This is a genomic window from Nocardia fodinahabitans (assembly GCF_052983615.1).
In genome coordinates this window covers 3,311,109-3,368,779 of sequence record NZ_JBRJJC010000001.1, presented here as the reverse complement: position 1 = coordinate 3,368,779, position 57,671 = coordinate 3,311,109, and the positions used below count along the sequence as shown (strand labels likewise).

The window sequence follows — 57,671 nt, the reverse complement described above, 5'->3', positions numbered from 1 at the left end:
TCAACGCCGTGTACGCCGCTGTGCGCAGTGCGCTGAGGTAGGCCGCTTCCATGGCGACGACCGGGTGGGCTGTTTCCGGGTCGAACAGAAGAATCAGGCCCTGGGCGCGCGGAATTCCTCGATTCCGATTGCCGAGGCTACCGTTGATGACCTTCAATCCCAGGGCGGGGCGTGCACCCCACAGGGCGGCAGGCAGTGCCAGACTTCGCGCGAAGTGACCGTTCGACGTCGTCCAAGGCAGGTAGGCTTCCTGAGGAAGAGTAGTGGCTTCTTTGGCGTGCAGCAGCAACGCGTCCTTCACTACTTGTGTCGAGTCCACCGAGGCGACCGCCTCGATGACCGCTGACCGAGGCAAGTAGCGCAGGTGCGAGGCGGGGAGATCGTCCATCGTTGCTTCTTTCTCGTCGCTCACGGTTCCAACTCGAATCGCGCCCCTTGGTCTCGGGCGTCCTTCTCCGCTCGTATCACGTCGTTGAGCGCGCCGCGGCTGTCCAACCACGCGTCGTCATACAGAGTGCTGAGATAGCGGTCGCCGCCGTCGGCCATTATCGCGACGGGAAACTCGCACCCGGCTCCGGATCGCAGTGCCCGGACGAAGCCCGCCAGTACCGCGCCGCTGGATCCGCCCAGCGCCAGCCCCGTATCGGCGGCCAGCAACCGACAGTATGCGAACGCTTCGAAGTCGTTGACCCGGACCGAGTGGTCGTGGTGGCCCGGTCGTAGGAAGGCGGACTTGCGAGAGGAGCCGATGCCGGTCAGCAGATGGCTGCGACCGATATCGGAGGTGACGATCGATCCGAACACATCGACGGCGAAGACATCCACATCGGGGAGGGCTCGGCGCAATCCCTCGCTGATCCCTGCCAATGTCCCGCCAGTGCTCACGGCTATGAAGACCGCGTCGATCCGCCGCCGTGATTGTTCGAGTAGCTCGGCGGCCGAGATCTCCCTGTGCACAGTGGGATTGGCCGGGTTGTTGTACTGGTCGGTCCAACGCAGATCGGCGTCACGGTCTCGAAGCTGTTGTACCAAGGCGAGTCTGCTCTGCAGGTAGCCCCCCCGGTTGTCCTGTGCGTCGACCGAGATCAGCTGAGCCCCGGTTCCGGTCATCGTGGACCGCATCTCAGGAGAGAGTTTCGGATCGACCACGGCGATGAACTGCGCGCCCATTCCGGACAAGATCGCGGAAAGTGCGACTCCGAGGTTGCCGGAGGTCGATTCGATGACGCGAGTGCCCTCTCCTATTGGTGCAGTCGCGTCGAGCGAACTCAACAAGCCGACGGCGGTCCGGTACTTCACCGACCCTGTCGGGTTGTACATCTCCAGTTTGAGCCGCAATCGGCACCAGGTGTGTTGCCAATGGATCTTCAGTGAACGCAATGGACTATCGGTCCTCGCGTCGCTCAACGAGATACGCGCCAACTGCTGACTCACCCAACCCCCGTTTGATATAGCGCTGTCTGTCGCCTGGTCGAAGATGTTGACGCCGCGAGCGCTTGCCCAGGATAGCTCATCTCCGGCAGATCGGCGGGTGCTGTGTGCCGCCGATCCGGGCGTCGGCCGCCCGGAAGCGGGTCGTTGAGATCCGATCAGGTCAACTCGGCGACAAAGGCGACGGTCTGCGTGTGCCGTCGCAGAAGTCTCTGAGCGACAGACCGTTGGAGATGCGGGAGTTGGACCGAGAGACCGGAGACGGATAGATTCTCGCCGCGACATCCGTCCGTCGTGAGGAATCGCTGTGATCGCCTGTCCTGCAAGCTCGGCGTTCTCGGGAACCGAAAGCCTCCGGGTCGCACTACCGCCTGGTGATCTGCGGGCACGTGATGCTTGCCGGTGGTCGTACGCCGTCGACCCGGAACTAGCGCCACAGGTGTCGAGACCGCTCGCGACCGGGACGACCTCGCTCGGCCGAGTGGGGCAGGGCGCCCGTGGTCGGCCTCGTTCATATCCGACTCGGACGGCTAGCCTCCCCCATTCACGCTAATTCCGGCACTTCGTGCCGTAATTAGCGAAAAGGTGCTCTGAACTGCAACAATTCGACTTGTCTAGGATCGAAGTACGCAGTTGCAGGAGCACCCTCTCGGTGAAGAAGTCTACGTCGTGGTACCCGTCGCTGAAAATTGGCGGGGACGGTTCGGGAGTCGTGTCGCAAGCGGGGGCGGTGGCGTTGCTGCGTGTCGCGGCCAGGGCCGGGTTGGATCGGGCGCTGTCGGCGGCGCTGGCACCGTGGCGTAAGTCCCTGGCAGTGCATGATCCGGGCAAGATCGTGCTGGATCTGGCGGTGTCGATCGCGATCGGCGGTGACTGCGCGGCGGATCTGGCGCTGTTGCGTTGCGAGCCCGAGGTTTTCGGGTCGGTGGCCTCGGATCCGACGGTGTCACGGACGATCGCCGCGCTGGCCGCTGATGCGTCGAAGGTATTGTCGGCCATCGCTTCTACCCGCGCGACGGCACGGGCGCGGGCCTGGGCTCGTGCGGGCAAGTATGCGCCCGATCACGAAATCGACGAACAGCATCCGCTGACCATTGATCTGGATGCGAGCCTGCTCGATGTGCATTCGGACAAGGAGAACGCCGCGCCGACGTTCAAGAAGGGGTTCGGCTTCCACCCGCTGTTCGCGTTCATCGACCACGGCGCCGAGGGCACCGGCGAGCCGGCGGCGATGATGCTGCGGCCCGGGAATGCCGGAGCCAACACCGCCGCCGATCACAAGCAGGTCCTCGCTGCCGCGCTCGCCCAGCTACCCTGGCAGCCGGGCTACCGCGTCGGTCGAAAAGTATTGGTGCGCACCGATGCTGGTGGAGGCACCCACGAGTTCGTGGCCTACTGCCACGCCCGGCGGGTGCAGTACTCGCTGGGCTTCACACTGACCGATGCCCTTGTCGAGGCGATCAACAAGGTCCCGAAACACGTGTGGACGCCGGCCTACGACGCCGCCGGGCAGGTCCGTCCTGGCGCCTGGGTCGCCGAGATCACCGACCTGGCCCTGCTGACCGGATGGCCGAAGGGCATGCGGCTGATCATGCGGAAAGAACGGCCGCATCCCGGCGCGCAGTTGCGGTTCACCGACGTCGACGGATTGCGGTTGACCGCGTTCGTCACCAACACCCGCCACGGCCAACTCCCGGACCTGGAGTTGCGGCACCGTCGCCGCGCCCGCTGCGAGGACCGCATCCGGCACGCGAAAGACACCGGCGCCCGCAACCTGCCCTACCGCGGCTTCGACGCCAACAGGATCTGGTTGGCCCTCGTCGCGCTGGCACTGGACCTGATCGCCTGGCTGCAAACCATCGCATTACACGACCACGACGCCCGCCGCTGGGAACCGAAAACCCTCCGCCTGCAACTGTTCTCACTCCCCGCCCGCATCACCCGCCACGCCCACCGCACCTGGCTACGCCTACCGCGACATGCCCCGCACACCGCCCTGCTCACCACTGCCATCCGCCGCCTGCAACCCGGCTGACCACCACCAACCGCCCCTACCAGACGAAAGGACCAATCCGGGCTCGTGGAACCCGGCAGCCAACCCGCTGACCGGGCCAACCTCGATTGCCCATACGCTGCTGATCAGCAGCGAAAACCCAATCCGAACCCGATCACGCCGGGCCGAAGGCCCGGCGAAAGATCGAGGCTAGGCTCGGGGTTGGTCGGCTTGTCCATCATTACCGCACATATAAGTCGGAGGGTTTGAGTATGACAGATTTTCAACCGATTGGCCTGGGGCATCCGCGGATAAAGCAGGTAATGGCCATACAGAGGAATTCGGCGCCTAACCCTAACAAATTGTTCATCGCCGAAGGACTATGGGCGCATAATCTCCTGCTGGAAAATGCTGTCGATATCGATACCTTTTTCTGGTGTCCAGAAGCGGCGTACGGCGATGAAGCCAGAAAGCGTGCGGAACAGGTGGCGTCCATCGCGCGATCCAGCTACCAGATCTCGGAAAAGACACTGGAGCGCATCTCTGAACGGGATAAGCCGGATGGTCTGCTGTCGCTGGCTCCTCTGCCTCAATGGTCGCCGGGTGATATACGGCTCGGGCAGTCAGCGCTTGTGCTCGTCGCGGACGGAATGGAGATACCAGGCAACCTGGGTACTCTGATCCGCACCGCAGAAGGGTGTGGAGTCGACTGCATAGTATTGACCAACCGACGCACCAGGCTCACCCACCCGAAGCTTTTTCGGGCGAGTCAAGGCATGGTTCTTCGGATACCGGTCATCGAGTTCGATTCTCCGGAGGAGGCGGTCGGCTGGCTCCGGTCGAAACGGTTCGAGGTCTATCTGGCGGACACCGACAACGCAAAGAACTACCGAGCGTACCGATACCGTGGAAAGCGTAACGCAATCGTCCTCGGAGCCGAGAAGTATGGGATTCCGAAAGCCTGGTATCAGCCGGATTTCAAGCGTGTATTCGTGCCTATGATGGGATCGGCGGATTCGCTGAACGTGTCGATCTCAGCGGCGGTGCTATTGTACGAAGCTCGGGCGCAAATGGAGCGCTGGCACCTAGAGTGACCCGCACTCATTCTCCGACAGACACCACTCCAGGGCTGCCATCGCGCTGTACAGCTTGCCGGCCGCCTGGTCGAATACAATGCTTCTGGTGCCGTCGATGACGGCGGCATCCACCTCCTCTCCGCGATGCGCGGGTAGATCGTGCATGAATATGGCATCGGGGTAGCGAGCCATCAGCCTTTCGTCGACTCGGAACGGACTGAATGTAGACTTCCAATGGGGATCTGGTTTTCTGGTTCCTGTTGTCTGCCAACGGGTGGTGTACACAACATGGACTTCGTCCGGCAGATCGGTGAGGTCGTGTTTCTCGACAACGGTACCCATTCGATCTTGCCGGTTCGACTCGGCAAGTATCTGCGTCGGGACACCGTAACCTTTCGGAGTTCGGAGATGTAGTTCGGCTCCCGGATATCGACTGATCGCCAAACCCAAGGCGCTGGCGGTATTATTCCCTTCGCCCATATAGAGGATTTTCAATCCCTCGATTCGACCGAAGTATCGCCGCAATGTCAACAAGTCGGCCAAAGCTTGGGTCGGGTGTTCGTCGTCACTCATCGCGTTGATCACCGCCATACCCTCTTGCGCCTCGGCGACAGCACGTAGCGCGAGCGAGTCCAATGATGTCCTGACTACCAGGACGTCCAACATACGAGACAAAACTCGGATCGTATCTTCCAGCGTCTCGCCCGTATTGAGTTGGAGGTCATCGGGCCCATAGCCGATGACCTGCGCACCAAGACGCTGAGCACCGGTCGTGAACGCTGTCCTTGTACGGGTGGATGTCAAGGTGAAATAGACCCCTACTACGTGGTTTTTCAACCGAGTGGTGTCGAAGTCGCCCGCGGCCACCTTCAGGCCTCGGTCGACGATCTCGTCCAAGTTTTTTCGAGTCAGGTCCCGAAGAGATATCAAATGGCGGGTGTGGCCGGTGCTCATAGCACGTCCATTTCTTATCGATCCACTTCGAGGGATGAGTCACGCCTGAGGTATTTCGACCGCGAACGGCGATACCGCGCCACGTGCCGTGTCCTCGTCGATAGGATGATTGTTGTCGTCGACGAAAAGCACAGTGGATTCGAATCGTGTTGCCTCGAGTTCATCGACCAGCGCGTAGGACATGATGATGATGAGATCACCGGGATGCATCAGGTGTGCCCCACCGCCATTGACGCAGATCGCTCCCGAACCAGCCTCGCCGGGGATGACATATGTCACCAATCGCGCCCCGTTGGTGATATCTACGACGTGGATCTGCTCTCCGGCGATCAGATTGCCGGCTTTCATCAACTCCGAATCCACCGTGAGGGAGCCCACGTAGTGTAGTTCTGCCTGTGTGACAGTGGCTCGGTGAATTTTTGATTTGAGCATCGTGCGCATCAAAATCAACCACCCCCTTCGTCTCTCATTGCGTGACGTCCGTGACTATATCGCTCGGCTTGTGAAAGGTACAGCGCACCAGCCGAAGCCATCGTGCGGCTACGCGGCGTGGAGCCGGGAACGGCGCTGGTCGCGGAGATCTTCGAGCGTGCGAGGATCGAGATCCTGCACATATGCGGCTAGTGTCCTGATTCGCTGTTTAGCGCCGTAAGTTTGCGGCAGCCGTTCTGGCGGGCCCACTCACGGATCGCCTGGGTCTGCTCGCGACTTGTCGCAGACCGAGCCACGCTCTTGCCCTTGGGGATTCGCCCCACCTTGCGGGCATGTGGCGTCCACTGCTCGAAGAACCGCGGAGCGCGCTGGCGTTCAGGACGGACAAGTCGATCTCGTAGGTCGTGCTGTCGAGTCCGAAAACGACGGTCCCCTCGACTTTGGACTGGCCGTCGTAGTCGTCGACCAGCTCGACGGTGACCTTCCTTGCCACGTACTTTGTCCCTTCACGTTCGTAAGACTGCCGGAACAGGCAAGCGTAGACGGTGATCGAGAAGGCTCATTCACACGACATGCAGTAACCACCGCCACAACTCCTAATCCGGGTAGCACCGCCACCGGTAGCTGCCCCACCCGCGAGGATCGGTAGCGATGGATCCGCGCCAGACCCATCGGTGGCGGGCCATCGTCGCCGATCTCAGATCCAGACGGCTTCCGTGCTGGCGGTGCCGGGCAGCCGATCAATTATGAAGCGCCTCGGTTCGCGCCGGATGGTTTCGAGGCTGATCACTTCTATCCGGTCAGTACCCATCCGCACCTGCTCTGGATCCGGCAAATGCGCGGGCAAGTCATCTGCGCTGCAACCGGTCCCGCAGTAACGCCGCTCCAGCGGCTGGGGTGTGAGTGCGGTCGGACTTCTGAACTATTTGCTTGCGAAAGGATTTCAGTGACGCCGGCAGCGCAGGTGCCGTACCACTCCAGTGGCCCATATCTCTCTAACTTGGGGATTGCCTGGATGTGCTCGACCATCTCGATTCGCAGTCGGTCGACTGCATGATCACCAGCCCGCTGAATGCGCTGCAGGTGCCTCGACTTACGGCGGATGACTGCCTCAAGGTGGAGCGGTCAACCGTGGTCCGTTGGGAAGGCGGCAGGAGCGAGCCCAAGCCGGGATGCGGCCCAAACTTGCTGATGCACTACAAGTGACAGCCGATCAACTCGCTGACTACTCACCGAAGGCTCCACCGCGGTCACCCCCACCCATAGTGATGACCTACCCCAATGTCGACACGTACTTGGGCAACTCGAATAGCGTGCACGAGAACAGTGCGTTTCATCTGCGGAGGGTGCTTATGGGAGGCATTTTATAGACACCGCCACGTACACAGCCAGAACTCACGGCTGCGGTAACATGTATCCCGATCTCAGCTACGGCGAAAAAGTCGACAACCGTTTAGAGCTATGCGACTTCCACTAATTCGGCCAGATCCGCGCAGTCGAGCAAGTGTGCCGAGAGCTTGCACGCTTCTGCCGCCCAAAGCTCCGTTGCGACCGATTGCACCAGGATATCCAGCGAGACCCGGCGCCCGTCTTCTTCGTCGAACGCGCGCACCCGCACCCCGAGCGCGACACTGGGTTCGTGTGTGCCAGCGACGACCATTGCTCGGAACGGGCCTCGATGCTCGCGCTCGTCGTCAGGATCGTCCGGATCGGGGTCGGTATGTTCCAGACACCATGAGGGGCACTCGCCGTCGGCGGAGGTCAGTCGGACATCCGCGGCGTCGATGAGCATCTGCACTACCTGCCGGGCTTGATTGGCGGTCAATTCCATCCCGACTCCATGCGGGTCGACCATTTCGATCACACACTTGCGCGTTTCCCCGTGGTCGCGGGCAGTGACCTGGACCGAGATGCGACGAACTACGCCGATGACCACGACTTCGGCAATGTCCAGCACCAATTCTGGCCCGCAATGGACGAAGCCAGCGCTGGGATTGTTCAATTCCCGCGCCCGGTGCGACTGGCACCAGGGCGGGCACGAAAGATTCACGGCCACAACTACTGCTCCCCGTACTTCATAGCCGACACCCGTCCCGCGCCCGACAGACTCAACTCTAGTGTCCGAACACGGTGACCGACTAGGCGGCTGAGTCATCGACGCGGCGAGAGCCTCTGTACTGAGACAGAGTCGCTCAAAAATCGGCATCAGGGACACCTCGCACGCACAGTGATCAGAGTCCCGCATGAAGAGGCCGATCCGCAACAGAACGCGGCACCTCACAGTGCTCGTGTGGACGTCTCTTGCGCGCCAGGCTGGTCGGCCCAATGCTCGACTTCGGTGCGGAGTCCGGCGTCGACGATGCGGCCGGTGGCGAGGGTGCCGTCCGGCTTCAATACACACGGTTCCGCAATTCCGAATTCGGCGAGGACGTCACACGCCACCGCGTACGCGCTGATGATCACCGCCGCGATATCGGTGACGAGTTCGTCGGCGTCGAACGCGATCTCGATCGGGCCGGGATTGCGCCGCACGGGCAAGGTGGTCTCGTCGTAGGCGTGGACGAATCCGGTCCCGTCTGCCTGTCTGACCGACGCGAGGACCACGGCAGGGCTCGGTGTCTTCTCGTCATGAGCGTTGAATTGCGTGGCGAGGGTCAGTTGTGCGCGCAGAGTGCAGTCGCCGGTGCTGCCGGTGTTGACCGCATGATGGCTCAGTAGTGAGACGAGGGTGAGGATTTGCAGTTCGAGGTAGTCCTGCATGATCTTGTCGGCGTTTCGGGCCACCGCGTCCGCGGTGAATGCGGGTTCGCGGCGCGGGGTTGCCAGGGCTGCGAACCCTGCTCCGTTGAAGTGCAGTTGCGCGTGCGGCTGCGAGACCGTGGCGGTCATACCGACGTCGGGGTTGATGATCGCCCGGCGAACTCCGGGCACCACCCGGTGGTGGGTCCGGAAGGTCTCGACGGGGGACGAGGTGTAGGCCATCCAGGTGTTGACGAAGCCCTCCACGGCGGCGACAGCCTTGGATCCGATCCCGAGGTCCCCGTCGATGGCCGGGTGCAGCGACAGCGCGATTCGTGGGAAGTCCGAGGGCAGCCGCTCGAGTCCGGCGGCGTGCACTCGATCCAGCGCTTCCGCGCGTTGGGCCTGCGAGACGAACCGGTCGCGGTAGCGTGCGGCGATCTCGGCTTCATGGAGGTAGCGGGTGGTCGTGCCGATGCGGACGGCGTAGCGGAAGGTATGGCCGTCGTCTCCGACCCTCATCGCGTGCGGCGCGTCGGCGCTGCGATTGACGATGATCACGTAGTAGCCGGCGCCGTCTTCTTTCTCGACCTCACGCACTTCGACTCCCGGCAGATACGGGAAGATCCGGTCACGGCACACCTGTTCGTATCGCAGCGTGATCGCCTCGCTGATCTCGACCGGTGTGGACTCACACGCCCGGGAACCGCCCTTCACTCCGATCACCAATATGCCGCCGGTGCCGTTTGCCAGGCCGGTGACGTCTTTGGCGAACTCCCTTTTCCCCGCGTCGTTCCCCGAGTAGTGGGCTTGTTTCCAGTCGAGATCGGACGCCTCGGGCACCTGCGTCTGAATAGCGCGGTCGATCACGGCGGCGGTGATGTCGTCGACACGCGCGCCCAGGACCTTGCTGAGTCGGGGAAAGCTCTGCATCCCACAGATTCTCCACTCACCCAAGCACACGATCACGATGTCCACGTCCGGTCGGCGTGGTTGTCCTGCCTTCGCACCCACCGGATATGGGTTCGACACCGACGGCGTATGGACGACAGTCCCCAATTCGCGGTCGCTCTCACGAATCCGGCTGCCGTCCCGCCGCCTTCACCGACTACCCGGGCATGTTCCTGCCTCGACCGAATACTCCCAGGACGGCCACGAGAACCGTGACGGCCGTAGGCCAGTCGACCAGCAATCCCGTGACGACCGCCAGCCACACCGCGGTGATGACCGTGACGACCGCGTGCGGAATTTCAGGGTCCGCGGGCTCGACCGGATCGGGCCCTTGGTGGATTCCTGCGCAGCTGGTGTCAGGTGTGTCCGAAGTCCCGGTGTGAGTGGGTGCACCGGAGTATTCGGTGTACTTCGAGCAGGCCGAGATCCCAGCAGAACAGTTGTTGATCGACGCCGCCGCGCCACTGCATCAGCTGGCGGTGGCAACGATCGGGTCCGTCGCCGACGGGCTGCTCAAGGGACCGCTGAGGGTGCTCACCGAACACATCCGTATCCGCGCGGGTCGCGGTCGCAACAGGTTCAGCAGGTCGCCGATGACCGACCAGATTGATCGTCCTCACCGTGCCCATCGTCTAGCTCGATTCTCGCCAGCTCGTCAGTATCATCCTCGTCGCTCCACCACCACTCGGGCCTGGCCGGCGGTGACGCGCTCGGCGATCTCTCGCCCCATTCCGGTTCGGAGTCCGGCACCTCGTCGTCGGCCCAGGGTCCATCCGCTTGCTGCACATTTCCCGCTGCATGCCGCCCGTGCAGTTCGGTCGTCTTCCACCAGTAGCCCAGCCGGAAGCACAGCGCCCCGGTGAAGATGACCGATCCCGCCCAGGGGACGGCGACGAGGAGGGACGACATCGCTCAGGAGTCACCCTCGATCAGCAGCAAGTACGCCGCCTCAAGATGAACCACGCACTCGTCCGGATGGTGCTCGCGGTGGATGTACCGCAGCCGCCGGGCGCGCTCCACTGTCAACTCCAGTAGGTGCACTTGGCACATCACCTCTGCCAACATTCCATCGGCCTGCACGAACGTGCTGTCCCCGCGGGGATTCGGCGTCGTCATGCCGGTTCGCCCTCACGCGGCCCGGTCTTCGGATCAGCGGGATCGGAGCCGCTCGCATCACCATGATCGACGGATGCGCCGGGCTGCACCGTCTTCGGCGGAAACACTCCCGCCTGCTCCGGCAGCCGCACCCGACCCGCCCGCACGTCAGCCACCAGCTGGTCGAAAGCCTCTATACACCATGCCAGCTCGGCCGCATCCCGCTCGTGATGTCCCGGCTGGTGCTGCCTGAGCGCACACAGCACGTACTTCCAGACCAACCACGCCACCCAGTCGCCGTACGACGAGGGACTCGTCGGCACCTTGGGTGCAAAAGCAATCCCGCTGGTATGCCCGCCCGCTTCGCGGTCGATCAGCCAGATCAGCAGGTTGAGCTGCTCATTGACCGAGGCGGAGGCGCTGCGGCCATGTTCATGCACATACCGCCACTCGCCAACCAATCCGCGTGCGCAGCGCAGCAGCACCGTGCTCGGCTCTTCCGCACCCGCGCATAGCCGCAGAAACGGCCCCGCATCCGGCAGTGGCTGATCGGGTCGTGCTTCGACGGGCGGTACCGTGAAGGCCAGTGGCAGGTTCGGGGTGATGCCGAAGACGACGTACTTCGATGGCGAAGGCTCAGACGGCACCGGTAGGAATCCCTTCGTATTTCATTCAGTCATGGGCAGTTGAGGTAAGTGCCGCGGTTGGTTCCGCTCACACATCCGGCGGCAAACGGCTCAATCCCAGAGCTCGGCGCGAGGGAGGGGCGGCAGACCGGGGCGCACGTCGTCATCGACCGCGACCACCAGCTCCGGAAACCCCTGGGCCAATTCGTCAGCCACGTTCTGCACCTGCTCGGCGCTGGCCTGGAAGTCCAGGCTCAAAGCGCCGGATTCGATGTGGATGTGTCGGATTCGTCGTGCTGGTTGCTGTGGTTGCACGGCGCATCACAACCCTGGCGGCAGGCGCTGGCCCGCCTCGATCTCAGCCACCAGGCCGTCGTAGCTCTCGCACAGTTCCATCAAGCGGTCGGCTTCCGGCAGATCATCGAGAGCACCCGCGTTGGTGTTGACCACTTCCCATAGCGCGGCCATCCGGGCCGCGATCTCCCCGATCGACTCCGTATGTACCGGCACTGGGCGGGCGTTCGCATCCGGGGGCCCGCGCCGTGCGTCCCATCCTGGCGGCGGCACAGCAGCCGCTTTCCCACAGCGTCGTCGATGATCGTGGTCAGCAGCTCGATTTCCTCCCGTGCCGAAACCAGCGCCGTCGCAACCGACTGCACTCGTTCGTTGGCCACGGCACCACTCGCCAGTACCTCGAACGCCAACCGGTACCGCTCCTGGCAGATCACCAGATCGCTCGCCGGATCCAAGATGTCCGTGGCTGTGATCGGGGTCAGCCCGGCGAACGCCGCCAGCAGCATTTCGCTGGAGGGCAGCGGTTCGACCGGCGCCCATTCGGGGATCGCGTCGGCCAGATTGTGGTCGCTGTCGGGAGGGCGGTCATCCGGTGCGGGGCTGGGCAGTGCGCTCACCGGGCTCACCGCGGCTTCGTCTGCGAAGGTACTACCCGGCCGGCCTCGATCAGAGCCTGGAGTGCGGCGCTCTTACGCGGGCAGCGCTTCGCTCGGCAGGCAACGTGGTAGCGCATCACCGTGTGCGCCTGTGAAACCGTGAACGGCAGGCTCGGCGCCTGATGGGCGGCTTCGTCGCACATGGCGATGAGTTGGTACATGGCAAGGGAACTGGTGGGCATCGCGCAGTACTTCTTTCCGATCCGGAGCGGCAAAGGTTCGGGCGGTACCCGGCACCGGGGGGCGTTTCGCCACCGGCCTGCCACTCTGACGGCCGGTGCGCCGGACGAGGGATTACGGCGTCGGCCCGGTGCCGGGTACCGCTTTGACTCTGGCCCACAGGCGGTTTCGGCCGTAACCGCGCGGCGTTGGGGTACTGTGGGCGTACCGTAGGTATTTGCCCAGGTCAGGACCAAAAACCGCAGGGGAAGGCAATGGTACGAGGGCGGCAGTGGACAGGGTTCGAAGCGGCTGCGCTACAGGAAGCGATGCGTCATTCGATCCGTGAGTTCGCCGCGCTCCTAGGTGTCGAAACCACCACGATCACGAACTGGCGGACCGGTCTGAGCACGGTCACGCCACGCTCTGGCACCCAGGCCATCCTTGATACGACCTACCAAGAGCGAGCGACCCGAGAGGACCGCGCCCGCTTCGAGCAGATCGTGGCAGAGGGGGAAACGGCCTGGCGAATACGCCACCAGAATGGTCAACAAGGGCAGCTCGCGGCCGAAGCGGCTCCGATTGCCGCCGTCGGGCCAGCGAAGCCAGGTGTCCCGTCATCAGACGCGACGGTCGGAAGTTTCTCCGGGGACGGCGATCTCGGTAGCACTGCCCGTGCCTCGCTCGACTTTGCGCAGTGGGTCGGTGACACGTCGGTCGATCAGCTGTCAATCGACAGTCTGTACTTCGATCTCGCCCGGATCGCGACGACGTACGTCCATAAACCCCTGTGGCCCCTGCTGGCCGAATTGGCAGAGCAACGCCACCGAGCGTGGCACCTCCTGACCGATAGGCCCCAGCATAAACAAGCACGGGATCTGCTGGTGCTGGGTGGGGTAGCGATCACGATGCTGGCCCATGTAACTGACGATCTGGGTGATCCATTCGCAGCCATGCAGCACACGCTTGCCGCCCAGCGACTGGCTCAGCAGGCAGATCACCCACCGCTCAAAGCCTGGATTGCCGGCACGCAGGCGCTCATCACCGAGTGGAGTGGACGTCCCGGCAAGGCGATGGAGTTTGTTCGTCGAGCGTCATATGACGTTTCAGCAGGGCATCAGCGCGTACGCCTGGCCGCGCTTGAAGCACGGGCAGCCGCACGAGCAGGTCGAGCCGATGATGCTCGGGATGCACTCCGGCGAACGCGGCTTGCCATTGACAAATCTGCGGCCAGTGATGACCTGCAAGAGATCGGTGGCATCCTCAGTTTCCCGACGCCAAAGGCGATGTACTACGCCGGAAGCACACTGACCCTGCTCGGCGACCATGAGGAGGCCGAACAAGCAGCGCTCGATGCAATCACCACTTACGAGTCCGGGCCGGTGGAAGAACGAAGCTATGGTGACGAGGCGCTCGCACGCTCTGACGTCGCCGTTGCCAGGATTACCCGACACGACATGGAGGGCGCGGTCGACGTACTGACCCCGGTTTTGGATTTACCGGCACCACAGCGTATTCAGTCGATCCGTGACGGCCTGACGCAAGTTGAACGATACCTCCTGTCGAGCCGACATGCTACCGCCCCAGTAGCGCGCGGCCTCCGCGAGGAGATCGCCGCGTTCATCCCTAACCACCCCCAGGCGCTACCGTAGTCACGGTGGACCCGTCCGTTCTCACCGATGCATGTCAGCAAACTGGGCTGCGACACGACGACGCGAGGCTGCTGCGTGCACATTCCGCCTCTGTCTACCTGCTGCCATCGGAGCGCGCCATTGCGCGGATCAGCAGGAAAGAACACCGTGGACTGCGGGCCGCAGCGTCGGTGATGGTCGCGCAGTGGCTGGTGTCGCAGGGGTTCCCGGCCACCGAGCCGCTGCTCGACCACCCAGTCGAATTCGGCGATACCACGGTGACCTTTTGGGTCTACTACCCCCAGCCCGACCGGGGCGACCCACCAGCCCGGGAGCTTGGGGCACTCCTCCGCATGCTGCACACCCTGCCCCGGCCACCACTTGAGCTTCCGGCATACCAACCTCTCGCCGGCCTTCAGCATGCACTCCACAACCCCGGCACTCTGTCCGCTTCTGATCTGGCGTGGCTGACCGACCGCGCTGCGGCTGTAATCGAGCAGTACCACCAACTGGAATCGCATTTGGGCGTCGGCTTTGTCCACGGTGACGCCTACACCGGAAACACGCTATGGGGACCGCACGGTGTGCTTCTTGGCGACTGGGATGAAGCGTCGATCGCACCCCGCGAACTGGATCTCATCAATGTCTACCAGGACGTTCGTTACGGTACTCCGGAATCCGAACTCGATGAGTTCACCTACGCCTACGGCTGGGATGTCCGCGATTGGGACGGCTTCACGGTGCTGCGCGACATGCGCGACCTGCACACCCTGACAGGTTTCATTCGCCGCTCGTCCCACGATCCGGCGATAGCCGCTGAACTACAGCTGCGCATCGAGGTCCTACGAAATCCGGACGACACCAGGCTCTGGCACGCGGCGACATAGACTCCGTTGTGGTCTGCGAGACCGCCTCGGCGAGTAGCCGTTTTGGCCATGCCCACGTTCTTCGATGACCTGCGAATTCATACCGCGAACCGCAAATACGCTCGTCTTTGTCCGTGGCCGACCACCGCCCAAGCACGCGCCGCAACCCGCAGGCCGCCGACGTGATCGGCCTGTTCGAGGGCGTACGACGCGTGCGGGTCGGCATCACGTGGACGTTCGATGGAGCTGGACACGTATCCCGAGAGACCACCGGTCTCGCCACTGATGGCAGCTATTGCAGGTTAAACTGAGTGCCATTGGTGGTCAGTTGACCGGTCACCCATAATCCGACGCCGTAGCGGTATACAGAGCGGTATAGGGAGATTCCGGCGCCAGCGCTCGCTCTTTCTCCCACCACTGCGGGCCGAGCAGCCAATGCTCGGTCTCCCGCAGCCCGTCTGCCTTCCGCTTGGCATGGTCGATCGCGGCCCGGTCCTCGCCGTGCACTTCGATCTCGACGTCGGGGATAGCGGTCCAGGTCACTATCTCCTCGGCGACATGGTGCACACACCCCGGGGGCATCTCCACAAAGCGCCCGCTCTCGCCATCCCGCACCTGCAACCGCAGATCTCGTACACCGGCCAAGCACGCCTGCGACTCCCCGGTGACATCGCAGAACCATTCGTTGCGTGACATGCGCACCCGCTTGGCTAACTGACACGACTCCACCATCGTCAACTCGGTCACCTCCAGAAGCTGTACCGCACGCTCACAGGCGTCAGAGGTCATCTGCGCCAGGGTGTCCCGCGTCGCCGCCCACGCCCGCGTGAGATGTCCGACGACCTGGCGGGCGTGGTGCAGCGACATCTCATCGACGATGCCCGTACTTGCGAACGCCTCTACGTAGACGGCCGAATGGTGGGCGAGATCGACCGCAGTGCGATACATCGCTCGGCTCAGGCATTGGCCGAGGTGGTCAGCGCGGTGCGCGACCGGCTCGGCCGGTATGTACTGCAGCGCCATCACGCGGTGCGCCACGTTGTCGGCCATTTGCCGTACAACCGCGCACTCGGAGTTGATTCCGGCTCCGTCCTGGGCCGGGGTGTCCGCTTCTCGGCTCAGTTCCCGCAATGCGCGGGTGTACCGGATGCCCTGTGTGTTCGCGCGCTGCCGTGCGGCCTGCTTGCGCCGCTTGTCCCTCGTCACTTCGAGATCCTGTTCCGGGCAGAACCCCACGCATCCCGCCCTCGATCACGTTGGACGAGAAAACATCAGATACCAACTGCACGCAGTCACAGACCCTTGTCCGCTATGCCGATCGGCGTGGGCGATTCGGCACGGATTCCGGCCGGCGCATCGGCCGTGACCACCATAGCGCGGTGCCCGGCGGTTTCGTCTGCGCAGCCTGGTACGGGTCGCGACATGCCGCCGGTAGCAGGCGCCGACGTTTGTCACTGGCAAAGGATCTGGGTCACGTTGCGCTCGCGTTCGCGCTTCACATTGGCCCGCGCCCCGTCGAGCGACCTCTGCAACCTACGGATCTCGGTGTTGGCCTTGGTCAGCTTCTCTTGGGGCAATGATGAGGTTGCGTAGCTGGGCGTTCTCCTCGGCCAAATGGTTGACTTCTGGGCGACGGCGTCCCGCCCACCCTGACGAGGAACTGCTTGTCAGGGGCCTCTCACCGCTTCTTGAACCACAGCGACAGGACATCTGCCTGGGACTTGGCTGTGCTGCCGCAGAAGACGGAGAGCTTACTCATGCCCGCCGACGCTACCGCGAAAACACATTGAGCCACCAGTCAGTTTCACGCCGGCACCGTGAGCACGAACCGCGCCCTCGGGCGATGTTCACCCCTCCATGGTGACACCGCGGGAGACCCCGGTTCCGCGGTTGGCCCTTGGGTTCAGCCGCGATCGACGGTGAGATCCGGCTCCTCCCCGGTGTCGATCGCTGGGTCGCGGTCGCCTCGGTGGTTGTGCAGGACATCGGTGAGTTGCTGGCGATGCTCGCGTGCGGCACGGTCGGCCATCGCGTGCGCGGCGGTGAGTGCTCGTGAGTATTCGCTGTCGCGGCGCTCGATCTGCGCGCGATGCTCGCCGCGCTCGCGTTCCAGGTCGGCTCGTAGTCGTTTGTTCTCCTCGATCAAGTCCCTGTGCTGCTCGCGCGCGGCGTCGCGCTCTCCTTCCGCGCGGGCCTGTGCCGAACGTGCGTCATCAACGTGACGACGCATCTCGGTCAGGGTCGATTCCGCTTCGGCGTAGAACGCGTCGCGGTCGGCTTCGGCCGCGGTGACCCGCTGGGCCGCTTCTTCCTCGACTTGCCCGCAGCGGTCGGTCGCGGACTGCGCGACGGTATGGGCCTCCTCGGCCGCCGCCAGCGCCAAGGCTTCCAGTTCCGTGGCGTGGTCGAGGCGTCTGGCCATGTCGGCGACGGCGTTCTCCGCGTCCGCCTGCGCTTGTTCGGCAGCGGTGATCCGACGGCTGGCGTCGCGCTGGATCTCGGCGATTTCTCGTTCCACCACCGCCGGATCGCCGAGATCGGCGATCACGTCGGCGGCGTCGGCGGCGACTGCCGACAGTTCGGCGCGCAGTTGCTCGTAGCGATCCAACAGCCCGCCGAGAGTCACCATGGCGTCGGTGACCGGCCGCAGCGACGGCTGCCGGGTGTCCTCGATGTTGTCGCGGCGGAGTTCTCGCTGCCTGAGCCGCAGCGCTTTCTGTGCGGTGTGATCGGGATTGTCGCAGTAGCCGCGCGGGGCGCCGCGCTGGCCGCGGGGGCGGGCGGGGACCTCGGCGTGGCAGCCGGGGAACTGGCAGCGTCCGGATCCGGTGGCATGATGGGTGGCAACAGCTTGGAGCATCAGAGATTCCGTCCCTCCATTGCATTGCATTCCAATTCATTCCGTTCCCGGTGATATGGAATGCAATGCAATGGATTTCGCTCGGATCGATCGGGGGGGTTGCGGCCGGCTGCCGGTCAGGCAGCCAGCGCGAGCATGTTCGCGCGGACCCGAGGAAGCCGGTGCGCGATGACCTGGGCAGCGGATTCGCTGGCACGGCGGTCGTTGTGACCGTAGATGCGGTCGGTCACCGCGACCGATTCGTGCCCCGCGTCACGAGAGACCACGAAGATGGGCACACCGTCCTGCAACTTCCACGAGATGCCGGTGTGGCGCAACGTGTACGGCGTCAGGTGCTTGATCCGCAGAGTCTTCACCGCAGTGCCGTACTGCGCGATCAGCGCCTCGGGGTCGGCACCACGCCATTGCGCCTTCTTCGTGAACGGGCTCAGCTGGGCCCGCGCGCGGATGTCCTCACCACGCTCGAACGCCGCAGCCGCAGAGGCGAGCGCGTCGAGGCGCCGCAGCGCCGGTTGCCATGCCTTCTCGTAGAAGTAGGACGCCCTGATCGGCGTGTCGTGGCGGGTGTGGAACAACAACTCGTCCGCTGGACGAGAAAGATCCAGCCGCTCCAGGGTCTGCACCGGGATGTTGACGGTGCGGGTACCGCGCGCGGTCTTGGGCGCGCCCAGAACCAGACGCGACCCGGCGTCCTTCCACGCCTTGGTGATCCGCACCGCGCCGGTCACGGGGTGCACGTCGCGGACCAGCAGCGCCCCGACCTCCGAGGGCCGTGCCATCGACACCAGACCGAACTCGGCCTGCGGACGCCACCGAGCAATAATCAGCTCCTCGAACAACTCCCATTCATCGTTGTCGAAGATGTCGTGCTCGGTGCCGCGATCGGCGGGCAGTCGCACCCCCGAGCACGGGTTGAACGGCAACAGCGGCACCGGACGCTGCTCGACGGCCGCGCGCATGCCACTGGACAGGAAGCCGTGCTTGTTCTTGATCGTCTTGGGCGCGTTGCCCTTGTCCTGGCTGAGGAACACGATCCAGGCGGCGTCGGTGTCCTGGGTGACCGCGTCCAGGCGCGCGGTTTCCCCGAAGAACGGGGTTATGTCGTTGCGGACGTAGCCGAGGTAGTGGCGATGTGTGGGCGCGTCGATGCTGCCGACCTTCAGTAGCCGGTCGGCGTGGTCGATCAGCCAGTCCGACAGCAGCGTGCCATCGCCGGATCCGCCGCGTTTGGCGTCGAGGATCAGCCGTGCTTGGTCCAGGCCGTGGCGGGCGACGTAGTCGCACCACCACACCGCTTCCTCGTAGTCGTCGTAGAAGCTCTCGGCTGTACCGCGGCGTACGCCGTCGGTGTCGTAGTAGTGGTAGTGCACCTGCCAGTTGACGGTGCCGTCCTTGCGTCGGCGCGGACTGGGGGTCAGGCTAGGCATCAGAGATCTCCAAGGTGTCGACGGGCGACACGAGAGTCCTGAAAGCGGGGGGTGGCAACCGATGGCAACCACGCACTGGTTGCGAATGTACCGGAAAAGCGTCTGACCTGCAAGAATGCGGGTGGGCCTAGGAGGACTTGAACCTCCGACCTCTTCGTTATCAGCGAAGCGCTCTAACCGCCTGAGCTATAGGCCCGTACTCGTTTTCGACCCCCTGCCGGAGCAGTGAACCGCAACGAGGAACGAGGTTACCCTACCCGGCCGGGGATAACCAAAACGGCCGGTCAAGCCCCTTTTCGCGGGGCTGACCGGCCGTCGTGACAGAGCCTGTTCCTAGTCCGGATCGGCCAGGGTCACCTGGATGCCGCCGACCAGATCGCAGCACTGGTTGTAGATGAACACACCGACCGTCGCCAGCGCGGTGAACAGCACCACGTTGATCAAGCCGATGACGCCCGCGTAGCCGAAGACCGTGCCCGCGTCGATCAGGCTCGACGAGCTGCCCTCCTGGTTCAGCATCTCGCCCAGCGAGTTGTCCAGGTTGTCCCACACGCCCATGCCGGCCAGCACGATGTAGAGCAGGCCGACGGCCAGCATCCACACGAAGAACAGCGCGACGCTGATCACCAGGGTGATCTTCAGCGTCGACCACGGATCGATCCGGCGGATCTGCACCGTCGCGCGTAGCGGCTCACCCGACGCGGCGGCCGCGATGGCCACCGGCACGGCGGGCGAGACCGCGCCGACGGACGCGGCCGCGGCCCGGGCGCTGGGCCCCGGCTGCGGCGGGATGTGCGCCATCGGCAGACCGGGCGGCGCCACCGGCGCGGCCTGGCCGTCCGGCGTCGGGTGCCGCACGTCGGACAGGTCCGGCATGTCTTTGACCAGCTCGGGACGGGCGATACTGCGGGTCGGGCCGTCGATACCGACGGACTTCACCATCGCCGCTTCCTTGCGGGCCGCCTTGGCCGCCAGGTCGGCGGTGGTGCGGGCGTTGGACGCGCCGCTACCCTTCAGCCCGCCGGACGAGGCGCCCGGTGCGCCCGAGGACGGACGCCCCTGGCTCGGCGCCTCACCGGGCCGGTACAGGTTCGACTGCGGCTCGCGCTGCGGCAGCTGCGCCCACCCGTCCTGGTAGGGCGACTTGCCCTTCCCGTTACCGGCGGGCGGGGTGGGTTCGTTCCCCATCCGCACGGTCGACTGGTCGAACGATTCGCCCCCGGCGGCACCGGATTCCGGCGCTGCCGCACCTTCGGCCGGACCGCCCTGGCGTGGGATCGGCCGCGGCTGGATCGGAGACGAGGCAATCCGCTCGGTGACGCCGTTGGTCTGGTTCCGATCGTCGTTCGACTGATTCGGTGTGGTCAATGGAATCCTCAGATCCGTTCGTTGCCGCCGCTGTTTGGGTTATTGCTCCGAAGCCGCGTCGCCGGTGAGCTGATCGGGATCGGGCTCGTCGGCGTTGCGCGCGATCGCTAGCAAGGTATCGCCATCCGCGAGGTTCATCAATCGCACGCCCTTGGTCTGGCGTCCAGCTTTCCGGACTTGCTTGGCTGCGGTGCGGATGACGCCACCACTGGAGGTGATCGCGTACAACTCGTCCTCGTCGTCGACGATGAGCGCACCGACCAGGCTGCCACGTTTCGGGTCGTACTGAATTGTCAATACGCCTTTTCCGCCGCGACCCTGCGCGGTGTACTCCTCGATCGCCGTACGTTTGGCATACCCACCCGCGGTCGCCACCAAAAGGTAGGTGTCCTCGCGAACCACATTGAGCGAGAGCAATTCGTCGTCGGCGTTGAAACGCATGCCCTGCACACCGGAGGTGGCGCGGCCCATCGGGCGCAGCGCCTCGTCGGTCGCGGCGAACCGGATCGACTGACCGTGCGCCGAGACCAGCAGCAGATCGTCGTCGGCCGAGCACAGCACGGCACCGACCAGCTCGTCGTCGTCACGCAGGTTCACCGCGACGATGCCGCCGGAACGGTTGGAGTCGAAGTCGGTGAGCTTGGACTTCTTCACCAGACCCGCGCGCGTCGCGAGCACCAGGTACGGCGCGTCCTCGTAGGTCTTGAGCTGGATGATCTGGGCGATCTTCTCGTCCGGCTGGAAGGCCAGCAGGTTCGCCACGTGCTGACCACGCGCGGTCCGGTTGGCCTCGGGCAGCTCGTAGGCCTTGGCCCGGTAGACCCGGCCCTTGTTGGTGAAGAACAGCAGCCAGTCGTGGGTGGACGACACGAAGAAGTGCTTGACGATGTCGTCCTGCTTGAGGCCGGCGCCCTGCACGCCCTTGCCGCCGCGCTTCTGCGAGCGGTACAGGTCGGTCTTGGTGCGCTTGGCGTAGCCGGTCTCGGTGATCGTGACGACCACGTCCTCGCGGGCGATCAGATCCTCGTCGGCGACGTCACCGTCGTTGGCGATGATCCTGGTCCGGCGATCGTCGCCGTACTTCTCGACGATCTCGGCCAGCTCGTCGCGCACGATCGCGCGCTGGCGCTCCGGCTTCTCCAGGATGTCCTTGTAGTCGGCGATCTCGAGCTCGATCTTGGCCAGATCGTCGACGATGCGCTGACGCTCCAGCGCCGAGAGGCGGCGCAGCTGCATGTCCAGGATGGCCGTCGACTGGATCTCGTCGATGTCGAGCAGCTGCATCAGGCCGGTGCGCGCGGTGTCGGTGTTGGCCGAGCGGCGGATCAGCGCGATGACCTCGTCGAGCAGGTCGAGCGCCTTGACCAGGCCGCGCAGGATGTGGGCCCGCTCCTCGGCCTTGCGCAGCAGGTAGCGGGTGCGCCGGACGATGACTTCCAACTGGTGATCGACGTAGTGCCGGATCATCTGATCCAGGCGCAGGGTGCGCGGCACGCCGTCGACGATCGAGAGCATGTTGGCGCCGAAGCTGGTCTGCAGCTGGGTGTGCTTGTACAGGTTGTTCAGCACGACCTTGGCGACCGCGTCGCGCTTGACCGTCACCACGATGCGCATGCCGACCCGGTCGGAGGACTCGTCGTGGATATCGGAGATACCCGCGATCTTGCCGTCCTTGACCTGCTCGGCGATCGAGTTGATGAAGTTGTCGGTGTTGACCTGGTACGGCAGCTCGGTGATGACGATCTGCGTCTGCCCGCGGCTGCCTTCCTCGATCTCCACCACACCGCGCATGCGGATCGATCCGCGGCCGGTGGTGTAGGCGTCGTGGATGCCCTGGCCGCCGACGATCAGGCCGTGGGTCGGGAAGTCCGGGCCCTTCACCCGTTCCATGCACGCGGCGAGGGTGGTCTCCTCGTCGGCGTCGTAGTTCTCCAGCGCCCAGTAGATGGCCTCGGCCAGCTCGTTGAGGTTGTGCGGCGGGATGTTCGTCGCCATGCCGACCGCGATGCCGTTGCTGCCGTTCATCAGCAGGGCGGGCACGCGCGCGGGCAGCACGGTCGGCTCCTGCGAGCGACCGTCGTAGTTGGGGACGAAATCGACGGTCTCGCTGTCGATATCGCGCAGCATCTCCATCGCGAGCGGCGTCAGACGGCACTCGGTGTATCGCATGGCGGCCGCGCCGTCGTTGCCGCGAGAACCGAAGTTGCCCTGGCCGTCGACCAGCGGGTAGCGCAGCGACCACGGCTGAGCCATGCGCACGAGGGTGTCGTAGATCGACGAGTCGCCGTGCGGGTGGTAGTTACCCATGGTCTCGGCGACCGGGCGCGCGGACTTCACGTAGCCGCGGTCGGGGCGGTAGCCGTTGTCGTACATCGCGTACAGCACGCGCCGGTGCACCGGCTTGAGGCCGTCGCGCACATCGGGCAGCGCGCGGCCCACGATGACGCTCATCGCGTAATCGATGTAGCTGCTCTGCATTTCGGTCTGGATGTCGACCGGTTCGATCCGGTCGCCCGCACCACCGGAGGGCGGCAGCGTGGTCTCAGTCATCAAATCTCCTTCGAGGGCCTGACATGCTTCACGGGCGCGCGCTTACGGCGCTGCACCGGCTACACGTCCAGGAAGCGGACGTCCTTGGCATTGCGGGTGATGAAGCTGCGACGTGCCTCCACGTCTTCGCCCATGAGCACGGAGAACAGCTCGTCGGCCGCGGCCGCGTCGTCGAGCGTCACCTGACGAAGCACTCGCACCGACGGATCCATGGTGGTTTCCCACAGCTCCTTGGCGTTCATCTCGCCCAGACCCTTGTAGCGCTGGACGCCGTCGTCCTTGTTGATCTTCTTGCCCGCGGCCAGACCGGCCTCGAGCAGTGCGTCGCGCTCGCGGTCGGAGTAGGCGAACTCCGGTTCCGTGCGCATCCACTTGAGCTTGTACAGCGGCGGCTGGGCCAGGAACACGTGACCGTGCTCGACCAGCGGGCGCATGAACCGGAACAGCAGGGTGAGCAGCAGGGTCGCGATGTGCTGGCCGTCGACGTCGGCGTCGGCCATCAGGATGATCTTGTTGTAGCGCAGCTTCGCGATGTCGAACTCATCGTGGATGCCGGTGCCGAACGCGGTGATGATCGACTGGACCTCGTTGTTCTTGAGGACGCGGTCGATGCGGGCCTTCTCGACGTTGATGATCTTGCCGCGCAGCGGCAGGATCGCCTGGTACATCGAGTCGCGGCCGGACTTGGCCGAGCCGCCGGCGGAGTCACCCTCGACGATGTAGATCTCGCACTTGCTCGGATCCTTGGAGCGGCAGTCGGCCAGCTTGCCGGGCAGACCGCCCAGGTCGGTGGCCGACTTGCGGCGCACCAGCTCACGCGCCTTGCGCGCGGCCACGCGGGCCTGCGCCGAGGACACCGCCTTCTGCACGATGGTCTTCGCGTCGGCCGGGTTGGCCTCGAACCAGTGCGTCAGGTGTTCGTTGCAGGCACGCTGCACGAACGACTTGACCTCGGTGTTGCCCAGCTTGGTCTTGGTCTGGCCCTCGAACTGCGGCTCGCCGACCTTGACGCTCACGATGGCGGCCAGGCCCTCGCGGATGTCGTCACCGGTGAGGTTGCCGTCCTTCTCCTTGAGGAGCTTCTTCTCCTTGGCGTACTTGTTGACCACCGTGGTGAGCGCCGCGCGGAAGCCCTCTTCGTGGGTGCCGCCCTCATGGGTGTTGATCGTGTTGGCGAAGGTGTGGACCGACTCGGAGTAGCCCGAGTTCCACTGCATCGCGACCTCGAGCTCGTGGCCGGTGCCCTTGCCGGTGAAGCCGACCACCGAGTTGTGGATGGCCTGCTTGGTGCGGTTGATGTGGCGGACGAAGTCCACCAGGCCGCCCGGGTAGTGGTAGGTGCGGGTCTTGACCTTGTGCTCGACCGGCTTCTCGACGCCTTCCTCGGCGTGCTTGGGCGCCTCGGCGGTATCGCTGACGACCTCGTCGATGACGTCGGAATCGCTGACGCGCTGGTCGGTCAGGGTGATGGTCAGGCCCTTGTTGAGGAAGGCCATCTCCTGCAGGCGGCGCGCGACCGTCTCGAAGTTGTAGGTGGTGGTTTCGAAGATCTCCGGGTCGGCCCAGAAGCGGATCGTCGTACCGGTGCGCTTGGTCGGCTCGCCCTGGATCAGCTTGCCCGGCTTGGCGTCCTTGTAGGTCTGGGCCCAGTGGTAGCCGTCGGTATCGATCTCGGCTTCCAGCTTGCTCGACAGGGCGTTGACCACCGAGATGCCGACACCGTGCAGACCGCCGGAGACGGCGTAGGAGTCGGAGTCGAACTTGCCGCCGGCGTGTAGCTGCGTCATGACGACCTCGACGGTCGGAATGCCCTGCGCGTGCATGGCGGTGGGGATACCGCGGCCGTCGTCGATGACCTCGACACCGCCGTCCTCCAGCAGCGTCACGTCGACCCGCGTCGCGTAGCCGGCCATCGCCTCGTCGACCGAGTTGTCCACAACCTCCCAGATGAGGTGGTGGAGGCCGCGTTCACCGGTGGAACCGATGTACATGCCAGGGCGCTTGCGCACCGCTTCGAGGCCCTCGAGGACTGTGATGGAAGAGGCACCGTAGCCCTGCTTGTTGCCCGATGCGTTGGAGTCGTTGGCAGCCACTTGTCGGTAGCTCTCCTTACTTGCTGATCCCTGTCGCAGCGATCGGGCAGCACGCGGACTGCACAGCACGCGTCGAGGGTTCGCCGCTGGTTACGTCACCATCCTACTGGTAAGCCCAACTTACAGTGCACCTACGACACCCCTGACGCCGCCGTGAATGCAAGAAATCGGTCTACGGTGACAAGATTCCGCCTTCCGGAGATTTCCGCCCGGCAGAACTGGCGTGAGACTTGCGTTCGGTGGTTCCACGTGAAACGCGGTCACCCGCCCTCCCGGACGCCCCGAGTTATCCACAGGTTTTGTCCACATGTACAAAACTCCGGGGCCGAGAGCGCCGCGGTCACAAGGCAACTCGCCCCGGCCACCGCCCGGCTATCCGTAGGTGTCGCGCGGTCCGCGGCCTTTGATGTGTCGTTCGCCCTTGCGCCAGCTCGGCGCGGCGGGTCCGGTGATCCGCAGCGAGGTGACCACGCCCTGACCGACCGCGGCGTTGATCTTGGCCAGGATCTGGCCCTGCAGCATGCGCAGCTGGGTGGCCCACGCGGTGGACTCGGCGGCGATCTTGAGCACGCCGCCCTCCAGGGTCACCGGGGTGGCGTGCGAGGCGATGTCCTCGCCGACCACGCTGGTCCAGCGACCGAACACCATGCCCTCGGCCACCTTGCCCGACCAGCCACGACTCTTCGCGATCGAGCCGGTCAGGGCCGACAACAGCTGGGGATCACGCGGGTCGGGACCGGCGCCGGACCAGCCGGTGCGCCTGCGGCCGCCCGCGCGCAGCTTGCGGACCGGGGACGCCCGGCCCTGGCCGACCGACTTACCGCTGGCCTTGGCCGCCGCCCTGGCCTCCTCCAGTGCGCGCCGGGCCAGGTCGATCCCGCGCAGCTCCGGTTCGGGCTCTTCGCTCACCTCGGTTCCCTTCCGGTGTCGATGCTGGCCGAGTGCGGACTGAGTCTACGCCGGAGCGCCGACAGCACCGTCCAGGCCGATCCGGCATATGTCCAGCATGTTGCCGGTTTTCCACAGGCCGCTGTTGATAACTATCGCTATCTGTGCATATCTTCGGATTGTTCGGCCACCTCGGTGACGATCCGCGAGGTGCGCCGGTCGGCTTCGCCGGTGGTTTGCACCCGCAGCGGTTCGGCGGCCAGCTCGGACGGCACGTCCTCGGCCACCGCGGCGGTGATGAGCACCTGCTCCGCGCCGGCGGCCACCTCGGCCAGCGCGGTACGCCTGCGCCGATCCAGTTCCGCGAACACATCGTCGAGCAGCAGCACCGGCTCGGTCCCGGCGCTGCGCAGCAGTTCGAACGAGGCCAGCCGCAGGGCCAGCGCGAACGACCAGGATTCGCCGTGACTGGCGAATCCCTTGGCCGGCGCGCTGCCGAGGAGCAGGTCGAGGTCGTCACGATGCGGGCCGACCAGGCACACGCCGCGCTCGAGTTCACGGCTCCTGGCGGCGGCCAGCTCACGCAACACGATCTCGTGCAATTGCGCCACATCGTCGGCCGCGGGCTCCCTGGCCGGGTCGAGCAATTCCGGCGGCAGGTAACCCGAGCGGTAAGCGATTGCCGCGGGCCGTGATTCGGGCGCGATCGACCGATAGGCCTGTGCCAGATACGGATACAGGTCGTGGACCAGGCGCAATCGCTGGGCCAGCAGCACCGAGGCGTGCTCGGCCAGATGCCCGTCCCACACATCGAGGGTGCTCAGGTCGGCGCGGGAACGCACATGGCGCCCAGCGGTTTTCAACAGGGCCGAGCGCTGGCGCAGCACCTTGTCGTAGTCGGCGCGCACCCCGGCCAGCCTGGGCAGGCGGGCTGTGCACAACTCGTCGAGGAACCGACGGCGCTCCCCCGGATCGCCGCGCACCAGCGACAGATCCTCCGGCGCGAACAGCACGGTCTGCAGAATGCCGAGGATCTCCCTGGACCGGCGCACCGGGGACCGATTGATCTGGGCCCGGTTGGCACTGCCTTGCTTGAGCTCCACGTCGACGCGCAGTTCGCGGCCCGCGTTGACCACGGTCGCCCCGATCCTGGCCTGCGTCGCCCCCATCCGGATCAGCGGCGCGTCGGCGGAGACCCGATGCGAACCCAGCGTCGCCAGATAGCCGATCGCCTCGAGCAGGTTGGTCTTGCCGTTGCCGTTCGCCCCCAACAGCACCGTGCGCCCTGGGGACAACTCGAGCTCGGCGTGTTCCCACGACCGGAAATCACGGACCGACAGCGCACGAATGAACATGCCAGGTTACGCGGGCGGGCCGGCTCAGCCGGGCAGCCGGACCGGCATCAGCAGGTAGATGTACTGGCTCTCCAGCGCCGCGAACGCGCCGGACTCGACCACCTTGGGCTCCTCGTCGGAGGCGGGCAGCAGCACGGCCGGACGGCTGGGGGTGGTGAACCCGAAGGTGACCCGCTCCGCGTGCAGCGCCGACAGGCCTTCGGTCAGGTAACCGGGGTTGAAGGCGATGGTCAGCGGCTCACCGCGGAAGTCGGCCTCCAGCCATTCCTCGGCGCGGCCCGCGTCGTCCCCACCCGCCGACAGCAGCACGCCGTCGGTGGAGAACTCCAGACGCACCTGGGCCCCGCGCTCGGCCACCAGGGCGACACGCTTGATCGCCTCGGACAGCGCAGCGACAGGCAGCGTGGCGATGGAGGTGTGCTCCTTGGGGAGCAGCTGGCGGAACTTGGGGAATTCCGCGTCGAGCAGACGGGTGGTGGTGCGCCTGCCCGCGTTGACGATGCCGAGCAGGCCATCGGCCCCGCCACCGCTGCCCAGCGAGAGCTGCACGGGCGCGTCGGTGGCGCCGAGGGTCTTGGCGGCTTCGGACAGCGTGCGCGCCGGGATGAGCACGGCGGTCTCGATGTCGGAGCGGGTGGGCTGCCACTGCAGATGACGCACGGCCAGGCGGAAGCGGTCGGTGGCGGCGAGCACCACGTCGTTGCCCTCGATCTCGACCCGGATGCCGGTGAGCATGGGGAGTGTGTCGTCACGGCCGGCGGCGACGGCGACCTGGCCGACCGCCTCGGCGAACACATCCACACCGAGCTCACCGGTCTGCTGCGGCACCTCGGGCAGCTGGGGATAGTCCTCGACCGGCATGGTCGGCAGGGAGAACTTGGCGCTACCGCAGGCGATGAGCACGCGGGTGCCGTCGACGGAGACGTCGACCGGCTTGTTGGACAGGGCCTTGGTGATGTCGGCGAGCAGACGGCCCGAGACCAGCACCTGGCCGGGACCGGCGACCTCGGCGGCCACCCGCATCTGCGCGGAGACCTCGTAGTCGAAGCCGGAGACCGTCAGTCCGTTCTCGTCGGCTACCAGCAGCACACCACCGAGAACAGGCACCGGAGGACGGGAGGGCAGGCTGCGCGCCACCCAGGCCACCGACTCGGCGAAATCCTCTCGGGCGACCCGAAACTTCATGCTCGCAAGCTCCATCGCCCGATTTGTCCTCTCCGAGTTTCGAATCCGTGTGCGGGGTGTTCAGCGGAGTTGAGGTGCTGCGTCGGCCGCGCACTGAGTCTCGCACAACAAGCCGACAACCAAACGGTACCCGGGCATCGCGGGAAGTCCGCATCGACCCTCCCAGCCGATCGAGCCCTCCCTACCCGTCCCCTCCCCTCCTTGCCGCTTGTGAGTGGAGCACCGACCGAGCTGAGCCTGTCCGACCGACTTTCCACACACCTTGTTTTGAAGAGATCTCTTCAAGAAATAGAACTGAAGTAGTAGTAGGCACTGTGGAATCTGTGGACTTCAACCGAATCCGCAGGTCAGAGGGCAAGTCGGGATGGGGATGGCCGTGGGGTGGCTCGAGGATGAACCGGGGGTGGCTGTGGACGCCCGAAGTTGTCCCAATTCCATCCTCGAGTAGTCCTCGAGTTGTTCCACCGGATTCACCCTGTTGTTCACACGCGGGGGCAGGGTGGTGGCAACCCGGTGGATTCCTCGAGGACTCCACACGGATTCCTCGAGGAATCCACAGGGCCGATCCGCCGTCGTCGCAGGTCGGGATGACCGTGGGGGTGTGAGTGGATCGGGCTGTGGACGATGTGGACAACTCCCTGTGAGCGAACACTCCCAGATCGCTCCCCAGGCCCTGTGCGCCGATCGGTGCACAACCGGTGGATTCCTCGAGGACTCCACAGGGATTCCTCGAGGAATCCACAGGGCAAAAAAGAACACCGCCCCAGGTCAGGGCGGTGTTCGAGGGTGTGGATGAAATCAGCGCGAGCGCTGTTTGATTCGGGCTGTGAGTTCTTGCACCTGGTCGTAGACGCGGCGGCGCTCGGTCATCTCCTTGCGCACTTTCTTCTCCGCGTACATCACCGTCGTGTGGTCGCGGCCGAACGCCTGACCGATCTTGGGCAGCGACAGATCGGTGAGCTCGCGGCACAGGTACATCGCGATCTGGCGGGCCTGCGCGAGCGGCCGGGCCTTGCCAGGCCCGGTCAGTTCCTCGAGCGTCGTGTTGAAGTACTCGGCGGTGACGGCCATGATCGTCGCCGCGTTGATCTCCAGGGCCGCGGTGTCGGGCATGAGATCGCGCAGCACGACCTCGGCCAGCGAGAGATCCAGCGGCTGGCCGTTGAGCGAAGCGAACGCCGTCACCCGGATCAGGGCGCCCTCGAGCTCGCGGATATTGCGCTCCACCCGGCTGGCGATCAGCTCGAGCACGTCGTGCGGCACATCGAGCCGGTCCATCCGCGCCTTCTTGCGCAGGATCGCGATGCGGGTCTCGAGTTCGGGCGGCTGCACGTCGGTGATCAGGCCCCACTCGAAGCGGGTCCGCAGCCGCTCCTCCAGCGTCGCCAGCTGCTTGGGCGGGCGGTCGGAGGAGACGACGATCTGCTTGTTCGCGTTGTGCAGGGTGTTGAAGGTGTGGAAGAACTCCTCCTGGATGCCTTCCTTGCCCTCGATGAACTGGATGTCGTCGACCAGCAGGATGTCGGTCTCGCGGTAGCGGCGCTTGAACGCGACCTTGCGGTCGTCGCGCAGGCTGTTGATGAAGTCGTTGGTGAACTCCTCGGTGGAGACGTACTTCACCCGCATGCCGGGGAACAGCCGCTGCGCGTAGTGCCCGGCCGCGTGCAGCAGGTGCGTCTTGCCCAGACCCGAGGCACCCCAGACGAACAGCGGGTTGTAGGCCCGGGCCGGCGCTTCCGCGATGGCGACCGCGGCCGCGTGCGCGAACCGGTTGGACGCGCCGATGACGAATGTCTCGAACGTGTACTTGGCGTTCAGGCTCGCCGAGGACGACGCCTGCGGCGGAGCCTCGGGCGACTTGTTGAAGTAGGTCGGCCAGTTGTTGCGGGCGTCGACCACCGGCTCGTCGTCGGCGGGCTCGGCACCGGGCGTGCCCGGCCGCAGCGGTTCCGGCGCGGCCTCGACGGGGGCTTCCTCGGCCCGCGCAGCGAGCGGCTCCTCCTGCTGCGGACCCCGGCCCCGGCTCGGCGCGCGCTGCGGCGGCGGGTCGGGCGTGAACAGCGACTCCTGGCCGGGCGGGATGTGCTCACGCCGGGGCGAACCGGACTGTTCGCGCCGGGCGGGCGGGGCGGCGTCGGCCGGACGCTGATCCGGGCGCGCGCCGCGGAACTCCCCACGACCACCGAACTCGCCGTTGGCGAAGTCGGGGACCGGGTAGACCGCGGTCGGTTCGAAGTCGGCGCCGGGGAACTCGGTGCGCTCGGGCTGGAACTCCGGTGCCTGGCCGTATTCCGGCGCGGGCGCGTACTCCGGCTGCTGCTGGTACTCCGGCTGCGCCGGGTATTCCGGTTCGGGCTGCCGGTACTCGGGCTCGGCCTGGTACTCACGGTGACCGGTGTAGTCGGACCGCTCGCCGTACTCGCCCGGCTGCGCGGGGTACTCGCGGCCGCCGTAGCTGTTGCCGTAGTCACCGGTGGGCGGATACTCCTGCCCGCCCTGGAAATCGTTGCCGTACTCGCCGTTGCCCGCGGGGTACTCGCCCGCGCCGTAGCGGGGACGGCCGTACTCGCTACGCGCGGCATAGTCGGGAACACTGAAATCGGGACCGGGATAGCCGGTCGGCGGGCGCACCTGCTCGCGCGGGCGCTCCGGCCGGCTCGTCATCCTGGCGTGCCGGGGCGAACTGCCTGCCCGCTCCCCCGCGGCCGGGCTCGGCGCGGCGATGCGAACACCCAGTCCTTCCACCTGCGGACCCAGCCGGCGACCCAGCGATCGCAGGATCGGCTCGCGCAGATCACGCTCGATCGCCTCCTGCGCCAGCGAGGACGGAACCGACAGCAACGCGAAGCCCTGGGCGACGGTGAGCGGTTTGACCAGTTTCAGCCAGGCCTGCTGCGCACGGCTGACCGCGGGGATGGCGCCGTCGGCCGAGCCGGTGGTGAGCTCGGCAACCACCTCAGGCCATACGGTAGCCAGCACATTCTGCTCGTCGTCCATGCAGCGTCCTCCCCGGACCGGTTTGTTGGGGCCCACGGCCGGGCGCACGCAGGTAACCACCTGTGAACAGGTGGAATCCAGTGATCCTGCGTACAACCGAAGCCGGTTCGAACGCCGTGCGGTCCCAGAATCCGGACTGCGGCGCGGGCACCGTCGGCCCTACGAATATGCCACTCCGGCCGTCTTTCCACACAATTATCCACAGATGTGGACAAACCTGGGGATAGAGGGAATCTGCCAGCGTGTGGCAGTGAATGGGGCTGGACCTGCGGTTCTTCAGCAATCCCCCGGCTACAGAGGTTAGCCGTCGCTGCCGCAGAAGGCCAGAGGTGTGGACGAACTCACGAAAAGTCTCCCGATGCGTGAGTGCGTCCCGGGCGTGTCGTGCCAGGTCGGCCCAGCTCGGGGCGACGCGCCAAGGTCCGGTAATCTGGACACCGTGCCTCGCGCACGTGCCCTGGGGGCCGAGTTTGACCCTGCGTAGCGGTATCAGTACCCTCGTACAGTCACCCCTTGGCGCGGTGGCGGCTGTGTGCTGCACGTCGATCGCCAAGGCTTTCTGCGTGTAGACCGCGGTCCGCTGCGCAGACATCCGAATCATTGAACAGACTTCGGGCGCCGAATGGTGCCCACCAACTCGAGGAGTGTTGACCGTGGCCAAGGGCAAGCGGACGTTCCAGCCGAACAACCGTCGTCGGGCGCGCGTGCACGGCTTCCGCCTCCGGATGCGCACCCGTGCGGGTCGCGCCATCGTTTCGGCGCGTCGCCGTAAGGGCCGTGCCGAACTGACTGCCTGATCGCGCGTAGTCGGACAGCTCGGGTGTTGCCTGAGCCGTATCGGTTGCACCACCGTGCCGAATTCTCCCGCACGGTGCGCCGCGGTCAGCGAATCGGGAGGCGAGATCTCGTCGTACACGCGTTCACGCACACGTACGACGATGTCGCCGACGTCGATTCCCTGATCCGGGTAGGCGGTCCGCGGTTCGGGCTGATTGTGAGCAAGGCGGTGGGTAACGCGGTGGTTCGCCACCGGGTGGCCCGCCGCCTGCGTCATATGTGCGGCCAGATCGTCGACGAACTGCCGGCCGGTACCGATGTCGTGATCCGGGCACTGCCCGGTGCGGCCACCGCCGACTCCGCCGAGTTGCTGCGCCAGCTGCGCACCGGACTACGCAAGCTCGGTTTGCGTAGTACACCGGAGCCCGCGCTCGGTCGCACCCCGGCCGGTGAGCGGCGATGAGGAGCATCACCCGGCTACCGGCGCAGGCGCTGATCTTCCTGATCGAGCTGTACCGGACCTATGTCTCCCCCACCCGGATGCCGATCTGCCGGTTCACTCCCACCTGCAGTGAATACGCGGTGACCGCCCTGCGCACGCGCGGGCTGTTCGTCGGATCGGCACTGACGGTCGTGCGCCTCGCGAAATGCGCGCCCTGGCACCCTGGAGGGTGGGATCCCGTGCCAGAGCGCGGGTCGAATGCCTGCACAAAGTCATCGCCCGCGCTGATCGGCGATACGAACGACGGGAGTACCTAGAGCCGTGCTCGACATCATCTATTGGCCGGTATCCGCGATTCTGTGGTTCTGGCACAAAGCCTTCGGCTTCGTGTTCGGAGCGGACAGTGGGCTCGCCTGGAGCCTCGCCATCGTCTTCCTGGTCTTCACGCTGCGGCTCGTGCTGTACAAGCCGTTCGTGAAGCAGGTGCGCACCACCAAGCAGATGCAGGAACTGCAGCCCCAGATCAAGGAGCTGCAGAAGAAGTACAAGAACGACCGCGAGACCATGGCGCGGGAGATGCAGAAGCTGCAGAAGGAACACGGCTTCAACCCGCTGATGGGCTGTCTGCCGGTCCTCGTGCAGGTGCCGGTCTTCCTCGGTCTCTTCCACGTACTGCGCTCGTTCAACCGCACCGGCCACGGCTTCGGTCAGCTGGGCATGTCCGCGTACGACAACGCGCACACCCCGAACTACATCTTCAGCGCGGCCGATGTCCAGTCGTTCCTGAGCGCCCGCATCTTCGGTGCACCGATCGCGTCCTTCATCACCATGCCGCAGAGCGAGCTGGAAGCGTTCGCCGAGTGGGGTGGCACGCCGACCAAGCTGAGCATCGCCCTCGTCGCGATCCCGCTCATGGTGATCGCCGGTCTGGCGACGCACTTCAACGCGCGTGCCTCCGTCCAGCGCCAGACGCCGGAAGCCGCCGCCAACCCGCAGGCCGCGATCATGAACAAGCTGTCGCTGTGGGTGTTCCCGCTCGGCGTGCTCGTCGGTGGCCCCTTCCTGATGATCGGCATCCTGATCTACTGGGTGGCCAACAACATCTGGACCTACGGTCAGCAGCACCTGGTGTTCGGCCGCATGGAGAAGGAAGAGGAAGAGAAGAAGGCGAAGAAGCTGGAGCAGCGTGCGCAGAACGCGCCCAAGCCCGGCGTCAAGCCGGTCGACGTCCGCAAGAAACAGGACGCCCCGGCCGAGGACACCGCCGCGACCAACGGCACCGCCGCGACCAACGGCACCTCCAAGCAGGCCGCCAAGCAGGGTGGCGGCCAGCGCAGGCCGGGCGGCCAGAAGCGGCCGGGTAACCGAGGCCGCGCGAACCAGAAGCGTAAGCGCTGAGTGGCGATCAGATAGAGGAATCCAATGACTGTTGAGACCGAGACCGACGGAGGGGACGCCACTGTGGCGACGACTGTTGACGTCGTGAACGACGCCGAAGAAGCGTTGATCGAAGAGGGCGAGATCGCGGGCGACTACCTCGAGCAGCTGCTGGACGTGCTCGACTTCGACGGCGACATCGACCTCGATGTCGAGGGTGACCGCGCCATCGTGAGCATCGATGGCGGCCGCGATCTGACCAAGCTTGTCGGACGCAACGGCGAAGTTCTCGACGCGCTGCAGGAGCTGACCCGCCTGGCCGTGCAGCAGGCGACCGGCGTCCGCAGCCGGCTGATGCTCGATGTGGCCGGCTGGCGCGCGCAGCGTCGCACCGATCTGAGCGAGCTCGGTGTCGCGGCGGCGAAGCGGGTGCTCGAGTCGGGCAAGCCCGAGGCGCTGTCGGCGATGACTCCGTTCGAGCGCAAGATCGTGCACGACGCCGTCGCCGATATCGACGGTGTGGCGAGCGAGAGTGAAGGTGTCGAGCCGAATCGGCATGTGGTGGTAGTGCCCGAGTAGGCTGATTCCGCCCGGCGTGACCGGCGGGCCCGTAGGCGGTAGCGAAGCGTAACCACGCGGGGCCCTCGGGAGTGCCGTCAGGGCCACTGCCCACGTTTGGTGTGATTAGGGCCTCCGGTCTCGGACCGGGGGCCTTATTCATGCCCAATTGCGATCGACCCCCACTCGGAAGGATGTTTCACGTGGAACTCGAACTGGGTGCGCTGTCCGCCGAGTTGGAACCGCCCGCCGCTGCCGCGCGGGTGTTCGGCGACCGCCTGGACCTCGCCCGCCGCTACTGCGCGGCGCTGGCCACCGCCGGCGTGGAGCGCGGCCTCATCGGCCCCCGCGAAGTCCCCCGCCTCTGGGAGCGGCACATCCTCAACTGCGCCGTGGTCGGTGAGCTGATCGACGAGGGCGCGTCCGTTGTCGACGTCGGCAGTGGCGCCGGACTCCCCGGCCTCCCGTTGGCCATCGCCCGGCCGGACCTCCGGATCACCCTCGTCGAGCCGCTGCTGCGGCGCACGGTGTTTCTGGGTGAGTTCATCGAAGAGGCCGGACTGAAGAATGTGACCGTGGTTCGTGGACGGGCCGAGCAGTCCGGTGTGATCAAGGAGGCCGGCGGCGCGGATGTCGTCACCTCCCGCGCGGTTGCTCCGCTCGCGAAGCTCGCGCACTGGTCCCTCCCCCTCCTCCGCGATCATGGCCGGATGCTCGCGCTCAAGGGAACGAGTGCCGCCGAGGAACTCGAGCGGGACGGCGCCGAACTGATCCGCGATGGTGCCACCGATCTCCGGGTGGTCGGGTGCGGTGCTGGGATCGTGGAGGTGCCGACTCTGGTGATCAGCGCCGAACTGCTCCCCCGGGCTGAGCGGCCGACGCGTCGGAGTGGGCGGAAGGTCGCTAGCGCGGAGAAGAAGTCGCGGAAGCGATAATTCATGTTTCGTAACGTGACGAAAGTAGCCGAGGGTAGTTGCCTACCGTAGAGCTGGGTCGAAATTTGATGGTCGCGCCGGAGTGTCGCAAACCGCCCTGCTGAACTGTTTCACGTGGAACGTGGACCTTCGAGCAATGCGATCACTGACGGTTGGCCTGAGTGATTGCCTTGTCGAACTTCCCCTGTCGGATCGCCTTCGTGATAGATCCGCCCTCTTGGCTCAATCTCGTCCAGGTGCGGTAGAGGTGTGCGTAGCTCGGCGCCATCAACTGCTTGGCACATCCCAGGGTGCGGAGCGCATCGCAGGGTGCGGAGTGGTTGGCAGGGTGCGGAGTGGATCACCTGCCCGGGATCGCCTGCTTCCTGGGTGGTGGTGTGCGTCGCATCGACGCGCTACCTGCTTGTGGCGTGAGCACGGCGACGCCTCGATCTGCGGGACCACGCCGTCCATGGTGCGTTGCGGCTCGCGGTCTGCGATCTCGAGCACCTCGGCCAGCCACGTCGTATACCGCTCCGGATTGCCTGCGAGGTCGGTCCTCGGCGCATTCGGGGCGATCCACGCCCAGGCGGCGATCCACGCCCAGGCGGCGACCCATGCCAGGCGGCGATCTCGGCCAGGTCGGGCTGCGGCGGCACGTCACCGGCACACGCTGATCCACACCATCCGGGAGTAGCGGGTGAGATCGGCCGACAGGAAGATCGCGGGACGGAGTCCGTCGATCGTGGGTGCTCGTGATGCGCGTCGGCGAAGTCGGGGACGGTGAGCTGGTCCCCGCCGCCCGGCGGTTGTCGGCATGGAGGTCGCCGTGGACGATCGTCGGGAGGCCGCACGGCTCGAGGTCGGCGATGCGGGACGGCAGCTGATCGGCGAAGCGATGGGCGACTGGCGGTTCCGCCGGGGCAACTGGCTCTCCGTTTTCCTATCGAGGAGCACCGCGGTGGTGGCGAGGTGGGTTCGAGGCGTGCGGTTCGGGAGGACGTCCGGGATCGGTCGGCGCTGAACGGTTTTCGCTCGCCGGTGGACGAGGCGGCCGATGAGTTCGGTCGGCAAGGTCCGGCATCGGGTTCCGGAGGTGGGTGGTGATCATCCTGCCCGGCCGCCGCGCAAGGACCCTCACCGTGAGGTCGGGGTTCGCGAGCCAGTCGATGGTGTTGGACTCGGTCTGACCGAACGCGGGCAGACCTCGAGTCCTTCCGCGCCATCAGTGGTTGGTATCGGAAGACCGTGCCGAAGTTTCCGGTGGCGCCGACGGATTCGCACGCCATGCCCGCGCCTCGCCGAGATCGCCCACGGAGGACGGAGTGGGTGTGGTTCGACCAGTGCGGCCGAGGGCCCGTCGCCGGTTCCGGTGTGGTGGTCGGACATTCGAGCGCCTCGACGTGATAGCTGACGATGCCACCGCCGGCCCCGTCGTCCCGGTCCGCTACGTCGAAAGGGGTCGTAGCACTGACAGGGTCCGCGGCACCGAACGGCGTCGCAACACCGAGGGCGTCGCAACACCACGGCGTCCCACCACCGAGGGCGTCCCAACACCACGGTGTCGCAACACCTAAGGCGTCACCGCGTTCGGCGCGGAGACCATCCCGGTGAGGCGGCGGCACACTGGAGAGGTGTCGTGTCATGGACCCGACTCGGGGTGGTGAAAGCCGGTGCCTCGCCGGGGATCCGTTCCGGGTAGGTGAAGACCGTGCGGACGGTTCGGACGGGCGTCGTCATGGGTCGGGTGTCGGGTCGGAAGGTCTGATCGTTCATCTCGTTCATCCGATTTCGGCGCCGCCACTCCCCTGTGTTTCCCGTGAAACATCGACCTGGAAACCGAATTGCGCGAACTTGGGTGTGTCCTTCCCGGCGTGCCGCGATTCAGCTTTCCTATCTGTCGTAGTGCTGGCAAGCTGTTCACAGTCGGGCGTGCGCGCCGGGAGCCACCGTGGCAGTGGCCGGACGCCGCCGATCTTGTTTGTGATGACACGGCGCCGACGCTCGGTCGGGAGAACGTGATCTGAAGTTTCTCGGGTTAGGAGCTGTCTATGTCGAGCGGTCCGGCGAATGTTTCACGGGAAACAGCGTCGCGGGTCCCGGGGATGCTGGATTCCAGCAACTTCGACGCGGAGACGTTCGGGAACACTCCTTTCGGGCACATCTCCCCGGCCGAGACCCCGATCGCGGCGGAAGCGCAACGCGCCAGCCAGATTCTGCATCCAGGAAAGGTCACTGTGCCGAAACCCCGCGAGCAACGGATCATCACCATCGCCAACCAGAAGGGCGGCGTGGGTAAAACCACGACGACGGTCAATCTCGCTGCGGCGCTAGCGCACCAGGGCATGACGGTTCTTGTCGTCGATCTCGATCCGCAGGGCAACGCGAGCACGGCGCTGGGCGTCGCGCATCACTCCGGTGTGCCGTCCAGCTACGAACTGCTGATCGGTGAAGTGACCGTCAAGGACGCGATCCAGCAGAGCCCGCACAGCGAGCGACTGCTGTGTGTGCCGGCCACGATCGACCTCGCCGGCGCCGAGATCGAGCTCGTCTCGATGGTCGCCCGGGAAGGTCGGCTGAAGGCCGCGATCCACGAAGCGGCGATGGCCGGGTACGACATCGATTACGTCCTCATCGACTGCCCGCCCTCCCTCGGCCTGCTCACTGTCAACGCGCTCGTGGCGGCCAAGGAGGTGCTGATCCCGATCCAGTGCGAGTACTACGCGCTGGAGGGCGTCGGTCAGCTGCTCCGCAATATCGGGCTGGTGCAGGCGCACCTCAATCCCGAACTCCACGTCTCGACGGTGCTGCTGACGATGTACGACGGCCGCACCAAACTGGCCGACCAGGTGGCCGAGGAAGTGCGTAACCACTTCGGCGATGTCGTCCTCAAGTCGATGATTCCGCGCAGCGTGAAGGTCTCGGAGGCGCCGGGCTACGGAATGACCGTGCTCGATTATGATCCAGGCTCCCGCGGTGCGATGAGCTACCTGGATGCGGGGCGCGAGCTCGCCGCCCGCGCCCAGCTCCGCCAGGACGCGTCGTAGTGGTGTGTTGGAACGAGGAAGGGATCGGTAGCCGATGAGTCAGGCGAAAAAGGGCGGTCTCGGGCGCGGGTTGGCCGCACTGATCCCGACGGGTCCGGCGGCGACGGCGCCGGGCCTCAGCAGTGCCGCGGCGAGCGTGATCGGGATCAACCCGATCGGCCCGCAGCCGGCCGAGGCGTTCCTGCATCGCGTCCCGGATGCCGAACCCGAACCGGAGGAAGACCTCGTCTCCCCCGGCGGCGCGGTCTACCGCGAGGTGCCCGCCGAGCAGATCGAACCCAACCCCAAGCAGCCGCGTCAGGTCTTCGAGGAGGAGGCGCTGGCGGAGCTGGTGCACTCGATCCGCGAGTTCGGGCTGATGCAGCCGATCGTGGTGCGCCGGGTCGAACCGGGCGTCGACAAGTTCCAGTTGGTCATGGGCGAGCGCCGGTGGCGCGCGTGCCAGGAAGCCGGACTGACGACGATCCCAGCGATCATCCGCGACACCGCCGACGGCTCGATGCTGCGCGACGCACTGCTGGAGAACATCCACCGCGTGCAGCTGAACCCGCTCGAAGAGGCGGCCGCCTATCAGCAGCTGCTCGAGGAATTCGATGTCACCCACGAGGAATTGGCCTCGCGAATCGGTCGTTCGCGACCGGTGGTGACGAATATGATCCGATTGCTGAAGCTGCCGATCCCCGTGCAGCGTCGGGTGGCCGCCGGGGTGCTCTCGGCCGGACACGCCAGGGCGCTGCTCGGTTTGGATGCCGGAGCCGACGCGCAGGAAGTGTTGGCGGCGCGGATCGTCGCCGAGGGGTTGTCGGTTCGGGCCACCGAGGAAGCGGTGACGCTGGCGAACCGCAATCCAGCGGAGGTCGCTCCCCCGGCGCCGAAGCGTAAGCCGATCCACATGCCGGGTCTGCAAGAAGTGGCCGAACGGCTGTCGGGCTCCTACGACACCCGGGTCACGGTCAGCCTCGGAAAGCGTAAAGGCAAGATCGTTGTCGAGTTCGGTTCCGTCGAAGACCTCGAGCGCATTGTGGCGCTGATGGAGCAATCCGGCCCTGAAACGTCACTGTGACGGGGCACTCCCAGTCTTTCTACATAATTGAAAGAGGCGGCATTACTGTGGATAGTGATGTGGCGTGAGCGTGGATGAATCGGACAGCTGGAGGCTGAGCAGAGCGGTGTCGACCAGCGTCACGGCATTGACCCTCGATCGACTCGATCAGCTCCCGGCGCACACCCGGCGGTGTGTGTTCTGGGAGCTCGATCCAGCCGTCGCTGCCGACTCACACGCTTTCAGCGATCCGGTCTTCGAGAAGGAAGCCTGGCTCTCGACCGTAATGCTCGAGTGGGGCTCGTGCGGTCAGCTGGCGCATGTCGACAACAACATCGCCGGCTGCGCGCTGTACTCGCCGCCGAGCGCCGTCCCCCGGTCGACCCTGTTCCCCACCTCCCCCGTGAGCCCGGACGCGGTCCTGCTGACCACGCTGCAGGCCGAATTCCCCTATGAGGAGGCCGATGTAGCCCATCGGCTGATTCAGGGCGTGGTGGCCGATCTGGTGCGTCGTGGTGTGCGCGCGATCGAGGCATTCGGCATTCGCAACGGTCCGTCGACCAGCTCGCTGGCCGACCGCGGCCTCGGTTCGTCCATGCGGCTGATGGAACGGATCGCGGCGCCGCTGCGCGATCCGGCGGCGGCGACCCAGTGCACCCCCGAAACCTGCATGATCGACGCCGATTTCCTGGCCGACGTCGGTTTCGAAGTGGTGGCCCCGCATCACCGCTTCCCCCGCCTGCGGCTGGAGCTCGACTCCGACCACGGCTGGAAGGAAGACGTGGAGCGCGCCCTCGATCAGCTCCTCGCGGCGGCCTCGATGGTGCCACCCACCCGCGTCGGCGTGCACTGAAATCAACAAGCGGCCCTGCCTGCGCGGGGCCGCTTGTGGTGTGCCGAGACCGCACTCCAGCTCAACCGCCGGTCGCCCGGCGAACTCTGTGCGCGCCTAGACCAAGCCAGAATTCTCGGGGAGGCGGTCCTGCGCGGCCAGCTCTTCGGCGAGCAGCTCGGCGAAGGTATAGGTGCCGGTGGGCTGGTCGTCCTGGCCGAGCAGGTACAGCCGCTTCACCGAGATGAGGATGGCTTCGGCGATCACGTCGCGCATGCGCGGGTTGGTGAGCACCGAGGCGTCGTATTCGTTGGTGAGGTAGCCGAGGTCCACCTGCACGGTCGGCATCTTGGTGAGCCGCAGCAGGTCCCAGGTGCGCTGGTGGGTCCGGCAGTCCTGCACCGAGGTGCGGGCGACGACCTCGCGCTGGATGAAGCCGGCCAGCACCTGGCCGATCATCGACACCGAGCCATGCGAGTTGCCGAAGTAGAAACCGGCGACGCCCTTCGCGGACGGGTTGTCACTCGTGGCGCAGCGCAGCGAGATCATCAGGTCGGCGTCGAAGGCATTGGAGGTCTCGGCGCGTTCGACATCGGTGGGGTTGGCGCCCCACGGCCGGGACAGGAACGTCTCCATGCCGGTGGCGGCCATCCGGCCCTCCAGCCGGGAGGCCAGATCCCACAGGATCTCCGACTCGAAGACGTCACCGAACTCGGTCGGCACCGCGAAACCCTTGTCGGCGCCGCCGAACCCGGGGTCGATGACGATGCGCTTGCCGGTGAGCTGCGGGCCCGCCCGGTGCACCACCTCTTCCTCGGCGATGCGATGCGGGTTGCCGCCGGTCACGCGCGCGCCGAGCAAGTCCAGCGAACGCAAGGTGTCGGGGCCGCAGATGCCGTCGGCGGACAGACCGATCTCGCGCTGGAACGCGCTGAGCCCCTCGTGGGTGTGTGGGCCGAAGTAGCCGTCGACCCGGTGCACGTAGAAGCCGAGGTCCTGCAGCTTGCGCTGCAGGGTCGCGACATCGTCACCGTAGAGCGGCGCGGACAGCTGGTAGATCAGTGTGCGGGCACCCAGGCGGTAGGAGGCTTCCTTCAGCGCGCGGTAGGTGGCCGGACCGACCACACCGTCGACGAGCAGACCGCGTTGCTGCTGGAACGCGCGCACCGCCGAGTCCAGCGGCCGGTCGAACTCCGCGTCGGTGTCCTTCCAGTAATCGCCGTGTTGGGGATGCAGGAAGCCCAGGCTTGCGAGGGTGCTCCGAACCTCTGCTACGGCTGGTCCTGAATCGCCGTGACGAAGTCGGTGCATGCGTAAGAGCCCTTTCCTTCGGCCGGAGCGTCGCCTCGATTGTCTCAGACCCGGGCCGTATTAAGGGAATCCCGGGTCCAGGCATCCTACGGCGCGTCGGCCGGTAGGAGGTGCTTTATCAGACCGCTGGTCAGATGAGACCGTCGAGTTCGCGCAGCAGTGCCGCCTTGCCCTTGGCGCCGACGATCTGCTTCACGGGCTTGCCGCCCTGGAACAGGATCATCGTCGGCAGGGACAGGATCTGGTAATCGCGCGCCGCACCGGGGTTGGCCTCGGTGTCGAGCTTGGCGATGGTCAGCTTGTCGGCATGGGTGCCCGCGATCTCCTCCAGCACGGGGGCGACCATCTTGCACGGACCGCACCAGTCGGCCCAGAAGTCGACCAGCACCGGCTTCTCACTGAGCAGGACGTCATCGGCGAAGGACTGGTCGGTGACGGTGATGGTGTTGGCGCTCTCGGCCATGGCTGTACTCCTTGCTGGGGTGGAACTCGACGTGCTCGAAATCAGTTGGTGGAGACCGCTGCCGAGCCGTCGGCGTTTTCGAGGGTGTTGGCGGTGATGTCACCCTGTTCGGCGAGCCAGCGCTCGGCGTCGATCGCCGCGCGGCAGCCGGTGCCCGCGGCGGTGATCGCCTGGCGGTAGGTGTGGTCGACCAGGTCGCCCGCGGCGAACACGCCCGCCACGTCGGTGGCGGTACCCGGATCGGTCACCTGTACATAGCCTTCGCCGTCGAGCGCGATCTGGCCCTTGACCAGTTCGCTGCGCGGATCGTGGCCGATGGCGACGAACAGGCCGGTCGCGGCGAGCTCGGATTCCTCGCCGGTGCGGGTGTCGCGCAGGGTCAGGCTGGTGACGCTCGTCTCGCCGTTGACCTTCACCACTTCGGCGTTGAGCCGGAACTTGATCTTCTCGTTGGCCTTGGCGCGCTCGAGCATGATCCGCGAGGCGCGGAACTCCTCGCGCCGGTGCACCACGGTGACGCTGGCCGCGAACTTGGTGAGGAAGGTCGCTTCCTCCATGGCCGAGTCGCCGCCGCCGACCACCACGATGTCCTGGCCCTTGAAGAAGAAGCCGTCGCAGGTGGCGCAGGCGCTCACGCCGCGGCCGAGCAGCTCCTGCTCACCCGGGACGTTCAGGTAGCGCGCGGCCGAGCCCATGGCCAGCACGATGGCGTAGGCCTCGAAGGTCTCGTCACCGACGGTCACCTTCTTGATGGGGCCGGACAGGTCGATCGCGTCGACGTCCTCGGTGCGCAGGTCGGCGCCGAAACGCTTGGCCTGCTCGCGCATCTGCTCCATGAGGTCGGGGCCCATGATGCCCTCGCGGAAGCCGGGGAAGTTCTCCACCTCGGTGGTGGTCATCAGGGCGCCACCGAACTGGGTGCCCTCGAACACGAGCGGCTGCAGTTCCGCGCGGGCGGCGTAGACGGCCGCCGTGTAACCGGCGGGTCCTGAGCCGACGATGATCAGGTCGCGAACTGGCGTGCTCATGGGGCCCTTCCGAAAAGACAACTGGGGACGTGTCGGTCAACAACAGCCTAAACGGTGTTGTTCCCGGGGCCACGGCGCTTCCCTCGAAGCGCCGTGTCAGCCGATATCGCGGAGCGCGAGCTGTTCGGGCGCGCCCGTGGTGCAGCCCGCGCCCACGACCAGCGCGGTGATGGTCGGCGGCTTGGGCCCGATGACGAGCACGAGCACCGCGTCGGTACCGCGGAACGTGATGCTCGACGCACCGAGGACGGTGCGGTCGATCCCGTTGGCCGCGACGCAGCGGGCCAGCGCGGCCTCGTCGGCCAGCGGACCACGAACCTCGCGCTTGCCGAGGGCGCTGAGCGCCGCGGCGGTGGTGAGTTCGTCGCCGGGGGTGTCGGGTTCGGTGAACGGCGCGGCGGTCGGGGTGCCGTCGGTGGTGTTCAGCGTCGTGACGACGGCGCCGGCGCCGGCGAGTACGGCCACGGCGGCGGCCGCCGCGGCGAGCAGGCCCATCCGGCGCCGGGATCGGTACTGCGCCAGCGAGACCGGCGCCTCGACGGGCGGTTGCGGTGCGGGCGGTGGGACCGACATCGTGGTCAGCCGGTCGGTGGGGCCGTCTTCCTGGACGGTCGGCGGGGTCGTCAAGCGTTCGGTGGGACCGTCGCCCGCGTCGAGATCGGCGACGAAACGGAACATACGGTCTGCGACGTCGTCGGGCATGGGGTGCATGACCCGCTCGTCGGTGGCCAGTGCGCGGAGGTGGACGTTCACCTCGTCGAGCCGGCTCAGGTAGTGCAGCGCGTCTGGGTCGGCGCTGACCTGTGGCAGGAGTTGCTCGCGCAGTTCGGCCGCGAGGTTGTCGCCGTGCAGATCGGCCAGCAGTTCCGACGGGAACGGAGGCTGCGGCACGGATCTAGACACCCTCGCACCTCCCCTGTTCTGTCGATATCGGATCGCAGGATTTACATCGCTGACTTGTTCGTCACTGTTAATGACGCATCCGGGCTAGATCCGGTTCCCCGGATCCCGGAAAAATTCCAAACGTTCTTGCAAACGTACGCGCGCTCGGGAGCAACGGCTCTTGATCGTGCCCTCCGCCACGCCGAGCGCAGCGGCGGTTTCGGCCACGCTGCGGCCTTCCATCTCGACCATGACCAGGGCGAGCCGCTGATCCTCCGGCAGCGTGAACAGTGCCTCGCCGACGACGGTCGACAGTTCGTACTCGGCGAACACGTCGCGCGGCTCGATCGCCTCGGGCATGGTGTCGGGTGTGATCGATATCGCGCGACGGGTCTTGTTGCGGCGGATCCGGTCCAGACAGGCGTTGACGACGATGGCGTGCAGCCAGCTGCGCACCTCGGCCTCGGCCCGGAACGAGCCCGCGGTGCGATGTGCGGACAGCAGCGCGTCCTGCAGTGAATCGGCGGCGTCCTCGCGGCTGTAGGAGGTACGCAGCGCGGTCTGCCACAGGTGGTCCTTGTGCCTGCGCAACAGCTCGGCGAAGGCGTGTGGCACCCCGCGGACGTGGGCAGCCAGCAGTTCCTTGTCGCTGCCGTTCTCCAGCACGAACGAACGGTCGCGGTATGCGGCGACCTGCCGCGTTCTCCCCCCGCGTACCTGCTCGTTGACTTCCGGCGACACCTGACCCCTTGGACAGCGCTCATTACGGCGACTTCACGTCGGCGAACGAGGCCGATCCATCACCTGACTACTGCGGCGTCCAGGATCGACGTCGACAAATCCTGGGAAGCTCCCAGCCGAGAGCGCGGCCCCGATCATATCGTCGATAACAATTGCGCACCAACCGGACGTAGTTCGACGAACGTCCGATCTCCGCGCGGAATTAGGCGGCCACCTGCGCTGATAGCGGTGGGAGCTGGGTCGACGCGGGGCTAGGGCGCGGCGTCGAAGCGGACATCGGCGATAGCGGTCTGGAACTGACCGCCCGAATTCGCGAGTCCGGTGATCCATACGAGCACGAAACGAGCGGCCTGATCGGTCTGCACGGCGATGTCGGTGACCCCGTCGACGAGCTTGGCCGAGCCGATCAACTGGGTCTGGTCGAGCGTGGGCGTCTCGGTCGGCGAGGTGCGGATCTCGACCGTGCTACCCGCGCTGGGCGAGGTGATCGAGACGTTGGTCAGCTTCGCCGGCGTCGGCAGCGTGGCCAGCAGCCCCACGCCCTTCTTGAGGGCGGGGAACTGCTGGAAGTACTGATCCGTGCGCCACACCGTCGCCGGGTTCTGGTCGAGCACCGCGCCCGCGGCCGCCGCCCCGTCCGGGGTGCCCTCCGGGGAGAACACCGCGGCGCCGGTGACGGGCACCGGCACGCTGGTCGGCGGCGCGGCCGGGGTCTGCCCGGCCGGCGGTGCCGCGCTCGGCGGCGCCACACTCGACGTGAGCCCGATGTTGATCTGCTCGTCCAGCGGCTTGTCCGAGGCGCCGGGCGCGAAGATGCTGACCATCCACCAGATCAGGATGCCGACGACCAGCGCCGCGAGGACGCCGAGGCCGACCATGATCCACATCATCCGCTGCGAGCGTTCCCGCTCGGCGGCGAGCAGTTCCGGATCGGCGAGCGAATCCGGTCCGCTCGCGACCGCCCGCTGACCCAGCCGCAGGACCGGGATGAAGTCGGTCTTCTGGTCCACGACCGAGGCCTGCTCGAGCACGTGCTGCACCGTCGCGGCCGTCCGCACGCCCTTGTTCGACTCCAGCGAACGGACCGCGACGGCCGAGATCTCGAACGGGACCTCCGGCCGGATCTGCCGCGGTTCCACCGGGGTGCCGTCGGGGCCGAAATCGGCCAGCCGTAGGCCGCCGATGGTGGCCGCGGTCCCGGTGACGCCGCCGACCCGGATGGGCCAGCGCGCGGTGATCAGGGCGTAGAGCATGGCGCCGAGGCCACGCACGTCGCCCTGGGCGTCGGAATCGCCGAGGGTTCCGGGGAACGCCAGTACGGCGTCACCGGAGGCGCTGATCCGGATCCGGTCCGGATGATCGATCGACAGCGAGCCGCCGCCGCGGTGGGCCAGTTCGGCTGCCGAGGCGAGTGCCCTGATGGCCCTGGCCGCGCCGATCGGCGAGGGAACGGTTTCGGCCATCTCGCGCAGCGAGCGACCGGGCGTCCACTCGGCGACCACGATGCCGCCGGAGCTGCCGCGGACCACGTCGAGGACCCTGGCCAGGCCGGGCGAGTTGATCCGGCCCAGGCGCAGCGTGCGCGACAGGATCGCCTGCGGGCCGTCGTGCCCGGAATTCTCCCCCGACTTCTGGTCGGCATCGACGAAGGTCAGCGCCACCTCGCGGTCGAGCTTGATGTCGAGTGCCTGCCAGAACTTCAGGCCACGCGCGCCGCCGTGCCCGGCCAGCAGGCGATACCTGCCGCCCGCCACGGACGCGCCGGGGATCAGCTTGGGGCCACGCTGGGCACGGTTCGCCGCCGCGGCAGGCGGGACCTGCGGCGGAATCGGCAGCATGCCGGTGTCGTGCGTCGGATCGTGCGGCGGCATCGCGCGCGCGTCGTCGGCCGGTCCCTGCTCCTCTGCCGAGCTGTTATGCGGCGATTCGGCCTCGTCGGGCGTGTCGGCCTGCTCGGATCCTGCTGCGTTGGACGCGGCAGGATCGACATCGGTGGACATTCCTCCTGCTGCGCGCGCCGCAGAATCAGCGGCCGGGACGCCGCCCACCGCGTCATCGCTCACCCTCGGTCCTCCTTCGGCCTGATCTCGCGGAATCTTCCGCGTGCTGGCGTCATCGCCACCCATGTCGGTATGCCGAACAGCGTACGGGAACTGTGCCTGACCGGTGATGTCAACAGCACCGGGCCGGATCACCGGAAGGACCATCGTCTGGGTGTCCATCGACGGCCCATACGCCGGGAACGCGTAGGTGTCGGGCCTGCGCAGAATAGTGGTCGCGTAGATGTCCTCGGCAGGGGTCTCGTCCAGGCCGAGATCCGGCGCGGGCGGGGTGATCCCCAGCTTGCGCGAGACGGCGACGGTGATCGCCACGACCTCGGGGATGCCGGCCAGGCGCATGAGGCCGAAGGCGACCGAGAACATGACCACCGAGTCGATGACGACGCGCAGCAGCGAACCCGCGCCGCCGGAGACCCGGTCGAGTCCGGTCACGGTGTCGACGATGAGCATCACCGCGCCACCCGCCACGGACGCGAGCAGTACTCGCGTCACGGTGCGGCCGACGTTGGCCATGCGGAGATCGCCCAGGCTGCGGTGCAGCAGCAGGCCGCCGATCACCGCGCCCGCGGTGAAACCGAGGCCGGTGGCGACACCGAGAATGATCACCACGTCGTCGCTGTCGCGAGCCAGCACCGGGGCCAGCGCCGAGAACAGGATCTTGATCGTGGTGATGCCGAGGATGATCCAGGTGGGCGTCCAGGCCTGCTCGCGCGCGTAGAACACGCGCAGGTGGATCAGCACCAGGGAGTACGGGATCAGCGAGAACGCCGACCAGCTGACCGCGCTGCCGAGGCGCTCGGCGTCGCCGGAGAATCGGGCGTAGCCGTAGAGCGCCTGGCCGATCTCCGGGCCCGCGAGGGTCAGGAAGGTGACCACGGGGATCAGCGCGATCATCGTGAGCCGGGTGGCGACGGACAGGTCGTCGACCACGGCCGGGGTGTCGTCGGCGGCGGCGTTGCGGCTCAGCCGCGGCATGATCGCGGTGAGCAGGGTGACACCGAGCACGCCGTACGGCAGCTGCAGCAGGGCCCACGCGTTGGCGAAGATCGCGGGACCCGCCTCGTCGGCGGAGGAGGCGATGTTGTTCGCGACAACCAGGCCGATCTGGCTGATCAGCACGTACAGGATGATCGCGGCACCCATCTTGCCGAACTGCTTGAGGCGCGCGTCGACGCCCCACAGCGGTCGCAGATTGATGCCGTGCCTGCGGATCGCGGGCAGCAGGCTCAGCGCCTGCGTGGCCACACCCACCGTGATGCCGATGCCGAGGACCAGCAGTTTCGGGTCGCTCATCCGCACCGGATCGAGGGTGATCTCGCCGGGTGTCAGCGCGTAGAGGGCCAGCACCGCCAGCACGACCACGTTGTTCAGCACCGGCGCCCACGCGCCCGGTTTGAACGCCTGCCTGGTGTTCAGGATGGCGGTGAACAGGGCCGACATGCCGTAGAAGAGGATCGCCGGCGCCAGCAGGTAGGTCAGCGCGGTGGTGAGGTGGGTGTTCACCTTGCCGTCGGAGGCCACCAGCACATGGCTGGCCAGGATCGGCGTCGCGGCCAGCGTCAGCACGGTCGCGGCGAACAGCACCGCGAAGGCGGCGGTCACCAGTCTTCGGACGAACGCGGCGCCGTTGTCGGCGTCCTCGTGTTCGGCGCGCACCAGGGTCGGCACGACGATGGCGGTCAGCACGGCGCCGAGGACCAGCTCGGCCACCATGTTCGGGATCAGGTTCGCCGAGATGAACGCACTGGCGATGGCCGGACCGAGCACTGTCAGCAGCAGCAGCTGCTTGGCGAAGCCGGTGATGCGGCTGACCAGCGTCGCGATTGCGATCGAGCCCGAGTCCTTGAGCAGTTTCGCGTTGGCGCTCTGCGGGGTCGCCGGCTTCTCGGTCGCCACCCGTTCGGGGCGGGCGATCTTCTGGGTCTTGGCGGCGGCCAGGTCGTCGACGGCCGCGCGTCGTCCACCCGTCGCTCGACGGCCCGCGGGTTCGGCCTGCGCGCCGACCGGCGTGCCGGGCATCCCGGGGTAGGACGGGCGTTGCGGCGCGTTGCGCCTGCCCTCCGGTCGACGGCCCGCGGCGTCACCGCCGGGCTGATCGCCGAACAGCTGGTCGGGGCGGCCCTGCCGGGGTATGGCACCGGACTGTGGACCGCGCGGGGCACCCGGATTCCGGGCGAACTCGCCCGCACCCGGACCCGGCGGCACCGGACCTCGTTGCGGACGCACACCCGCGTCGAGATCGGGACGAGCCTGCCGCGGAATCGCTCCCGAAGCCGACGCGTGCGGCGGCGCGGGCCGTTGCTGCGGGAACTCGCCCGAGCTCGGTCCGGGCCGTTGCGGCCGGAGGTCGTCGGGGCGCCCACCCGACCAACCTGGACGCTGCTCGGGCGGGAATTCACCCGCACGATCACCGGGCATGGGACGCTGCGGGCGCAGCTGCTGGGAGACCTCGTCGGCGCCGGACGCCGGACGCGGAGGCAGGCCGGGCCGTGGCTGGGGGAAATCGTCGGCGCCGGACGCCGGATACGGAGGCTGGCCGGGGCGCTGCTGCCGGGGCAGTTCACCCGACTGCCCACCGGGACCGGCTACGGGACGTGGCGGTTGGCCTGGCCGTTGCTGCGGGAACTCGCCCGAGCTCGGTCCGGGTCGCGGTGGCCGGAGCTCGTCGGCGCGAGCGCCGGGTCCGGGGTGGCCCGGACGTGGCTCCGGCGGGAAACCACCGGAGCCGGGCAGCGGGCGCTGCCCCCGGAGTTCGTCGGCACCGGGGTGCGCCGGCGGGAACTCACCCGGGCGACCCGAGCGCGGCGGCTGACCGGGACGCTGCTGCCTGGGGAACTCACCCGACTGCTCACCCGCAGACGGACGCGGCGGCTGCCCTGGGCGCTGGTGCAGCGGGTCACCGGACTGACCGGCGGTCGGACGTGGCGGTTGGCCCGGCCGTTGTTGCTGCGGGAACTCACCCGATTGACCGGCGGTCGGATGCGGCGGTTGGCCCGGCCGTTGTTGCAGCGGGAACTCACCCGATTGACCGGCGGTCGGACGTGGCGGTTGACCGGGACGCTGCTGCTGCGGGAACTCCCCCGAGCGACCGGCAGGCGGCACAGGACGCTGCGGCGGAACACCTGGACGATCGCCCTGGCCGGGACGCTGCTGCGGAAACTCACCGGGCTGCCCCGGCAACTGCACACGCGGAACGTCGGGGTGCTGCGGACCGTCGTGCCGATCGCCGTACGCCGCGCGCGACGGATCCGGCGCACGATTGCCGGGCCGATCGGTGGGAACCGGCCGATACCCAGGGGCCGGCTGATCGGCGGGCCGGTAACCGGGCTGCCCCTGGCCCGGCTGACGCCCACCCTGCTGGTCGAACCCCGGCTCGGCGGGCCGATACGGCCGACCTTCCGGCGCTCCCGGACGCGGCGCGGCGACGTTCCCCTCGTGTTCCCCGCCCGTCATGCCACGCTCCCATGGCGCGACCGGGGCCGGGCGTGCCGGTCCGTCGCGGCGATCGTCGTGGTCGTGCCGATGAGCGGAATCATCGTCGCCCATCATGCCTCCTGTACCCGGCGCAACCCGCGAATCCCGCCGGTCCGATGAGCGTTTCGCTCACCCGTGCCACTCTCGTCCTTGTCTGCCATGTTCCCCCGCCCGCGTCTCAGGCGTGGGCATTCACTGCCGTTCGAACCCCTCGTCGGCGGGGTCGGGCTGCCCACGGAACCGGCGCAGGAGCCGGCGCCCGGCCAACAGCAACAGCAATATTCCGGCACATGCCGTAATTATGGCCAAGGCCTGTCCGTAGGCGTTCGAACGTACCGAGACCGAGGTCGGCTCCCCTAGCGCTACGCCGTCCGGCGTGGTAAGGGAAATCGGAATCACCAGCTTACGGCTGTCGCTCACCTCGGTCGGAATCTGGAACGACCGGGTACCGGAGGGCGGAAGCAGCTGTTCGCCGATATCGGTGATGTTCGTCTCGGCGGGTGCCTCGATCCGGAACTGCACCCGGATGGCGACCGGCAGTTCGTTGCGGGCGACCAGCAGCAACGGGCTCTGCTCGGAGGCCAGCGTGTACACCCCACCCGGCGGCAGCACCGACACCGACGAGAACATGGTGTCGAGTTCCTTGGTGACCTGATCGATGCGGCGCTGGGCGTGCAGATCGGCGAGCGTGTCGTCGTCGGCCCTGCGGTCGGACAGGCTGAGCGCGCGCAGCAGGTCCTCGCGGGCCGGGGTCAGGAAGGCATGCGGGGTGAGCTCGGATTCCGGCAGCTCGACCAGCGCCCGCATCAGCTCGGTGATCCGGGCGCCCTGGGCGTGGACCGGCGGTACGAACCGCTCCGGCGCCGCGTCCTGGGCCGCGCGCGGCAGGTATTCCAGCGCGTACGGACGCGGATCGGGCGCCTGCGCGACGAGCTCGGCGAAACCGCGCGGGCTCGCGAGGTTGTTGCGGGTCAGCAGTTCGACCTGCTTGAGCAGCGCGATGCCCTCTTCCCGGTTGGCGCCCCACTGCTGCGGCGGCATGAGCAGCTGCGAGCGCGGTCGTTCCGGTGACGGGTTCAGCGCCGACCAGGCGATCGCGCCGAGCGCGTCCTGCAGCCGCGCCGCGCGCGAGTCGTTGGTGACGTCGAAGCGCACCTTCGACGGCGTGAACGACGGCGTCGGCGGATTCGAGCCGACGGCGGCCAGCGCGGTCGCCGACCAGATGTCGAAGGTGGTGACGCGCAGCGCGGGATCGGTGCCCGCCGGCCCGCCCGCGGGCGGTTCGACGCTCACGGTCGGCACCCGGACGACGTCCGGCGCCGCCTGCTCCCCACCGACGACCACGCCCGGCTCCAAGGTCACCGGCGCCGAGGTCAGCGCGTTCTCGGTATCGCCGCCCGCACCGTCGGTCGACACCGCCGTGCTCGCCAGGACCGCCGTCCCGTAGCCGTGGCCGCGCAGCAGTTGCCCGGCCGGATCGTCGATGCTGCCGGAATCGGGCAGGCTGACCCCGCGCAGCGAGCGGGTGCCCAGGATCGCGTCGACCACGTCGGCGGGCGCGGTGAGCGCACGCGCGGACAGGCTGGGGTCGTTCACCGCGGCCAGCGCCGACACGTCGACCTGTGCGAACGGCAACGCGACCGTGCACATCGATCCGGCCAGCGTGCGCAGCCGGTCGAGCCAGGCCTGCGCGCTCGCCGCGCCGGTCCCCTCCCTGGTCGCGCCACTCGGATCGGACGGGCTGGCCAGCACGCGGTAGCCGCGCGTCATCGTCTGCACGGTCGAGACCAGATCGGGGTCGATGGCGATACACACCGAACTCGCCACGCCGCGTTCGCGACCGGGCCCCGGCGCGACCGATTCCAGCGCGGCGACCAGCTGCTCGAGCCGTCCGCCCTTGCCGACGGAGACGGCCAGCTCGTCGTCGAGCAGCTCCGGCTGCCCGTTGACCGAGCCCGGTTTGCCCGCGACCATGCGCGGCCGATCGGCCAGCGGCCAGATCAGCGTGGTGGCCACCGGCGACGCATCGGCGGGCGGGGGCACCGGCTCACTCGCCGCGCCGGTCGCGTCGTCCCCGGCGCCGGGCAGGCCGAGCACCGGCAGCAGGAAGCGGGCGTCGTCGAGCCGGGCCTGGGTGCCGTAGGCGGGTTCCCCGTTGACATTGAGCAGCAGCGGATACACCCCGGGATCGGTCAGCCCCAGCGAGGCGCCGTCGCCCCCGGCGCGCAAGGCGATGCGCACCGAGAACTGCTTGCGCTGACCGGGACTCAACCGCTCGGCCACATCCTGGAACGGCCCGGTGACCTCGTAGTTCACCTGATCGAGCCGCAGCGAACTGCGCAGTCCGCTCGGGGACTGCACCGGCGCGGCCCGCTGGATCCGTACGCTCACGTCGTCGACGACGCGGTCGCCGATATTGGTGACCGTGCCCGACACCGTCAGCATCGGATCGCTGCTGGTCGTGACCGTGCCCGGCGCGACAGCGTCCAGCGTCAGCTTGAGGAATTTCGGTGTGCTCGTGCCCGACCCGTTCGGTTGCGCGTGCGCGACCGAAGGCAGAAGCGTCACCGAACCCAAGATGGTCAGGACCGCCGTGATCAGCCGGAACAGTCCACCCGTCATCGCTTGCCGGTCTCCATCCGGTCGATCATTCGATTCGCCACTTCGGCCAGCCGCCGTTCGTCGGCGTAGGCCAATCGGGAATCCAACTCGCTCAACGGAACCCACGCAACCTGGGTGACTTCCACGTCGGCGTCGGACAGTTCACCGCCGAGCGAGCGCAGCAGGAAATGGTGCACGGTCTTGTGTACCCGCCTGCCCTCGGTCACGAACCAGTAATCGATACTGCCCAGTTCGGCGACCACTTCGCCGTTGATTCCGGTCTCCTCGGCGACCTCGCGGATGGCGGTCTGCTCGGAGGTCTCGCCCGCTTCGATATGCCCTTTGGGCAGCGACCACAGCAGCCTGCCCCGGCGATCGGTGCGCCCGATCAGCGCGGCGCAGCGCTGCTCACGCGGGCCGTCGAGCCCGTCGACGACCAGGCCACCCGCGGAGGTCTCGCGCACCGTGCGCATGCGCGGTTTGCCGGCATTGCTCGCCGAACCGCGCCGCCGCGGCTGGCGGCGTCGACTGTTCGCGCGATCGGCCGGAGGAGACACCCCGCCAGCTTAGCTGGCCCGCCTCCCCGCGAATTCTGCGTCTCGCTGCCCCGCCTCCCCGCGAATTCTGCGTGTCGCTGCCCGCCTCCCCGCGAATTCTGCGTGTCGCTGCCCCGCCTCCCCGCGAATTCTGCGTGTCGTCCGGTAGCTCGGTTGTCGGCAGTCGGTCCCGCGTTGGTGCGGAGCGGCTGGGAGGTGGCCGGGGAGTTACCCATGTTCTCGTGTGATCAGTGGTGGCGAATGCCAGCTGACTGTGTGGGCGGCGACCCCGGTAGGCTGGCTGTTCGTGTCTTCCAACGTTGTCCCTGATGCTGTGGCCGATCGGCGTGCGCGGCTGCTGGCCGCGGCGGCGGTGACACTGGGGCAGCTATCGGATGTGCTGACACCGCTGGGCGAGAGGTTCGCCGAGCGCGGGCATTCCCTTTACCTTGTCGGCGGCAGTGTCCGCGACGCGGTGCTCGGGCGGCTGGGCAACGATCTGGATTTCACCACCGATGCCCGTCCCGAGGTCGTGCAGGAGCTGATGCGCGGCTGGGCCGATCACCTGTGGGACACCGGCGGCCTGGCCTTCGGCACGGTGAGCGCGGCCAAGGACGACCAGCAGCTCGAGATCACCACCTTCCGCGCCGACACCTACGACCGGGTCTCGCGCAATCCCGAGGTCACCTTCGGTGACACCCTCGAGGGCGACCTGGTCCGCCGCGATTTCACGGTCAACGCGATGGCGGTGAAGATCGCCGCCGACGGCTCGCTCGAATTCGTCGACCCGCTCGACGGTCTCGACGCCCTGCTCGACGGTGTGCTCGATACGCCTGCCGCGCCGCAGGATTCGTTCGACGACGACCCGCTGCGGATGCTGCGCGCCGCCCGTTTCGTCGCCCAGCTCGGTTTCGACGTGGCGCCGCGGGTGCGCGCGGCGATCGAGGACATGGCCGAGCAGATCGATCGGATCACCGCCGAGCGGGTGCGCACCGAACTCGACAAGCTGATCGGCGCCGCGCATCCGATCGACGGCATCAACCTCATGTGCGACACCGGTCTGGCGCAGCGCGTGCTGCCCGAGGTGCCCGCCATGAAGCTCGAGATCGACGAGCACCACCAGCACAAGGACGTCTATCAGCACTCGCTGACCGTGCTCTCGCAGGCGATCGACCAGGAGGAGGGCGACCCCGACCTGGTGCTGCGCTGGGCCGCGCTGCTGCACGACATCGGCAAGCCCGACACCAAACGCAACGAGCCCGGCGGCGGCGTGAGCTTCCACCACCACGAGGTGGTCGGCGCGAAGATGGTGCGCAAGCGCCTGCGCGCCCTGAAGTATCCGAAGGCGTTCACCGAAGAGGTTGCGCGCCTGGTGTTCCTGCACCTGCGCTTCCACGGGTACGGCAAGGGCCAGTGGACCGACTCGGCGGTGCGCCGCTACGTCACCGACGCCGACGACCTGCTCGATCGCCTGCACAAGCTGGTCCGCGCCGACTGCACCACCCGCAACAAGCGCCGCGCCGCGGCCCTGCGCGCCACCTACGACGAGCTCGAGGAGCGCATCGCCAAGCTCAGGGAGCAGGAGGACCTGGCGCGGGTGCGGCCCGACCTGGACGGCAACTCCATCATGGAACTGCTCGGCCTGTCGCCGGGTCCGCAGGTCGGCAAGGCGTGGAAGTTCCTCAAGGACCTGCGGCTGGACCGTGGTCCGATGACCCGCGAGGAAGCCGAGGCCGCGCTGCTGGAGTGGTGGGCCACCGAGAACGCCTGATCAGAAGACGATCAGCGTCGTCCCGGCGACGATGGCCGCGCGGATCTGCGCGAGGTCGAACGAACCGGTGGTCTCGGGCAGTTCGATCCGGAAGCGCACCTTGTCGCCGCGGCGGTGCGCGTAGGTGATGCTCGCCCGGTTGGGCAGATCGTCGAGCAGCAGCGCGGGGGCGGGCACCGCGCGCCTCGGCAGCCGGATGCCGTGCCAGCTGGCCTTGCGGATGTCGATGGTGAGCAGGTTGTCGTAGACCTGCGCGTCGACCAGGGCGCGCATCTTGCGGGTGCGGTGGGTGGCGACGATGCGGCCGCGTTCGTCCAGGTGGACCCGCCAGTCGAGATTCTGCGCGTCCACCCACTCGACCAGGGCGCCGATCCCGATGGTGCCCTCGATATCGAGCTGCTGGACCCGGATCTTGGTCGGCACACCGGGAATCAGCCGGACACCGTGCGCGATGACGGTGACGGCGTCGAACGGATGCGAGTCCCAGACCAGGTCCGACAGCACGGTCTTGCTCTGGAAATGGGCGCCGCGCCTGCGCACCTTGAACACGTCGAGGGTGGCGGTGAGGTCGTGCCCGAGCAGGGTGGCGCTGACTTCCTGGCCGCCGAATCGGCTGAGGATGCCCTCGCTGAGCACGGTCATCAGCACGTCGGGCATGAGCGCGGTCACGGTGCCGGAGCCCAGGTCGGCGACGGGGTCGGCCCAGGAGGTGGTGAAGCCGAGCCACTGGTCGATCCATGACGGGTCGAGCAGGCGTTTGCCCAGATCGACAGCGCCCGACAGTGACCAGGACTTCGGATCGAAATACGTGGCCATGATGGTCCGAGCGTACTTGGCCGGGGGCGCCGCGGCCATGGTCAGCGGCGTGTTGGGGCGGCGTCACAACCGGGAGATACGGAACTGTGCCCCGGTGACGACGGCGCGAACGGGGTCGTTCATGCTCGAATCGCCCGGGGTACTCACCGGGGAATGACGCGCGGATACCGGAGGGCAGCACGTGCCGCTGGACCTGAACAGCGATCTGGGCGAGGGCTTCGGCCCGTGGCGGATGGGCGACGACGTGGCGATGCTCGACATCGTCACCAGCGCCAACATCGCCTGCGGTTTCCACGCGGGTGACCCGTCCATCATGCGTCGGACCTGTGAACTCGCGGTCGCCAAGGGCGTGCGGATCGGCGCCCACGTCGGCTATCGCGACCTGGTCGGCTTCGGCCGCCGCGATATCGCCATCGCCCCGGCCGACCTGCGCGACGAGATGCTGTACCAGATCGGCGCGCTGGCGGCCTTCGCCCGCGCGGCCGGTGACCGGGTGCGCTACGTCAAGCCGCACGGCGCGCTCTATCACGCCGCGGCCCGGGATCGGCTGCTCGCCGACGCCGTGCTGGCCGCGGTGGCCGAGTCCGACACCGGGCTCGCCCTGCTCGGACCGGCGGGTACCGAGCTGGAGCGGGCCGCCGATCGGGTGGGCGCGCGGTTCGTCGGCGAGGGTTTCGCCGATCGCGGCTACACCGCGACGGGCACGCTGGCGCCGCGCGGAGTTGCCGGCGCGGTGCTGTCGCCCGATGAGGCCGTGGCACAGGCGGTTTCTCTTGCGCTGTCGGGCACCGCGCGTACCGTAGACGGTCCCGGTACGGTCGCCGTGTCCGTGGCGAGTGTGTGCGTGCACGGCGATTCCCCCGCCGCCGTGGAGATGGCCCGCCGGATTCGACGGGCGCTCGACGACGCCGGAATACCGGTGGAGCCGTTCGGCTGAGGGTGGGAGGCAGGATGGACGAGGCAACGAGAGACCCGGCGAACGACTGGAACGCGCGCATCCGTCCCGCGGGCGACCGCGCCATGCTCATCACCCTCGACGATCCACGCCCGGTGCAGCGCCTCGCCTCGGCCCTGCGGGTACACGCCATCGCGGGCGTCCAGGATGTGCTGCCCGCTGCGGAAACCGTGCTGGTGACAATGCATTCGGTGAGCTACGGCGTCCAGGTGCGGCGCGAGCTGGTCGCGCTGCTCGACCGGCTGGATCGCGAACCACCGCAGCCGGATTCGCCCGATGTTTCCCGTGGAACAGTGCCGGACAGCGAGATTCCCGACGACGTGGTGGAGATCCCGGTCCGCTACGACGGCGCCGATCTGCCCGAGGTCGCCGATCTGCTCGGGTTGTCGGTGCCCGAGGTGATCGCGGCGCACACCGG

The 57,671-nt window shown here is 66.9% G+C and carries 48 protein-coding genes and 1 tRNA gene (2 of these 49 cut by a window edge); 17 read left to right on the top strand and 32 right to left on the bottom strand.

Features of this window, described 5'->3' with window-relative positions:
- On the bottom strand, positions 1 to 412 hold the beginning of the coding sequence (locus NV348_RS15750) for a hypothetical protein (RefSeq protein WP_280185029.1). It extends 653 nt beyond the left edge of the window; the window shows 412 of its 1,065 coding nt (coding positions 1-412); the start codon lies at positions 410 to 412; its stop codon lies off the left edge, out of view.
- On the bottom strand, positions 409 to 1,716 hold the full coding sequence (locus NV348_RS15745; RefSeq protein WP_447147611.1) for a pyridoxal-phosphate dependent enzyme: 1,308 nt from the start codon (positions 1,714 to 1,716) through the stop codon (positions 409 to 411). Before NV348_RS15745 ends, NV348_RS15750 begins: the two co-directional genes overlap by 4 nt.
- Before the next feature lie 367 nt (positions 1,717 to 2,083).
- On the opposite strand from NV348_RS15745, the gene NV348_RS15740 reads away from it, so the two are divergent.
- Together NV348_RS15740 and NV348_RS15735 are read left to right on the top strand one after the other, a co-directional pair.
- On the top strand, positions 2,084 to 3,466 hold the full coding sequence (locus tag NV348_RS15740) for an IS1380 family transposase (protein ID WP_280185026.1): 1,383 nt from the start codon (positions 2,084 to 2,086) through the stop codon (positions 3,464 to 3,466).
- 230 nt (positions 3,467 to 3,696) lie between these two features.
- Positions 3,697 to 4,518, top strand: coding sequence for a TrmH family RNA methyltransferase (locus tag NV348_RS15735; protein ID WP_425296736.1), 822 nt, complete (start codon positions 3,697 to 3,699; stop codon positions 4,516 to 4,518).
- Here NV348_RS15735 and NV348_RS15730 read toward each other — a convergent pair.
- From NV348_RS15730 to NV348_RS15685, 10 genes are all read right to left on the bottom strand, one after another.
- Complete coding sequence (locus NV348_RS15730) at positions 4,510 to 5,454, bottom strand: ornithine carbamoyltransferase (protein ID WP_280185022.1); 945 nt, start codon at positions 5,452 to 5,454, stop codon at positions 4,510 to 4,512. The genes NV348_RS15735 and NV348_RS15730 overlap by 9 nt on opposite strands.
- 39 nt (positions 5,455 to 5,493) lie before the next feature.
- On the bottom strand, positions 5,494 to 5,898 hold the full coding sequence (gene panD / locus NV348_RS15725) for an aspartate 1-decarboxylase (RefSeq protein WP_280185031.1): 405 nt from the start codon (positions 5,896 to 5,898) through the stop codon (positions 5,494 to 5,496).
- Positions 5,899 to 6,094: 196 nt separating this feature from the next.
- Positions 6,095 to 6,379, bottom strand: coding sequence for an Lsr2 dimerization domain-containing protein (locus NV348_RS15720; RefSeq protein WP_342216403.1), 285 nt, complete (start codon positions 6,377 to 6,379; stop codon positions 6,095 to 6,097).
- Between the two features lie 966 nt (positions 6,380 to 7,345).
- Positions 7,346 to 7,942: a DUF6907 domain-containing protein gene (locus NV348_RS15715; protein ID WP_280185021.1), complete on the bottom strand. Its 597-nt coding sequence runs from the start codon at positions 7,940 to 7,942 to the stop codon at positions 7,346 to 7,348.
- 221 nt (positions 7,943 to 8,163) lie between these two features.
- Positions 8,164 to 9,558 carry an AlbA family DNA-binding domain-containing protein gene (locus NV348_RS15710; RefSeq protein WP_280185020.1) on the bottom strand — a complete coding sequence of 465 codons (1,395 nt, stop codon included), beginning with the start codon at positions 9,556 to 9,558 and terminating at the stop codon, positions 8,164 to 8,166.
- Positions 9,559 to 10,155: 597 nt separating this feature from the next.
- Positions 10,156 to 10,485, bottom strand: a complete 330-nt coding sequence (locus NV348_RS15705) for a hypothetical protein (protein WP_280185019.1) — start codon at positions 10,483 to 10,485, stop codon at positions 10,156 to 10,158.
- Between the two features lie 3 nt (positions 10,486 to 10,488).
- Positions 10,489 to 10,692, bottom strand: coding sequence for a hypothetical protein (locus NV348_RS15700; protein ID WP_280185018.1), 204 nt, complete (start codon positions 10,690 to 10,692; stop codon positions 10,489 to 10,491).
- Positions 10,689 to 11,318, bottom strand: a complete 630-nt coding sequence (locus NV348_RS15695) for a hypothetical protein (protein WP_280185017.1) — start codon at positions 11,316 to 11,318, stop codon at positions 10,689 to 10,691. The genes NV348_RS15700 and NV348_RS15695 overlap by 4 nt, the downstream gene beginning before the upstream one ends.
- A 300-nt stretch (positions 11,319 to 11,618) precedes the next feature.
- Positions 11,619 to 11,807 carry a hypothetical protein gene (locus NV348_RS15690; RefSeq protein WP_280185013.1) on the bottom strand — a complete coding sequence of 63 codons (189 nt, stop codon included), beginning with the start codon at positions 11,805 to 11,807 and terminating at the stop codon, positions 11,619 to 11,621.
- Positions 11,808 to 12,213: 406 nt separating this feature from the next.
- Positions 12,214 to 12,429 (bottom strand): hypothetical protein, encoded by a 216-nt coding sequence (locus NV348_RS15685; RefSeq protein ID WP_280185012.1) that lies wholly within the window; start codon positions 12,427 to 12,429, stop codon positions 12,214 to 12,216.
- Positions 12,430 to 12,681: 252 nt separating this feature from the next.
- Here NV348_RS15685 and NV348_RS15680 point away from each other — a divergent pair, with 252 nt between their 5' ends.
- Both NV348_RS15680 and NV348_RS15675 read left to right on the top strand, forming a co-directional pair.
- The gene (locus NV348_RS15680; protein ID WP_483238679.1) at positions 12,682 to 14,058 is read left to right on the top strand and encodes an NsdA family TPR-like regulatory protein; all 1,377 of its coding nucleotides are present in this window, start codon (positions 12,682 to 12,684) and stop codon (positions 14,056 to 14,058) included.
- A gap of 5 nt (positions 14,059 to 14,063) precedes the next feature.
- Complete coding sequence (locus tag NV348_RS15675; protein WP_280185010.1) at positions 14,064 to 14,924, top strand: aminoglycoside phosphotransferase family protein; 861 nt, start codon at positions 14,064 to 14,066, stop codon at positions 14,922 to 14,924.
- 315 nt (positions 14,925 to 15,239) lie between these two features.
- Here NV348_RS15675 and NV348_RS15670 read toward each other — a convergent pair whose 3' ends face one another.
- The 11 genes from NV348_RS15670 to dnaA all read right to left on the bottom strand — a co-directional run bounded on the left by NV348_RS15670 (position 15,240) and on the right by dnaA (position 31,626).
- On the bottom strand, positions 15,240 to 16,109 hold the full coding sequence (locus tag NV348_RS15670) for a hypothetical protein (RefSeq protein ID WP_280185008.1): 870 nt from the start codon (positions 16,107 to 16,109) through the stop codon (positions 15,240 to 15,242).
- A gap of 697 nt (positions 16,110 to 16,806) precedes the next feature.
- Positions 16,807 to 17,763, bottom strand: coding sequence for a hypothetical protein (locus NV348_RS15665; protein WP_280185007.1), 957 nt, complete (start codon positions 17,761 to 17,763; stop codon positions 16,807 to 16,809).
- 116 nt (positions 17,764 to 17,879) lie between these two features.
- Positions 17,880 to 19,190, bottom strand: a complete 1,311-nt coding sequence (locus tag NV348_RS15660; RefSeq protein WP_280248430.1) for a tyrosine-type recombinase/integrase — start codon at positions 19,188 to 19,190, stop codon at positions 17,880 to 17,882.
- A gap of 122 nt (positions 19,191 to 19,312) precedes the next feature.
- Positions 19,313 to 19,386, bottom strand: a tRNA-Ile gene (locus tag NV348_RS15655).
- A 137-nt stretch (positions 19,387 to 19,523) separates the two neighbouring features.
- Positions 19,524 to 20,558 (bottom strand): DUF3566 domain-containing protein, encoded by a 1,035-nt coding sequence (locus tag NV348_RS15650; protein WP_447147610.1) that lies wholly within the window; start codon positions 20,556 to 20,558, stop codon positions 19,524 to 19,526.
- Positions 20,559 to 20,597: 39 nt separating this feature from the next.
- On the bottom strand, positions 20,598 to 23,108 hold the full coding sequence (gene gyrA, locus NV348_RS15645) for a DNA gyrase subunit A (RefSeq protein ID WP_447147609.1): 2,511 nt from the start codon (positions 23,106 to 23,108) through the stop codon (positions 20,598 to 20,600).
- 59 nt (positions 23,109 to 23,167) lie between these two features.
- Positions 23,168 to 25,201: a DNA topoisomerase (ATP-hydrolyzing) subunit B gene (gyrB, locus tag NV348_RS15640; RefSeq protein ID WP_447147608.1), complete on the bottom strand. Its 2,034-nt coding sequence runs from the start codon at positions 25,199 to 25,201 to the stop codon at positions 23,168 to 23,170.
- A 372-nt stretch (positions 25,202 to 25,573) separates the two neighbouring features.
- Positions 25,574 to 26,110, bottom strand: a complete 537-nt coding sequence (locus tag NV348_RS15635) for a DUF721 family protein (RefSeq protein WP_218722274.1) — start codon at positions 26,108 to 26,110, stop codon at positions 25,574 to 25,576.
- A gap of 137 nt (positions 26,111 to 26,247) precedes the next feature.
- Positions 26,248 to 27,444: a DNA replication/repair protein RecF gene (gene recF, locus NV348_RS15630; RefSeq protein WP_447147607.1), complete on the bottom strand. Its 1,197-nt coding sequence runs from the start codon at positions 27,442 to 27,444 to the stop codon at positions 26,248 to 26,250.
- Between the two features lie 24 nt (positions 27,445 to 27,468).
- Positions 27,469 to 28,644 carry a DNA polymerase III subunit beta gene (dnaN, locus tag NV348_RS15625; RefSeq protein WP_447147606.1) on the bottom strand — a complete coding sequence of 392 codons (1,176 nt, stop codon included), beginning with the start codon at positions 28,642 to 28,644 and terminating at the stop codon, positions 27,469 to 27,471.
- Between the two features lie 783 nt (positions 28,645 to 29,427).
- Positions 29,428 to 31,626, bottom strand: coding sequence for a chromosomal replication initiator protein DnaA (dnaA, locus tag NV348_RS15620; protein ID WP_447147605.1), 2,199 nt, complete (start codon positions 31,624 to 31,626; stop codon positions 29,428 to 29,430).
- A gap of 653 nt (positions 31,627 to 32,279) precedes the next feature.
- Between dnaA and rpmH the strand changes: the two genes are divergently transcribed.
- The 9 genes from rpmH (at position 32,280) to NV348_RS15575 (ending at position 40,636) form a co-directional block, all read left to right on the top strand.
- The gene (gene rpmH, locus NV348_RS15615) at positions 32,280 to 32,423 is read left to right on the top strand and encodes a 50S ribosomal protein L34 (RefSeq protein WP_005516618.1); all 144 of its coding nucleotides are present in this window, start codon (positions 32,280 to 32,282) and stop codon (positions 32,421 to 32,423) included.
- A gap of 23 nt (positions 32,424 to 32,446) precedes the next feature.
- Positions 32,447 to 32,866 carry a ribonuclease P protein component gene (rnpA, locus tag NV348_RS15610; RefSeq protein WP_447147604.1) on the top strand — a complete coding sequence of 140 codons (420 nt, stop codon included), beginning with the start codon at positions 32,447 to 32,449 and terminating at the stop codon, positions 32,864 to 32,866.
- Positions 32,863 to 33,162, top strand: coding sequence for a membrane protein insertion efficiency factor YidD (yidD, locus tag NV348_RS15605; protein ID WP_447147603.1), 300 nt, complete (start codon positions 32,863 to 32,865; stop codon positions 33,160 to 33,162). Before rnpA ends, yidD begins: the two co-directional genes overlap by 4 nt.
- A gap of 4 nt (positions 33,163 to 33,166) precedes the next feature.
- The gene (gene yidC / locus NV348_RS15600) at positions 33,167 to 34,243 is read left to right on the top strand and encodes a membrane protein insertase YidC (protein ID WP_447147602.1); all 1,077 of its coding nucleotides are present in this window, start codon (positions 33,167 to 33,169) and stop codon (positions 34,241 to 34,243) included.
- A gap of 24 nt (positions 34,244 to 34,267) precedes the next feature.
- Positions 34,268 to 34,801, top strand: a complete 534-nt coding sequence (locus NV348_RS15595) for a Jag family protein (protein ID WP_447147601.1) — start codon at positions 34,268 to 34,270, stop codon at positions 34,799 to 34,801.
- A 173-nt stretch (positions 34,802 to 34,974) separates the two neighbouring features.
- The gene (gene rsmG, locus NV348_RS15590) at positions 34,975 to 35,715 is read left to right on the top strand and encodes a 16S rRNA (guanine(527)-N(7))-methyltransferase RsmG (RefSeq protein WP_447147600.1); all 741 of its coding nucleotides are present in this window, start codon (positions 34,975 to 34,977) and stop codon (positions 35,713 to 35,715) included.
- Positions 35,716 to 37,799: 2,084 nt separating this feature from the next.
- Positions 37,800 to 38,741 (top strand): ParA family protein, encoded by a 942-nt coding sequence (locus NV348_RS15585; RefSeq protein WP_255588799.1) that lies wholly within the window; start codon positions 37,800 to 37,802, stop codon positions 38,739 to 38,741.
- Between the two features lie 34 nt (positions 38,742 to 38,775).
- Positions 38,776 to 39,804: a ParB/RepB/Spo0J family partition protein gene (locus tag NV348_RS15580; protein ID WP_447147599.1), complete on the top strand. Its 1,029-nt coding sequence runs from the start codon at positions 38,776 to 38,778 to the stop codon at positions 39,802 to 39,804.
- 106 nt (positions 39,805 to 39,910) lie between these two features.
- Positions 39,911 to 40,636, top strand: coding sequence for a GNAT family N-acetyltransferase (locus tag NV348_RS15575; RefSeq protein WP_447151055.1), 726 nt, complete (start codon positions 39,911 to 39,913; stop codon positions 40,634 to 40,636).
- A 96-nt stretch (positions 40,637 to 40,732) separates the two neighbouring features.
- Here the strand turns inward: NV348_RS15575 and NV348_RS15570 are convergent, their stop codons facing one another.
- The 6 genes from NV348_RS15570 to NV348_RS15545 form a co-directional block, all read right to left on the bottom strand.
- Positions 40,733 to 41,926, bottom strand: coding sequence for an N-acetylmuramoyl-L-alanine amidase (locus NV348_RS15570; RefSeq protein WP_447147598.1), 1,194 nt, complete (start codon positions 41,924 to 41,926; stop codon positions 40,733 to 40,735).
- A gap of 130 nt (positions 41,927 to 42,056) precedes the next feature.
- The gene (gene trxA / locus NV348_RS15565) at positions 42,057 to 42,389 is read right to left on the bottom strand and encodes a thioredoxin (RefSeq protein WP_019050115.1); all 333 of its coding nucleotides are present in this window, start codon (positions 42,387 to 42,389) and stop codon (positions 42,057 to 42,059) included.
- 41 nt (positions 42,390 to 42,430) lie between these two features.
- Positions 42,431 to 43,417 carry a thioredoxin-disulfide reductase gene (gene trxB / locus NV348_RS15560; protein WP_447147597.1) on the bottom strand — a complete coding sequence of 329 codons (987 nt, stop codon included), beginning with the start codon at positions 43,415 to 43,417 and terminating at the stop codon, positions 42,431 to 42,433.
- Between the two features lie 96 nt (positions 43,418 to 43,513).
- The gene (locus NV348_RS15555) at positions 43,514 to 44,308 is read right to left on the bottom strand and encodes an RsmA family anti-sigma factor (RefSeq protein ID WP_447147596.1); all 795 of its coding nucleotides are present in this window, start codon (positions 44,306 to 44,308) and stop codon (positions 43,514 to 43,516) included.
- 96 nt (positions 44,309 to 44,404) lie between these two features.
- A complete protein-coding gene (sigM, locus tag NV348_RS15550) occupies positions 44,405 to 44,965 on the bottom strand; it encodes an RNA polymerase sigma factor SigM (protein ID WP_447147595.1) in 561 nt (186 codons plus the stop codon).
- Between the two features lie 326 nt (positions 44,966 to 45,291).
- On the bottom strand, positions 45,292 to 49,119 hold the full coding sequence (locus NV348_RS15545; protein WP_447147594.1) for a murein biosynthesis integral membrane protein MurJ: 3,828 nt from the start codon (positions 49,117 to 49,119) through the stop codon (positions 45,292 to 45,294).
- Positions 49,120 to 49,137: 18 nt separating this feature from the next.
- On the opposite strand from NV348_RS15545, the gene NV348_RS15540 reads away from it, so the two are divergent.
- Positions 49,138 to 50,694: a hypothetical protein gene (locus tag NV348_RS15540; protein ID WP_447147593.1), complete on the top strand. Its 1,557-nt coding sequence runs from the start codon at positions 49,138 to 49,140 to the stop codon at positions 50,692 to 50,694.
- Between the two features lie 72 nt (positions 50,695 to 50,766).
- Here NV348_RS15540 and NV348_RS15535 read toward each other — a convergent pair whose 3' ends face one another.
- Both NV348_RS15535 and NV348_RS15530 read right to left on the bottom strand, forming a co-directional pair.
- Positions 50,767 to 53,196, bottom strand: coding sequence for a DUF6049 family protein (locus tag NV348_RS15535; protein ID WP_447147592.1), 2,430 nt, complete (start codon positions 53,194 to 53,196; stop codon positions 50,767 to 50,769).
- On the bottom strand, positions 53,193 to 53,648 hold the full coding sequence (locus tag NV348_RS15530) for an NUDIX hydrolase (protein WP_447151054.1): 456 nt from the start codon (positions 53,646 to 53,648) through the stop codon (positions 53,193 to 53,195). The genes NV348_RS15535 and NV348_RS15530 overlap by 4 nt, the downstream gene beginning before the upstream one ends.
- A 370-nt stretch (positions 53,649 to 54,018) precedes the next feature.
- Here NV348_RS15530 and NV348_RS15525 point away from each other — a divergent pair, with 370 nt between their 5' ends.
- Complete coding sequence (locus NV348_RS15525) at positions 54,019 to 55,482, top strand: CCA tRNA nucleotidyltransferase (RefSeq protein ID WP_447147591.1); 1,464 nt, start codon at positions 54,019 to 54,021, stop codon at positions 55,480 to 55,482.
- Here the strand turns inward: NV348_RS15525 and NV348_RS15520 are convergent, their stop codons facing one another.
- Positions 55,483 to 56,298 carry a hypothetical protein gene (locus tag NV348_RS15520; protein ID WP_447147590.1) on the bottom strand — a complete coding sequence of 272 codons (816 nt, stop codon included), beginning with the start codon at positions 56,296 to 56,298 and terminating at the stop codon, positions 55,483 to 55,485.
- 181 nt (positions 56,299 to 56,479) lie between these two features.
- On the opposite strand from NV348_RS15520, the gene NV348_RS15515 reads away from it, so the two are divergent.
- Together NV348_RS15515 and NV348_RS15510 are read left to right on the top strand one after the other, a co-directional pair.
- Positions 56,480 to 57,235 (top strand): LamB/YcsF family protein, encoded by a 756-nt coding sequence (locus NV348_RS15515; RefSeq protein ID WP_447147589.1) that lies wholly within the window; start codon positions 56,480 to 56,482, stop codon positions 57,233 to 57,235.
- 14 nt (positions 57,236 to 57,249) lie between these two features.
- Positions 57,250 to 57,671, top strand: the 5' portion of a protein-coding gene (locus NV348_RS15510; RefSeq protein WP_447147588.1) for a 5-oxoprolinase subunit B family protein. It continues 298 nt past the right edge of the window; only the first 422 of its 720 coding nucleotides appear in the window; it begins with the start codon at positions 57,250 to 57,252; its stop codon lies off the right edge, out of view.

Bases quoted from the DNA above. Each gene is read 5' to 3' on its own strand.
- dnaA (WP_447147605.1), bottom strand. From the start codon at position 31,626: ATGGACGACGAGCAGAATGTGCTGGCTACCGTATGGCCTGAGGTGGTT.
- gyrA (WP_447147609.1), bottom strand. From the start codon at position 23,108: ATGACTGAGACCACGCTGCCGCCCTCCGGTGGTGCGGGCGACCGGATC.
- NV348_RS15570 (WP_447147598.1), bottom strand. From the start codon at position 41,926: ATGCACCGACTTCGTCACGGCGATTCAGGACCAGCCGTAGCAGAGGTT.
- NV348_RS15585 (WP_255588799.1), top strand. From the start codon at position 37,800: ATGCTGGATTCCAGCAACTTCGACGCGGAGACGTTCGGGAACACTCCT.
- dnaN (WP_447147606.1), bottom strand. From the start codon at position 28,644: ATGGAGCTTGCGAGCATGAAGTTTCGGGTCGCCCGAGAGGATTTCGCC.
- trxB (WP_447147597.1), bottom strand. From the start codon at position 43,417: ATGAGCACGCCAGTTCGCGACCTGATCATCGTCGGCTCAGGACCCGCC.
- NV348_RS15705 (WP_280185019.1), bottom strand. From the start codon at position 10,485: ATGTCGTCCCTCCTCGTCGCCGTCCCCTGGGCGGGATCGGTCATCTTC.
- NV348_RS15530 (WP_447151054.1), bottom strand. From the start codon at position 53,648: ATGCGCACGGTGCGCGAGACCTCCGCGGGTGGCCTGGTCGTCGACGGG.
- NV348_RS15680 (WP_483238679.1), top strand. From the start codon at position 12,682: ATGGTACGAGGGCGGCAGTGGACAGGGTTCGAAGCGGCTGCGCTACAG.
- NV348_RS15730 (WP_280185022.1), bottom strand. From the start codon at position 5,454: ATGAGCACCGGCCACACCCGCCATTTGATATCTCTTCGGGACCTGACT.
- trxA (WP_019050115.1), bottom strand. From the start codon at position 42,389: ATGGCCGAGAGCGCCAACACCATCACCGTCACCGACCAGTCCTTCGCC.
- NV348_RS15545 (WP_447147594.1), bottom strand. From the start codon at position 49,119: ATGCCCGGCACGCCGGTCGGCGCGCAGGCCGAACCCGCGGGCCGTCGA.
- NV348_RS15535 (WP_447147592.1), bottom strand. From the start codon at position 53,196: ATGACGGGTGGACTGTTCCGGCTGATCACGGCGGTCCTGACCATCTTG.
- NV348_RS15595 (WP_447147601.1), top strand. From the start codon at position 34,268: ATGACTGTTGAGACCGAGACCGACGGAGGGGACGCCACTGTGGCGACG.
- NV348_RS15520 (WP_447147590.1), bottom strand. From the start codon at position 56,298: ATGGCCACGTATTTCGATCCGAAGTCCTGGTCACTGTCGGGCGCTGTC.
- NV348_RS15745 (WP_447147611.1), bottom strand. From the start codon at position 1,716: ATGTCGCGGCGAGAATCTATCCGTCTCCGGTCTCTCGGTCCAACTCCC.
- yidD (WP_447147603.1), top strand. From the start codon at position 32,863: ATGAGGAGCATCACCCGGCTACCGGCGCAGGCGCTGATCTTCCTGATC.
- NV348_RS15700 (WP_280185018.1), bottom strand. From the start codon at position 10,692: ATGACGACGCCGAATCCCCGCGGGGACAGCACGTTCGTGCAGGCCGAT.
- NV348_RS15660 (WP_280248430.1), bottom strand. From the start codon at position 19,190: ATGCCTAGCCTGACCCCCAGTCCGCGCCGACGCAAGGACGGCACCGTC.
- NV348_RS15710 (WP_280185020.1), bottom strand. From the start codon at position 9,558: ATGCAGAGCTTTCCCCGACTCAGCAAGGTCCTGGGCGCGCGTGTCGAC.
- recF (WP_447147607.1), bottom strand. From the start codon at position 27,444: ATGTTCATTCGTGCGCTGTCGGTCCGTGATTTCCGGTCGTGGGAACAC.
- NV348_RS15735 (WP_425296736.1), top strand. From the start codon at position 3,697: ATGACAGATTTTCAACCGATTGGCCTGGGGCATCCGCGGATAAAGCAG.
- rsmG (WP_447147600.1), top strand. From the start codon at position 34,975: ATGTTTCACGTGGAACTCGAACTGGGTGCGCTGTCCGCCGAGTTGGAA.
- NV348_RS15665 (WP_280185007.1), bottom strand. From the start codon at position 17,763: ATGCTCCAAGCTGTTGCCACCCATCATGCCACCGGATCCGGACGCTGC.
- NV348_RS15685 (WP_280185012.1), bottom strand. From the start codon at position 12,429: ATGCCCACCAGTTCCCTTGCCATGTACCAACTCATCGCCATGTGCGAC.
- NV348_RS15580 (WP_447147599.1), top strand. From the start codon at position 38,776: ATGAGTCAGGCGAAAAAGGGCGGTCTCGGGCGCGGGTTGGCCGCACTG.